At 72.9% G+C, this 44,196-nt stretch carries 43 protein-coding genes and 3 pseudogenes; 26 read left to right on the top strand and 20 right to left on the bottom strand.

Features of this window, described 5'->3' with window-relative positions:
* The 5 genes from BJF79_RS63720 to BJF79_RS39095 all read right to left on the bottom strand — a co-directional run.
* The coding region (locus BJF79_RS63720) for a hypothetical protein (RefSeq protein WP_143220793.1) at positions 1–212 on the bottom strand (212 nt) is incomplete at its 3' end.
* 18 nt (positions 213–230) lie between these two features.
* Positions 231–848 carry an MFS transporter gene (locus BJF79_RS66055; RefSeq protein ID WP_316043529.1) on the bottom strand — a complete coding sequence of 206 codons (618 nt, stop codon included), beginning with the start codon at positions 846–848 and terminating at the stop codon, positions 231–233.
* Positions 845–1,459, bottom strand: a complete 615-nt coding sequence (locus tag BJF79_RS66060; protein WP_316043530.1) for an MFS transporter — start codon at positions 1,457–1,459, stop codon at positions 845–847. Before BJF79_RS66060 ends, BJF79_RS66055 begins: the two co-directional genes overlap by 4 nt.
* An 82-nt stretch (positions 1,460–1,541) precedes the next feature.
* On the bottom strand, positions 1,542–2,060 hold the full coding sequence (locus BJF79_RS39090) for a cyclic nucleotide-binding domain-containing protein (RefSeq protein WP_143220794.1): 519 nt from the start codon (positions 2,058–2,060) through the stop codon (positions 1,542–1,544).
* Positions 2,061–2,235: 175 nt separating this feature from the next.
* Positions 2,236–3,954 carry a GAF domain-containing sensor histidine kinase gene (locus BJF79_RS39095; RefSeq protein ID WP_075904977.1) on the bottom strand — a complete coding sequence of 573 codons (1,719 nt, stop codon included), beginning with the start codon at positions 3,952–3,954 and terminating at the stop codon, positions 2,236–2,238.
* Positions 3,955–4,090: 136 nt separating this feature from the next.
* On the opposite strand from BJF79_RS39095, the gene BJF79_RS39100 reads away from it, so the two are divergent.
* A complete protein-coding gene (locus BJF79_RS39100; protein ID WP_075904979.1) occupies positions 4,091–4,792 on the top strand; it encodes a response regulator in 702 nt (233 codons plus the stop codon).
* A 26-nt stretch (positions 4,793–4,818) separates the two neighbouring features.
* Here the strand turns inward: BJF79_RS39100 and BJF79_RS39105 are convergent, their stop codons facing one another.
* Together BJF79_RS39105 and BJF79_RS63725 are read right to left on the bottom strand one after the other, a co-directional pair.
* Positions 4,819–7,497, bottom strand: a complete 2,679-nt coding sequence (locus tag BJF79_RS39105; RefSeq protein WP_262403226.1) for an ATP-binding protein — start codon at positions 7,495–7,497, stop codon at positions 4,819–4,821.
* On the bottom strand, positions 7,455–7,676 hold the full coding sequence (locus BJF79_RS63725; protein ID WP_262403227.1) for a hypothetical protein: 222 nt from the start codon (positions 7,674–7,676) through the stop codon (positions 7,455–7,457). The genes BJF79_RS39105 and BJF79_RS63725 overlap by 43 nt, the downstream gene beginning before the upstream one ends.
* 428 nt (positions 7,677–8,104) lie before the next feature.
* Here BJF79_RS63725 and BJF79_RS39110 point away from each other — a divergent pair, with 428 nt between their 5' ends.
* The 15 genes from BJF79_RS39110 (at position 8,105) to BJF79_RS39165 (ending at position 19,959) form a co-directional block, all read left to right on the top strand.
* Positions 8,105–9,019: a sensor histidine kinase gene (locus tag BJF79_RS39110; protein WP_075904983.1), complete on the top strand. Its 915-nt coding sequence runs from the start codon at positions 8,105–8,107 to the stop codon at positions 9,017–9,019.
* 185 nt (positions 9,020–9,204) lie between these two features.
* Positions 9,205–9,810, top strand: coding sequence for a hypothetical protein (locus BJF79_RS39115; protein ID WP_075904985.1), 606 nt, complete (start codon positions 9,205–9,207; stop codon positions 9,808–9,810).
* The gene (locus tag BJF79_RS54530) at positions 9,807–9,998 is read left to right on the top strand and encodes a hypothetical protein (protein ID WP_143220795.1); all 192 of its coding nucleotides are present in this window, start codon (positions 9,807–9,809) and stop codon (positions 9,996–9,998) included. Before BJF79_RS39115 ends, BJF79_RS54530 begins: the two co-directional genes overlap by 4 nt.
* Positions 9,959–10,675, top strand: coding sequence for a response regulator transcription factor (locus tag BJF79_RS39120; protein WP_075904987.1), 717 nt, complete (start codon positions 9,959–9,961; stop codon positions 10,673–10,675). Before BJF79_RS54530 ends, BJF79_RS39120 begins: the two co-directional genes overlap by 40 nt.
* A 104-nt stretch (positions 10,676–10,779) precedes the next feature.
* On the top strand, positions 10,780–10,908 hold the full coding sequence (locus BJF79_RS54535) for a lasso RiPP family leader peptide-containing protein (RefSeq protein ID WP_143220796.1): 129 nt from the start codon (positions 10,780–10,782) through the stop codon (positions 10,906–10,908).
* Between the two features lie 75 nt (positions 10,909–10,983).
* Positions 10,984–11,124 (top strand): lasso RiPP family leader peptide-containing protein, encoded by a 141-nt coding sequence (locus BJF79_RS54540; RefSeq protein WP_143220797.1) that lies wholly within the window; start codon positions 10,984–10,986, stop codon positions 11,122–11,124.
* 66 nt (positions 11,125–11,190) lie between these two features.
* Complete coding sequence (locus tag BJF79_RS39125; RefSeq protein WP_075904990.1) at positions 11,191–13,023, top strand: asparagine synthase-related protein; 1,833 nt, start codon at positions 11,191–11,193, stop codon at positions 13,021–13,023.
* A complete protein-coding gene (locus BJF79_RS39130) occupies positions 13,020–13,271 on the top strand; it encodes a lasso peptide biosynthesis PqqD family chaperone (RefSeq protein ID WP_075904993.1) in 252 nt (83 codons plus the stop codon). Before BJF79_RS39125 ends, BJF79_RS39130 begins: the two co-directional genes overlap by 4 nt.
* Positions 13,268–13,696: a lasso peptide biosynthesis B2 protein gene (locus BJF79_RS39135; RefSeq protein ID WP_075904995.1), complete on the top strand. Its 429-nt coding sequence runs from the start codon at positions 13,268–13,270 to the stop codon at positions 13,694–13,696. The genes BJF79_RS39130 and BJF79_RS39135 overlap by 4 nt, the downstream gene beginning before the upstream one ends.
* Complete coding sequence (locus BJF79_RS39140) at positions 13,693–14,244, top strand: MauE/DoxX family redox-associated membrane protein (protein WP_075904998.1); 552 nt, start codon at positions 13,693–13,695, stop codon at positions 14,242–14,244. Before BJF79_RS39135 ends, BJF79_RS39140 begins: the two co-directional genes overlap by 4 nt.
* Positions 14,241–15,191: an ABC transporter ATP-binding protein gene (locus BJF79_RS39145; RefSeq protein WP_075905000.1), complete on the top strand. Its 951-nt coding sequence runs from the start codon at positions 14,241–14,243 to the stop codon at positions 15,189–15,191. The genes BJF79_RS39140 and BJF79_RS39145 overlap by 4 nt, the downstream gene beginning before the upstream one ends.
* On the top strand, positions 15,188–16,042 hold the full coding sequence (locus BJF79_RS39150) for an ABC transporter permease (RefSeq protein ID WP_262403228.1): 855 nt from the start codon (positions 15,188–15,190) through the stop codon (positions 16,040–16,042). The genes BJF79_RS39145 and BJF79_RS39150 overlap by 4 nt, the downstream gene beginning before the upstream one ends.
* A gap of 115 nt (positions 16,043–16,157) precedes the next feature.
* Positions 16,158–16,799, top strand: a complete 642-nt coding sequence (locus tag BJF79_RS39155) for a hypothetical protein (RefSeq protein WP_075905002.1) — start codon at positions 16,158–16,160, stop codon at positions 16,797–16,799.
* The gene (locus BJF79_RS39160; RefSeq protein WP_075905004.1) at positions 16,796–18,766 is read left to right on the top strand and encodes a GMC family oxidoreductase; all 1,971 of its coding nucleotides are present in this window, start codon (positions 16,796–16,798) and stop codon (positions 18,764–18,766) included. The genes BJF79_RS39155 and BJF79_RS39160 overlap by 4 nt, the downstream gene beginning before the upstream one ends.
* On the top strand, positions 18,763–19,959 hold the full coding sequence (locus tag BJF79_RS39165) for a ferritin-like domain-containing protein (RefSeq protein WP_075905006.1): 1,197 nt from the start codon (positions 18,763–18,765) through the stop codon (positions 19,957–19,959). The genes BJF79_RS39160 and BJF79_RS39165 overlap by 4 nt, the downstream gene beginning before the upstream one ends.
* Positions 19,960–20,087: 128 nt before the next feature.
* Here BJF79_RS39165 and BJF79_RS63730 read toward each other — a convergent pair whose 3' ends face one another.
* The 3 genes from BJF79_RS63730 to BJF79_RS39175 all read right to left on the bottom strand — a co-directional run bounded on the left by BJF79_RS63730 (position 20,088) and on the right by BJF79_RS39175 (position 22,007).
* The gene (locus BJF79_RS63730; RefSeq protein ID WP_262403229.1) at positions 20,088–20,369 is read right to left on the bottom strand and encodes a hypothetical protein; all 282 of its coding nucleotides are present in this window, start codon (positions 20,367–20,369) and stop codon (positions 20,088–20,090) included.
* A complete protein-coding gene (locus BJF79_RS39170; RefSeq protein ID WP_262403230.1) occupies positions 20,312–21,136 on the bottom strand; it encodes an LLM class flavin-dependent oxidoreductase in 825 nt (274 codons plus the stop codon). Before BJF79_RS39170 ends, BJF79_RS63730 begins: the two co-directional genes overlap by 58 nt.
* 373 nt (positions 21,137–21,509) lie before the next feature.
* Positions 21,510–22,007 carry a MarR family winged helix-turn-helix transcriptional regulator gene (locus tag BJF79_RS39175; RefSeq protein WP_143220798.1) on the bottom strand — a complete coding sequence of 166 codons (498 nt, stop codon included), beginning with the start codon at positions 22,005–22,007 and terminating at the stop codon, positions 21,510–21,512.
* Positions 22,008–22,115: 108 nt separating this feature from the next.
* Here BJF79_RS39175 and BJF79_RS66065 point away from each other — a divergent pair.
* The 3 genes and pseudogenes from BJF79_RS66065 to BJF79_RS63740 form a co-directional block, all read left to right on the top strand.
* A pseudogene (locus BJF79_RS66065) lies at positions 22,116–23,144 on the top strand (MMPL family transporter); the annotation flags it as partial.
* A 289-nt stretch (positions 23,145–23,433) separates the two neighbouring features.
* Positions 23,434–25,263: an MFS transporter gene (locus tag BJF79_RS66070; RefSeq protein WP_316043531.1), complete on the top strand. Its 1,830-nt coding sequence runs from the start codon at positions 23,434–23,436 to the stop codon at positions 25,261–25,263.
* Positions 25,167–25,799 (top strand): MFS transporter, encoded by a 633-nt coding sequence (locus BJF79_RS63740; protein WP_262403235.1) that lies wholly within the window; start codon positions 25,167–25,169, stop codon positions 25,797–25,799. Before BJF79_RS66070 ends, BJF79_RS63740 begins: the two co-directional genes overlap by 97 nt.
* A gap of 22 nt (positions 25,800–25,821) precedes the next feature.
* On the opposite strand, the gene BJF79_RS39190 is transcribed toward BJF79_RS63740, so the two are convergent.
* Positions 25,822–26,388: a DUF421 domain-containing protein gene (locus BJF79_RS39190; protein WP_075905008.1), complete on the bottom strand. Its 567-nt coding sequence runs from the start codon at positions 26,386–26,388 to the stop codon at positions 25,822–25,824.
* A 237-nt stretch (positions 26,389–26,625) separates the two neighbouring features.
* On the opposite strand from BJF79_RS39190, the gene BJF79_RS39195 reads away from it, so the two are divergent.
* The 7 genes and pseudogenes from BJF79_RS39195 to BJF79_RS63750 all read left to right on the top strand — a co-directional run bounded on the left by BJF79_RS39195 (position 26,626) and on the right by BJF79_RS63750 (position 32,464).
* On the top strand, positions 26,626–28,971 hold the full coding sequence (locus BJF79_RS39195; protein ID WP_075905010.1) for a xanthine dehydrogenase family protein molybdopterin-binding subunit: 2,346 nt from the start codon (positions 26,626–26,628) through the stop codon (positions 28,969–28,971).
* Positions 28,968–29,477, top strand: a pseudogene (locus BJF79_RS67820) (FAD binding domain-containing protein); the annotation flags it as partial. The gene BJF79_RS39195 and the pseudogene BJF79_RS67820, both read left to right, overlap by 4 nt.
* A gap of 73 nt (positions 29,478–29,550) precedes the next feature.
* A pseudogene (locus tag BJF79_RS67825) lies at positions 29,551–29,748 on the top strand (xanthine dehydrogenase small subunit); the annotation flags it as partial.
* Positions 29,749–29,835: 87 nt separating this feature from the next.
* Positions 29,836–30,354: a (2Fe-2S)-binding protein gene (locus BJF79_RS39205; RefSeq protein ID WP_075905012.1), complete on the top strand. Its 519-nt coding sequence runs from the start codon at positions 29,836–29,838 to the stop codon at positions 30,352–30,354.
* A 38-nt stretch (positions 30,355–30,392) separates the two neighbouring features.
* Complete coding sequence (locus BJF79_RS39210; RefSeq protein WP_075905014.1) at positions 30,393–31,229, top strand: mycofactocin-coupled SDR family oxidoreductase; 837 nt, start codon at positions 30,393–30,395, stop codon at positions 31,227–31,229.
* 42 nt (positions 31,230–31,271) lie between these two features.
* Positions 31,272–31,883, top strand: coding sequence for a cytochrome P450 (locus tag BJF79_RS63745; RefSeq protein ID WP_262403232.1), 612 nt, complete (start codon positions 31,272–31,274; stop codon positions 31,881–31,883).
* Entirely contained in the window at positions 31,880–32,464 is a 585-nt protein-coding gene (locus tag BJF79_RS63750) for a cytochrome P450 (protein ID WP_262403233.1), read from the top strand. Before BJF79_RS63745 ends, BJF79_RS63750 begins: the two co-directional genes overlap by 4 nt.
* A gap of 104 nt (positions 32,465–32,568) precedes the next feature.
* Here BJF79_RS63750 and BJF79_RS39220 read toward each other — a convergent pair whose 3' ends face one another.
* The 9 genes from BJF79_RS39220 to BJF79_RS39270 form a co-directional block, all read right to left on the bottom strand.
* The gene (locus BJF79_RS39220) at positions 32,569–33,198 is read right to left on the bottom strand and encodes a TetR/AcrR family transcriptional regulator (protein ID WP_075905016.1); all 630 of its coding nucleotides are present in this window, start codon (positions 33,196–33,198) and stop codon (positions 32,569–32,571) included.
* A gap of 14 nt (positions 33,199–33,212) precedes the next feature.
* On the bottom strand, positions 33,213–34,244 hold the full coding sequence (locus BJF79_RS54545; protein WP_075905018.1) for a hypothetical protein: 1,032 nt from the start codon (positions 34,242–34,244) through the stop codon (positions 33,213–33,215).
* Positions 34,241–36,568, bottom strand: coding sequence for an MCE family protein (locus tag BJF79_RS39230; protein WP_075905020.1), 2,328 nt, complete (start codon positions 36,566–36,568; stop codon positions 34,241–34,243). Before BJF79_RS39230 ends, BJF79_RS54545 begins: the two co-directional genes overlap by 4 nt.
* Before the next feature lie 8 nt (positions 36,569–36,576).
* Positions 36,577–38,709, bottom strand: coding sequence for an MCE family protein (locus BJF79_RS52155; RefSeq protein WP_083734573.1), 2,133 nt, complete (start codon positions 38,707–38,709; stop codon positions 36,577–36,579).
* The gene (locus tag BJF79_RS39245; RefSeq protein ID WP_075905021.1) at positions 38,706–39,860 is read right to left on the bottom strand and encodes an MCE family protein; all 1,155 of its coding nucleotides are present in this window, start codon (positions 39,858–39,860) and stop codon (positions 38,706–38,708) included. The genes BJF79_RS52155 and BJF79_RS39245 overlap by 4 nt, the downstream gene beginning before the upstream one ends.
* Entirely contained in the window at positions 39,860–40,924 is a 1,065-nt protein-coding gene (locus tag BJF79_RS39250; protein ID WP_075905023.1) for an MlaD family protein, read from the bottom strand. The genes BJF79_RS39245 and BJF79_RS39250 overlap by 1 nt, the downstream gene beginning before the upstream one ends.
* Entirely contained in the window at positions 40,921–41,772 is an 852-nt protein-coding gene (locus BJF79_RS39255) for an ABC transporter permease (RefSeq protein WP_083734574.1), read from the bottom strand. Before BJF79_RS39255 ends, BJF79_RS39250 begins: the two co-directional genes overlap by 4 nt.
* Positions 41,772–42,566 carry an MlaE family ABC transporter permease gene (locus BJF79_RS39260; RefSeq protein WP_075905025.1) on the bottom strand — a complete coding sequence of 265 codons (795 nt, stop codon included), beginning with the start codon at positions 42,564–42,566 and terminating at the stop codon, positions 41,772–41,774. Before BJF79_RS39260 ends, BJF79_RS39255 begins: the two co-directional genes overlap by 1 nt.
* 740 nt (positions 42,567–43,306) lie before the next feature.
* Positions 43,307–43,987 (bottom strand): dihydrolipoamide acetyltransferase family protein, encoded by a 681-nt coding sequence (locus BJF79_RS39270; RefSeq protein WP_262403236.1) that lies wholly within the window; start codon positions 43,985–43,987, stop codon positions 43,307–43,309.
* Positions 43,988–44,196: the final 209 nt, after the last annotated feature.

The following is a 44,196-nucleotide window of genomic DNA, read 5'->3' on the forward strand; positions in this document are numbered from 1 at the left end:
CACGACCCCGTGCAATTCACCCCGTGCGTCGAACGCACCACCTTGTCGTGCGACCAGCGGTCACGATAGAACGCGTCCGCCTGCCGTCCGCCGCTTTTGGTCACGGTCCGCAGATCCGGTGACACGTTCGCCCGGGTGAAGAATCTGCGGGTGCTCACCAGCGTTTCTTCGAGCGGGCCGTCGAGGCCCGGCCGGTCTTTATTCGAACTCACTCTCTAGAATCCTTTCGATTACCGGAGCCGCTGGACCGCGGTCCGGCGGTTCACCGCGGCGCGCCGGACGACCGTGCCCGTGAAGACCGCGGTCGCTGCGGCCACGACCGCCAGCGCCATCAGACCGACCGTGTACGAGCCGTGGCTGCCGTAGACGGATCCCATGACCAGCGGCGGGACGAACCCGCCGAGCCCGCCCGCCGCGCCGACCACACCGGTGACCGAACCGACCTCGTTCGCCGGGGTCAGCCGCGCCACCAGCGCGAACGTCGCGCCGCTGCCCGCGCCGAGCACGGTCGCCATCACCAGGAACGCGATCGTGCCGACCGGCAGCAGCGGCGGCGCGAACGCCTGCGCCGCCGCGGCGGCGACCGTCAGCGCCAGCGACGCGCTCAGCACCCGGGTCGCGCCGACCCGGTCCGACAGCCAGCCGCCGACCGGACGCATCAGCACCGCCAGCAGCACGAACCCGGCCATCCGGTGCGCCGCGTCCGACTGCGAGAGCCCGTACTCCGTCCGCAGATACGTGGGCAGGTACACCGAGAAAGCCACGTACCCGCCGAACGTCACGGCGTACAGCACCGACAGTTGCCAGGTGACGCCCATCCGGGCCGCGGCGGCCAGCCGCGCGGTCATCGGCTCGTCCGGCGCGGTCGGCCCGGCGCCTCCCGCAGGACGAACCACGCGACCACCGCGTAGACCGCGAGCAGGACGGACGTCAGCGCGAACGGCGCGGCGTCGCCCCACCGGTCGACGAGACCGACGGTGGTCAGCGCGCTGATCGCCGTGCCGCCCATCCCGGCGCCGAAGACCCCGATCGCCAGGCCCCGCCGCTCCGGCGGGAACCACGCGTTGACGAACGGGACGCCGACCGCGAACGCCGTCCCGCCGATGCCGAGGAAGAACCCGCCGGCCAGCAGCGCCGGCAGCGACGACTGCCCGGCCACGCCGAGGTACAGCACCGGCACGATCGTGATCAGCGAGATCAGCGGGAACATCACCCGCCCGCCGAACCGGTCGGTGAGCGCCCCCACCGGGATCCGCCCCACCGACCCGACCACGACCGGCACCGCCACGAGCAGCGACTGCTCGAACGACGACAGGTCCAGCGCGTCCTGGAAGCGCGGCCCCAGCGGGCTCAGCAGCGCCCACGCCCAGAAGTTCACCGCGAACCCGGCCGTGGCCACCACGAGCATCAGCATGGGCCGCCCGGCCCCGGGTTCGGTCTTGTCCCGTAGTTCAGTCACCGTGTGTTCCGCTCCGGCCGTCCGGCCCTGTTCCGTGACACCTGCACTTCACCGGGCGGTCGTGATCGACGCCCGATGCCAGTCACCCTCGCGGACGGTGCTGATCTCCATTAGGGACTTTCGTCCCCAGACGGGTCCCTCTCTCCGGAGTCTCCGCGCGGGACGGGTCCGCCAGCCGCGCCCGGGCCGCCTCCAGCCGTTGGACGACCAGTTCTGCGAAGCGGCGCGTCAGCTCGTGGCCCAGCGACGGATCGACCGCGCAGAGCGTCCGGACCAGGCGGCCGTCGAACTCGACCGCCCGGACGGGCGTGCAGGCGACGCCCCCGGACCGCCACCGGTGCGGGGGGAACAGCCACGACCAGCCAAGGACGGAATCCGGCCCGAGGGTCTCGACGACGACGGACCCGTGCCCCGCGACGTGCAGGTCGACGGCGACCGAGCCGTCCCGGACGAGCCAGAACCGCTCCGCCGGATCGTCCTCGGCGAACAGGCGCCGTCCCGCCGGGAACCCGGCGAACCGGGCCGCCGTCGCCAGCCTGCTCAGGCCGCCGTGCCCCATCCCGCCGAAGAACGGTGCACGCGCGAGGTCCGCAGCGGTCACGATGCCCACCCGGATCGCCCCTCTTCTCTCGTCCGCCGGTGCCCAGGAAGGCCATCCCACCGCCGGACGGCCCGCGCGCACAGGGCCGAAGGGCCCTTCGCGGCAGGGACTTCCGCCGCCGGTACCGCTCCGGGGCGGGCGGGAAGGGGGACGGGAGAGGGAACGGGCGGGCGCGTCAGCCGTCGCCGAGCGGGACCCGCCAGACGAGCACCGTCCCGTCGTCCGCGCGCGGCTCGGCGGTGAACGAACCGTTCAGGCCCTCGGCGCGCTCGGCCATGTTGCGCAGGCCGCTGCGCCGGCCGTCCGCGGGGATGCCGACCCCGTTGTCCTCCACCCGGAGGGTGACCTCGTCGGTCACGTCGACGGCCACGCCGACCCGCGAGGCGTGGGCGTGCCGCGCCACGTTCGACAGCGCCTCCCGGACGACGGCCAGCAGATGCTCGCCGACGGCGTCGTCGACCGCGGTGTCCAGCAGCCCGTCCAGCCGCACGGACGGGGCGAACCCGAGCTGCTCGGCGGCGGCGTCCACCAGGGCGTGCAGCCTGCTGCGCAGCGACTCGGTGTCGGCGGGGGCCTGCAACGCGAAGATCGTCGACCGGATCTGCCGCATCGTGCCGTCCAGGTCGTCCACCGCCCGCTGGATCCGGACCCGCACCTCCCGCTTCTGCGTGATCTTGGTCGCCGCCATCAGCGTCATCGCCGTGGCGAACAGCCGCTGGATCACCGTGTCGTGCAGGTCCTTCGCGATGCGGTCGCGGTCCTCCAGCAGCGCCAGCCGCTCGGCGTCCCGGCGCCGGTCCGCCAACTCCAGCGCCATCGCCGCCTGCCCGGCGAACGCCTCCAGCAGCCGCTGCGTCCCCTCCGAGAACGTCGCGCCCCCCGGCGGGTTCATCACCGAGATCAGCCCGCGGGCCGACTCGCCCACGCCCAGCGGCACCGCCAGCAGCGGCCCGACCTGCACCTCCGCCGGGACGTTCGCCTCGCGCGCGGCCCCGCTCCCGTCGACGAGCCGCCGCGCCACCCCGTCCGCGAAGACCTTCCCGGCCAGCGGATGCTCCAGCGGCACCCGCAGTCCCACCAGCCGGTCGGCGCCGTCGCCGTGCGCGGCCTCGACCAGCAGGCCGCGGCCGTCCTCGTCGACCAGTGCGACCGCCGCCAGCCCGGCGTCGGCGACCTCCCCGGCGCGCCGCGCCACCAGCGCCGTCACCTCGTGCGGGTCGGTGCCCGACAGCAGCGCGGTGGAGATCTCGGTGGACGCCTCCAGCCACCGCTCGCGCCGCCGCGTCTCCTCGTACAGCCGCGCGTTCTCGATCGCGACGCCCGCGGCCGTCGCCAGCGCGGACACCACGACCTCGTCCTCGTCCTCGAACCCGCCGCCGCCCGCCTTCTCGGTCAGGTACAGGTTCCCGAACACCTCGTCCCGGACCCGGATCGGCACCCCCAGGAACGTGCCCATCGGCGGGTGGCCCGGCGGGAACCCGAACGAGTCGGGGTGCTCGCCGAGGTCCGCCAGCCGGATCGGACGCGGCTCCCGGATCAGCAGCCCGAGGATGCCGTGCCCGTGCGGCCAGTGGCCGATGGCCTCGATCTCCTCGTCGCTCACCCCGACGGTCACGAACCGGACGAGCCGCTCGCCGTCCTCCCCGATCACGCCCAGGGCGCCGTAGCGCGCGTCGACCAGCGTCGTCGCGGCCTCGATGATCCGCCGCAGCACGGTCTCCAGCGCCAGGTCGCTGCCGATCGAGACCACCGCCTCCAGCAGCGCGTGGACCCGGTCGCGGGTCGCCCGCGCGGCCTCCAGCCGCGTCTGCAGCTCGCTCAGCAGCTCGTCCAGTTGCAGTTGCGGGAGAACGAGCCTCGCCCGATCCGCGCCAGCTCGGGGTTCATCGGCCATATACCCAGTATTCCGGACACCCGGCGTGCCGCCGCAGCGGCCGTGCCCCGCGCCGCCACCGACCGGACGCCGCGTCGCGCCCGCCGCCGCGGACCGGGTAACGTCCGAGCAGCACCGGCGAAACGGGGGAATCGGGATGACCGGCGACGAACCGGAGGGCGCCCGGACGATCCGGGTGTTCCTGCTCGACGATCACGAGGTGGTCCGGCGGGGCGTGGCGGCGCTGCTGTCCGCCGAGGACGACATCGAGATCGTCGGCGAGGCCGGGACGGCGGCGGAGGCGCTGGCGCGGATCCCCGCGGCCCGGCCCGACGTGGCGGTCCTGGACGTCCGGCTCCCGGACGGCGACGGCGTCGGCGTCTGCCGCGACATCCGCTCGCGGGAGTCCGCTCCGGCCTGCCTGATCCTGACCTCGTTCGACGACGAGGACGCGCTCTTCGACGCGGTGATGGCCGGGGCGTCCGGCTACGTCCTCAAGCAGATCCACGGGTCGGACCTGGTCGGCGCGGTCCGCACCGTCGCCGCCGGGCAGTCGCTGCTCGACCCGCGCAGCACCGCCCGCATGCTGCAGCGGATCCGCACCCGCCAGGAGAAGAAGGACCCGCTGCACGGCCTCACGGAACAGGAACGCCACATCCTGGAACTCATCGGCGAAGGGCTCACCAACCGGCAGATCGGCGAGCGCCTCTTCCTCGCCGAGAAGACGGTCAAGAACTACATCTCCACCATCTTCGCCAAGCTCGGAATGAACCGCCGCACCCAGGCGGCCGCGCTCGCCGCCCGGATCAAGGCCGGTTCCGCCCCCACCGGCCAGGGGAACGGCAAGACCGCGCCCTGACGGCCCGGCCGTCACGCGTCTCCCCGTCAGGCGACCGGGCCGCGCCCGGCGGCCGTCCGCTGGAAGACCTCGTGCGCGATGCCGAGCGAGAGCGCCGTGCCGTCCGCCGACTCCGCGCCCTGCCGCCACGCCTCGGTGTACGCGGGCGACCCCAAGTGCTCGCGCACCCGGCTCGTCGTACGGGCGTGGAGGACGTGGAGGGGCTCCAGCCCCGCGAGCGCGGCACCGGTCACCCGGCGCTGGTGGTGCGCGGCCCCCAGCAGCCGCGCGGCGTGGTCATGGTGGCCGAGGCCGCCGACGGTCCACGCGAGGACCTCCATGACCCAGGCGGGGCCCCAGCGGTCGTCCATGGCCCGTTGCCGGACGAGCGCGCCGCAGAGCGGCATCAGCGCGCGGCCGGGGTCGCCGTGCAGGAACTCGGTGAGACCGGTGCACCATCGGGCCCACGTACGCGCCCATTCGGCGCCGGACCCGTCGGCCTCGGCGACATAGGTTCCGCAGGCGTCCACGGCGGTGGTCCGGTCGCCCAGGAAGGCCGCGGCGATCGCCCAGAACATCGTGGCCATGTGGGCGTCCCCGGTGCGGCCCGCGGCGCGGAACTCCGCCCGGACCCGCGCGAGCCGGCCGATGCACGCGGGGTCGCTCCGCGCCAGCAGCCCGTGGACGCCTTCGACGTAGGCCACCGGGGTCGGTGCGTGGGGGGCGGCCGAGCGGCACCGGTCCAGGAACGTCTCCGCGGCCGAGCGGTCGCCCTGGACGCACGCCACGAAGGTCTTCATGACCAGCGCGGGCACGGCTTCCTCGCGGAGCCCGGCGCCCGCCGACAGCGTCTCCAGCCAGTGCCGCGCCTCACCGAGGGTGGCGCTGAAGAACCAGGAGCGGGTCCGCGTGAGGTCGACGGCGATGTCGGCGCCCGTCCGGGCCCGGCCCGGGTGGGCGAGGCAGAAACTCAGGGCGGCGCGGAGATTGGGCAGTTCGGTGCGCAGCCGGTCGAGCCATTCGGCTTCACGGGGGCTGCACCAGTCGGCGGCGGCCCGCGCGGCCAGCGCGCGGAAGTGGTCGCTGTGCCGGAAGCGGAACGCGGTGTCGCCCGCGTCCGCCCGGAGGCGGTCCAGCCCGTACTCGCGGATCGTCTCGAGCAGCCGGTAACGAACGGTGCCGCCGTCGCCGTCGGCGAACACGACCGACTTGTGGATGAGCCCGGTCAGCAGGTCGAGCACGTCGGCCCGCTCGATGCCGTCGTCCGCGCACACGGCTTCGGCGGCCGCGAGGTCGAAGCTGCCCGCGAACACCGACAACCGCGTCCACAGCAGGCGCTCTCCCGGTGTGCACAGGCTGTAGCTCAGGTCCATGACCCCGCGCAGGGTCCGCCGGTAGCGGTCGCCCGCGGGGGCGCGGGGCGCGGCCAGGAGCCGGAAGCGGTCCGCCAGGCGTTCCGCGATCTCCCCGACGGTGAGCGAGGTCAGGCGGACGGCCGCCAGCTCGATGGCCAGCGGGATCCCGTCCAGGCGCCGACAGAGGTCGGCGGCCGCGGCGGCGTCGCGTTCCCCGGCCCGCAGGGGGGCGGCGCAGGCCGCCGCCCGGTCGATCAGCAGGCGCACGGCCTCGCACGTCCCGCCGTCCTCGTCGCCGTGCAGGGGCAGCCCGGAGACGAGGAAGACGTGCTCGCCCGGGACACCGAGCCGCTCCCGGCTGGTGGCGAGCACCCGGAGCCCCGGCGCCGCGCACAGCAGCCGCGGCACCAGCTCCGCCACGGCATCGACCAGGTGCTCGCAGTTGTCGAGGACGAGCAGCAGCCGCCGTCCGCGCAGGTGGTCGGTCAGGGCGTCCACCGTCGAGCGCACGGACTGGTCGCGCAGCCCGAGCGATCCGGCGACCGCCCGTTCCACCAGCGTCGGGTCGGTCAGCGCGGCGAGGTCCGCCAGCCACGCGCCGTCCGGGAAGACGGGCGCGACCTGCCCGGCGGTGCGCAGGGCGAGCCTCGTCTTGCCGACTCCGCCCACCCCGGTCAGGGTGACCAGGCGGGACGCGCGCAGCAGCCGCCGCGTCTCGGCCAGTTCCCTCGCCCGGCCGATGAAGGACGTCGTTTCGGCGGGCAGATTGCCCGTGGGCGGCGACGCTTTCGCGGGCGCGGCGGGCGGGGATCCGGTACCGGACGGCGGCGCGGCGATCTCCGGCGCGCCCGTGAGCATCCGCCGGTGCAGCGTCCGCAGTTCGTCGCCCGGATCGATGCCGAGTTCCTCCGCGAGCAGGCGGGCGACCTCCCGGTAGCACTCCAGCGCCTCTCCCTGCCGCCCGGACCGGTAGAGGGCAAGCATCCGCTGAGCCCAGAAGCGTTCGCGCAGCGGGTGACGCTCGGTCAACCTGCGCAACTGCGGAAGCGCGTCGGCGGGGCGTCCGCACCGGATGACGGCGTCCGCCCACAGTTCCTGCGCGGCCAGCCGCTGTTCGCACAGCGCGGGGACGACGTCCCGGAAACGCTCGGCGGGCAGGTCCCCCAAGGGGTCGCCCCGCCACAGGCCGAGCGCCTCGCCGAGCAGCGCCGCCGCGCGCCCGGACTCCCCGCCGGACGCCGCGTCCGCCCCCTGCCGGACGAGCGAGGCGAACCGGTGCGCGTCCAGGCCGTCCGGCGTCACGTCGATCAGGTAACCGCGGCGGTCGGTCACCACGACGTCCGGCCCCAGGGTGCGGCGGACCCGCAGCACGTAGTTCTGGACGGCGTTGCGCGCTCCGTCCGGCGGGTCTCGCCCCACAGCCTGCCCACCAGGGCGTCCACCGAGACGACCTGGCCCGCGTCGACGAGCAGGGCGGCGAGCAGGCTGCGCTGCCGACCGGAGCCGATGGGAACACGGGCACCGTCGCGCGTGACGCTGAGAGGACCCAAGATCCCGAATTCGTACCGCACGTTCCCTTAATATAGCCGAATGTAATCGAAACACTACTAACTGTTCGCTCCTTCGTTGTGACCCGCCGGGGAGTGACCGGCGCGTGACCGGAGTGACAGCGCCCTCCGCCACCGTCGTCCTGTGGGACATCGCACCTCGGCCGCGGCCGACCCCCGCCCGGGCGCCGCGCCGCCGGGCGGGCCCGCGCAGCGGGCGATGCTCCGGCAGTCCATCCGGTTCATGATCGTCCTGCGGCTGACCAGCTGCGCCCTGGGCGGCGCCGTGGCGCTCGCCGGGCGCACGTCGGCGGCCCGTCCCGAGTGGGTCACGGGATGCGCCGCCGTGCTCCTCGCCTGGGGCGTCCTGTTCGTCCTGGTCATGCTCGCGCGGGCCCGCGCGGTGGCTCCTGGCCGGAGACGTCGCGCTGGTGTGCGCCCTGTGCCTCGCGCACGGCGAGCTCGTCCCCGGCCAGGTCCTCCAGGCGAGCGCGGGCACCGGCTGGGTGGACATCGCCGCCGGCAGCGGCGTTTTCATCGCCCAGTTCGCACTGCGGCAGCCGGCCGGCATGGCGGTGGCGCTGCTCATCGCCGCCGCCTACACCGCCGGGGCGCCCGGCCCGCGGGAGGCTCCCGTCCTCTTGCTGGTGCAGGGCGCGCTGGCGGCCACGCTCGTCGGCCTGCTCCGCCGGGAGGCGCGCGCGGTGGACCGGGAACTCGCCGCCCGGGCCGACGCGGCCGCCGCCCGGGCGCGCGTTCGGCGGCCCGCGCCGACGAGCGCGACCAGCAGCGCCGCCTGCACGACACCGTGCTCGCGACCCTCACCATCGTCGGCACCGGCGGGCTCGACGCCGCGTCCCCCGTGCTGGCCGGGCGCGCGGCGGCCGACCTGGGCGGTCATCGGACGGCCTGCGGGACGGGCGGGAGCGCGCCGCCGCCGGACGGCCGGCCGCGCCGCACCCGTCGACCTGGCGCTGCGCGCCGCCGCCACCGCGCCGCGGCCGGGCCTGCCCGCGCTGCGCGTCGCCCGCCGACCTCGCACCGTGCGAGCTGCCGCACGACGACCGTGGCGGCGCTCGCGCGCGAGCGCCGAGGAAGCGCTGGCGAACGTCGCCCGGCACGCGGGGACGGGCACGGCACGGCTCGCCCTCGAACGGACGCCGCGCGCCGTCGTCCTGACGATCGCCGACGACGGCGACGGGTTCGACCCCACGGCCGTCCCGCCCCACCGCAGGGGGTTGCGCGAGTCGGTCCACGGCCGGATGCGGGCCGCGGGCGGGGGAGCGTGCGTCGAATCGAGGCCCGGGACCGGCACGTGCGTCCGGCTGTGGTGGCCCGATGCGTGACGGCGGCGCGGCGGCGGGCGTCCCGGACGTGCCGGACCGCGACGGCGCCCGGCCCATCGCCGTCCGCTACGCGCGGGCGTTCAACATCACCGTGATCGGCATCGTCGCGGTCTGGCACGCCGGCTACGACCTCGTGATCATCACGCGCGGCTGGCCGAGATACGAGCCCGCGGCGGCCGTGGTCCATGCTCCTGGTGCACCGCCCCTTCCGCGAACCGGTCATCTTCATGATCGTCAACATCGGCGGGACCGCGGCGCACATGGTCGTGGACGGCTCGCTCGACCACGTCGCGGTCACCCGCCTGATCACCGTCGCCTACACCACGGCCGGCGTCCAGCTCATCTTCACCTGGCTGGGCGGACGGCTCCACGGCGCCGCCCGCAACGCCACCGAGTCGGCCCGGCGGCAGGCCGCGAACCGCGCCCGGGCCGCCGCCGAGGAAGCCGTGCACGCCGAACGGCGGCGGCGCTACGACTACCTGCGCACCCGGATCGAGCCGCTCCTGCACGGCCTGGCGACGTCGCGGACGGACCCGGGAGACGACGCCGTCTGGCGCCGCGTCGCGATCGCGCGGCCGCCCGGCTGCGGCGGCTCTTCGCCGAGACCGACGACGCCCCGCACCCGCTGCTGCACGAGCTGCGCGGCCTGCGCGGACGTCGCGAACGCCGCGCCGTGGCCGTCGCCCTGCTCGGCTACGGCGACGTCCCGCCGCTGCCCGCGGCGGCCCGCCGCGCGCTCGCCGAAGGGCCCCTGCTGGTCCTGGCGGCGGCCGCCACCTGGGCCCGGGTGACCGTCGTCGCGAGGTCCGGCGAGGTGGTGGTCGGCGCGGTGGCGGACGTCGCCGAGGCGGCCGCGGCCGACATCGCCGCCGACATCGCCGCACAGCCGAGCGGGCCGACGGCACCGTCGGTCACGCACGATCGAGAGGAGAACCGGATATGGGTGGAGACCCGCTGGAGCCCCGGCGGATCACCGTAGGAGTCATCGACGATCACCCGGTCGTCATCGAGGGCGTCCGGGCCTGGCTGGCCTGCGACCCGCGCGTCGAGGTCGCGCACGTCGCCGACACCGTCGACGACGTCCCCGCGGGCCTCGACGTCCTCATCCTCGACCTGAACCTGCACGGACGGCTCGTCCTGGCCGACGTCGCGGAACTGGCCCGCCGCACCCAGCGGGTGATCACCTTCTCCCAGTTCACCGAACGGGAGACGGTCCTGGCGGCCCTGGACGCGGGCGCGTGCGAGTTCGTCGCCAAGAACGAGGGCCGCGACCACCTCCTGGAGGCGGTGCTCACCGTGGCCGCCGACCGGCCCTACGTGACGCCCACCGCCGCGGGCGTCCTGGCCGCCGACGAGCGGGGCACCGCGCTCCGGCTGTCCGACCGGGAGCGGACGGCGCTGCTGCTGTGGTTCCAGTCGATGTCCAAGGCGTCGGTCGCCCGCCGGATGGGCGTCTCGGTGCACACCGTCGAGATGTACATCAAGCGGGCGCGCGTGAAATACGCCCAGGCGGGCCGTCCCGCGCCCACGAAGGCCGACATGCTCGCACGCGCCATCGAGGACGGCCTGATCCGTCCCGAAGAAATCGTCGGCTACCGCTCGTCCGCGACATCTTCGGGCGTCGTGCCGCCTTTGTCGCCGTCCCTTGTTACCTGAATAGGGGTCGTGCGCACGGCGGCGGCACCGCTTAGCGTTATCAGTAGGCGAAGGAGCGGAAGAGAAACGCTTCGGAACCGACCGGGAAGAGGAAGGAGAAAACCATGCAGAACGCGTACGAGCCGCCGACGCTCATGGAGATCGGCGACCTCCGCAACGTCACCCTCGGCGAGCCCACGTGGGGCTGGGACGAGCAGAACCAGTGCTGGTGGCTGAACTGCCCCGAGATGTGACGCCGGGCGATCGCTGACCGGAGAGCCGTGCCGGTGCCCGCACCGGCACGGCTCTCTTGCCGGAAAGGAGTTTTCATGAATTCGCATCGGTACGCCTATGAGTCGCCGACGCTGACCGCGATCGGATCGCTCGGCGAAGTGACCCTGGGGGGAACCGACTGGGGCTTCGAAATCGACTACTACTGCTATTGGGGTCAGTGCCCCGATGGCGGCTGAGAACCGGACGCCGGACGCCGGCGGGTTCGCGATGCCGGCGTCCGGCGTGTTTCGGGAGGAGAGGAAATGCGTTTCATCGTTGTTCCCGACAACGCGGCGGGAGAGGCCGTCGCGGCGTCGCTGCGCGACCGGCCGGGGCCGCGGACACTGGACCACGGATCGGGACGCCCCTGGATCGTCGGCTGGTGGCGGGACGAGGAGGTCGCCTGGGCCGCCGCCGGGCGGCGGCGCATCGCCGTCCTCGGCACCGCGTCGGCGACCGGGCCCTGGCTGGCCCGGTACATCGCCCGGCTGCACGGCCCCGGCGGCCTGAACGACCTGTGGCGCGAACTGCCCGGCAGCTTCCACGCGGTCGCGATGCTGGACGGCACCCTGTGCGTGCAGGGCAGCCTGTCCAGGGCCCGTGCGGTGTTCTACGGCGAGGTGCTCGGCACCACCGTGGCGGCGGACCGTCCGGACACGCTCGCCATGCTGACCCGCGCCGGTGTTCGGACGGAGTCGCTGGCGGCCGGGCTCATGGCACCCGCCCAAGTCTGGCCGCTGAGCGAGAGGTGCCCGTGGCAGGGCGTCGAGGCGGTTCCCGCCGACCACCGGCTGGAGATCGCCCCGCGCGGCCGCGTGCGGCTGGAGCGGCGCCATCGTCCCCCGGCGCCGGAGATTCCGCTCGCCGAAGGGGCCGAACGCGTGCGGCGGGCGCTCGACGACGCCGTGGCCGTCCGCGGGCACGGCAGGTCCTCGCTCAGCGTCGATCTGTCGGGCGGGATGGACTCCACCAGCATGTGCTTCCTGGCCGCCGGGAAGGTCGAGCGACTGCTCACGGTCCGCCGCGAATCCAGCGATCCCGGTGACGACGACGGGCACTGGGCCGGGCTCGCCGCCGCCGCGTTGCCCGGCGCGCGGCACATGGTGCATCCGACGACGGACCTGCCCGCCAACTTCGCGGGGCTTCTGGAAGCCGACCCCGACCTGGAGGGCCCGTCCCCCGTCCTGCGGAACCGGGCGGCGATCGTCGAGCAGGCCCGCCTGCTGAGCGCGGCGGGTTCCACGCTGCATCTGACCGGCCACGGCGGCGACGAGCTCTTCTACCCCAATCCCGCCTACCTGTACGACATGCTCCGCCGCGATCCCCTGCTCGCGATCCGGCGGGTGCGCGCCAACCGGGCCGTGTACCGCTGGAAGACGCGCCCGACCGTCCGGGAACTACTCGACCGCACCTCCTTCTCCGACTGGCTCGGACGAGATGTGGGCCGCACGCTCGACGCGTCCGTCCGCAATGTCACGTCCACGCCTTTGAAGGGCTGGGGCATGGCCTATCGGATGCCCGACTGGGCCACGCCCGAAGCGGTGGACTCGGTGCGCCGGACGCTGCGGCGGACCGCCGAGGGGGCCGAGCCGCTGTCGCCGCTGCGGGGACAGCACCTGACGCTGCAGTGCGTCCGGGAGGGCGGTGTCCTGATGCGCCGGATGAACCGCCTGACGGCGGGGCACGGCGTCACCATCGAGGCACCGTTCCTGGACGACCAGGTCATCGAGGCCGCGCTCGCCATCGACTACGCCGACTGCATGGACGCCGGCAGGTACAAGCCCGCGCTGGTGGAGGCGATGCGCGGCATCGTCCCCGACGGGAACCTCGGCCGCCGGACGAAGGCGGAGTTCAGCGGGAACGTCTACGCCGGGCTCCGGCGGCACCGCCCGGAACTGCTGGAGTTGTGCGACGGGATGCGGCTGGCCGACCTCGGCCTGGTCGACGCGGCCGCCCTGCGCGAGATGCTGCTGAGCCTCCCGCCGTTCTCGCTCCGCCTGGTTCCCCTGGTGAACACGTTCGCTTGCGAGGTGTGGCTTCGTTCGCTGCACGCCGGCTCGCGCGCGGTCGTACCCGCGGTCGAGGAGGCCCGATGAGGCTGTCGCCCGACGTGACCGTCACCGAGTCCGGCCGCGACCTGGTGCTGCTCAACACGAAGACCGGGCGGTACTGGACGCTCAACCAGACCGGCGGCGCCGTCCTGCGCCTGCTGATGGACGGGCGCTCGCCCGCCGACGCCGCCGACGAGCTGGCGCGGCGGCATCCCCCGTTCGCCGAACGGATCGGACGGGACGTGGACGCGGTCGTCCGCTCGCTCCTCGACGAGAAGGTGATGCTCCCATGACGATGCCCGTGACGCTCGAACGGACCGGCCGCGTCCCGCTGCGCAGGCGCGTGGCGGCCCGCCCGGCCGTGGCGCTGGCGGCGCTGCTGGCGCGCCTGCCGCCCCGGCGGATGCAACGCGTTCTTCTCGCGATCCGCCGCGGGGCCCGTCCGGCGACGCTCGCGCAGGCGACGGCCGCGCGGGACGCCGTCGTCGCGGTCAGCGTGCGCTGCGCGGGCCAAGGGTGCCTGCGGCGTTCGCTCGCGGTCGTGCTGCTGTGCCGGATGGGCGGGACCTGGCCGGACTGGTGCACCGGCGTCCGCACCGAGCCGTTCCGGGCGCACGCCTGGGTCGAGGCGGAGGGGACGGCGGCGGGGGAGCACGACGACATGCTGCTCTACGCCAAGACCATGACCGTCCCGGCCCGCGTCCGGAAAGGCGGATGATCGTGGACGGGTACGCGCTGCTGGCCGTCCAGGCGCCGCTGGCAGGGATCTTCGCGGTCGCGTCGTTCTCCAAGTTGCGCGTCCCGGAGGACTTTGGGCGCTTTGTCACGACCGTGCGGAAGCTGACGATGCGCTCGGGTCCGTCCACGACCGTGATCGCCGCCGGGTTCGCGACCCTGGAAGCGGTGACGGCGGTGCTGATCGCGGTGCCCGCCACGGCGCGGGCCGGGTTCGCGCTGGCCACGGGACTGCTGACGCTGTTCATCGGCGTGGTGTTCCGCGCCGTGCGCGGCCGGGTGTTCGCCGAGTGCGGGTGCTTCGGTGACCGCAGCGCGCTCATGAGCTACCCGGTCCTCGTCCGTAATGTGCTTCTGCTGGTCATGGCCGTGGCCGGCCTGCTGCTCGCGCCGTCCGGCTCGCCGGTCGGCCCGCTCTGGCACGGCGTCGCCCTCGCCGCCGGGATCGTCCTGGCGCGGCTGATGTTGCGCAGTTACGACCGGGCCGTCGCCGCCGTCTTCAAGCGCCTGCGGCCGGAGCCCGCGTCATGAGGGGCGCGGCGATCGAGGTGACGGGCCTCGGCAAGAGCTTCGGGAAGGTGGCCGCGCTGGACGGCGTCGACCTGACCGTTCCCCAGGGGACGGTGCTGGGGCTTCTCGGTCACAACGGCGCCGGGAAGAGCACCCTGATCGGGGTGCTGGCGACGCTGCTGCGGCCGTCGCGCGGGACGGCCCGCGTCGCGGGTCACGACGTGGTGGACGAACCGTCCCGGGTGCGCCGGAGCATCGGCGTCGCCGGGCAGACCACCACCCTGGACCCGGCGATGTCGGGCCGGGACAACCTGCTCGTCATCGCCCGGCTGTGCGGCGCCGGGCGCCGGGACGCCCGCGCCCGCGCCGACCGGCTCCTCGAACTGTTCGGCCTGACCGCCGCCGCGGGCCGTCCCGCCCGGACCTACTCCGGCGGGATGCGGCGCCGCCTCGACCTCGCGGTGACGCTCGTGCGGCGTCCGGAGGTCGTGTTCCTGGACGAGCCCGGCACCGGCCTCGACCCGGTCAGCCGCCTCGACATGTGGGACATGGTGCGCGGGCTCACCGGCCTCGGCTCCACCGTCGTCCTCACCACGCAGCACTTGGACGAGGCCGATCGGCTGGCGGACTCGATCACCGTCCTGTCCGGGGGCCGCGTGATCGCCGATGGGACGCCCGAGGAGTTGAAGGCCCGGATCGGACGGCGCACCGCGACGGCGTGGTTCGCCGCCGACCAGGACGCCGTCACCGCTTGCCGCGCCCTCGACCACGCGGGCCTGCGGCCCGTGCTGGACCGTCCGCAGCGCAGCGTCGCGGCCGCGCTGACCCGCGACCGCGACCTGGCCGACCTCGTCCGAGCCCTGGACGCCGCCGCCGTCGAACCGGCCCGCCTGACGCTGGCCGAACCGGGACTCGACCAGGTGTACCTGGCCCTCACGTCCGATACGCCCGAACGGAGTTTCCGATGACGACCTGTGCGCAGGCTCCCGCGGCCCGCGACCGTCCACCCGGCACGCTCGCCTTCGACGGCACGTCCGGCTGGCGGGCCGCCGGCACGGCCGCGCAGATGCGGATTCTCACCGCGCGTTCCGTGAAGAGCCTCCTCCTGGACCGCCGACTGCTGCTCGTCGGCCTGATAGAGCCGCTGCTGATGCTCACGGCCTTCGGCCAGGTCTTCTCCGGCATCGTCCATGCCCCGGGCTTCCCGGCGGGCGTCCGCTACATCGACTACCTGCTTCCGGCGCTCTTCCTCATGACGTCCCTGCAGAGCGGCCTCCAGGCCGGGATGGGGCTCGTGGACGACGCGCGCGCGGGCATGCTCGCCCGGTTGCGGACCATGCCGGTCTGGCCGGGGTCGATCCTCGTCGCCCGCAGCCTGGCCGGTCTGACACGGGTCGTCCTGCGGCTCGTTCTCCTGCTGACGCTCGCGTACTGCGTCTTCGGCTACCGCCCGGCGGGCGGGCTCGGCGGCACGCTCGCCGCGGTCGCCCTCGCGCTGGTGATCGGCTGGAGCCTGGGCTGGGTGTTCATCGCGCTGGCCTGCCGGGTCGACAACGCCGAGACGCTCCACGCCGTCGCGGGCGTGGTGATGTTCCCGCTGATGTTCGCCTCCAGCGCCTTCGTCCCGGTGGACGGTCTGCCGTCGTGGCTCGGCCGGGTCGCGAGCCTCAACCCGATCACCTACGGAATCGACGCCGCCCGCGACCTGTCCCTTACCGGTACCGCCGCCATGGGCGCGCTCGTCGCGATCCCGGTGGCGCTCGCCAGCGCGGCACTGACGGTCCCGATCGCCGTCAAGGGCCTGGGCAGGCAGGGATGACAGCCGCCCGAGCCAAGCGAATGTCGCTTTGAGTGGTCGAAAGATCACTCTAAGCTGCAACGTGCCGAGCCCGGACGTCGACGCTCGAGCCGATCGAGCGAGAAGGGCGCACGACATGGCCATTTCTGCGGACGCGCACGAGTTCGTCCGACTGTGCATACCACTGACCGGCTTCGCCGAGTTCGACCTGTACGGGACGGGCATGGCGCAGCTCTACCTGGACACCGCCCGCGCGCAGGTGGGCGAGAAGCACTTCGCCGAGTTCCTGGAAGCGTGGAAGGCGGCCTACGAGGCCGGGGCGGGAGTGGAACTCCTGACACCGACGCAACTGGAGATCGCCCGCGCGGTGACGTACCTGTGGTACTCCGGCGCGTGGCCGAGGCTGGCTCCGGCCGCCCATGCCGACCTGCGGCGGGAGCAGGCCAACGCCGAGTTCGTCGTCGCGCCGGGCGCGTACGTCGAGGGCCTCGTCTGGCGCACCTTCCACGGGCATCCGGCCGGGGCCAAACCGCCCGGGTTCGGGACGTGGGGCGTGCGGCCGCCGCGGCCGAGCACCCTCGCCGAACTCCGCGCGGAGATCGGGATCCCCGAGCCCGGGGAGGGAGCCGTCCCGGCCGGGGAGGAGACGCTCGTGGCGGTGCCCCCGGACAAGCTGCCCGGGCCGCTGCTCGCGCGCGGCACCGCACCGTCGGCCGTCGCGACCGCCGACACCGTGCAGGGAACCGTCCGGCAAGACGCCCAGGGAGGCGGCACATGAGCGTGATCCCCGCGTCGGCGGCGGCGCGCCGCCATTACGACGCCATCGTCGTCGGGGCCGGCTGGGCGGGCAGCCTCGTCGCCGAGCAGCTCGGCGCCCGGGGCTGGCAGGTGCTGGTGCTCGAGGCCGGAAACGGCGGCACCGAGACCTGGCCCGGCTACCTCGACTCGCTGGACACGTTCTACTCGGCGGTGGCGAAGGTGCCGAACTCGGCGTACCGCCCGAACAAGGCGGCGCCGTCGCCCGACGTGCTGGACACGGCGCCGATCCGCCCGGCGGAGCCGGGCGGGAAGGAGTTCACCTCGGACGGCTACTTCGTGCAGAAGGGCCCGCTTCCGTACGGCACCGACTACCTGCGTGCGCTCGGCGGCGCCGGGATGCACTGGCTGGGAGCCGTCCCGCGCATGCATCCCGACGACTTCGCCGTGCGACGCGACTACGGGTACGGACGGGACTGGCCTCTCACCGCCGCGGACCTGCAGCCGTTCTACGCGCGGGCCGAGCGGGCGATGGGCGTGGCGGGCGACGCCGCGGAGCAGCGCGGGCTCGGGGTGGTCGCCGACCCCGCGTACGTCTACCCGATGCACGGGATCCCGCGCAGCTACATCGACGGCTACTGCGCCGAGCGGCTCGACGGCGAAGTGGTCGTGGAACCGGTGGGCGGGCAGGCGGGCGAACTGAAGGTGACCGCCCTCCCGCAGGCGCGCAACAGCACGCCCGACCCCCGTTACAACGGCGGCGAGGGGTTCCGGCCGAGCGGCGCCTCCGGGCTCCCGAACTACGGCGAACGCTGCGTGGGCAACGCCAGTTGCGTCCCGATCTGCCCGGTGCAGGCCAAGTCGTCCCCGCTGCGGGTGCAGGAACGGTTCAACGGGAACGTGACCCTCGGCACGCGCTGCGTCGTCACGCGGGTGCTGCACGGGCGCGGCGGGACCGTCCGGGGCGTGGAGTACCGGTCCTACGGCGACCCGGCCACCCCGGTGAGCGAGCCGTACACCGCGGAGGCCGACGTCGTCGTCCTGGCCGCGCACGCCATCGAGAACGCCCGCCTGATGCTGTTCTCCGAGGTGGCCACCACCAGCGGCGAGGTCGGCCGGAACCTGATGGACCACCCGACGATGCTGGCGTGGGCGCTGAGCGCGGAGGCCGACGGGCCCGTCGGCCCGTACCGCGGTCCCGGCCACACCTCGGGCGTGGAGGTGTTCCGCTTCGGCCCGGAACGCCGCGACCGCGCCCCGTTCCGCATCGAGCTCAGCAACTGGGGATGGAGCTGGGCGACCGGGGCGCCGCTGAGCAACGTCGCCGCCGCGCTGGGCGTCGGCGGCACGCCCGGCGGCGAGGTGCGGCCGGACGGCACGTTCGGCCCCGAGCTGCGGCGGCTGCTGGGTTCGGCGATCGGACGGCAGCTCCAGCTGCAGATCGCGATCGAGCAGTCCGCCGAAGCGACCAACCGGGTGACGATCGACCCGCGCCGCCACCGGGACCCGATGGGCAACCCGCGGCCGATCATCACCTACGACCTCGACGGCCACGTCCGCGACGGGATGGTCGCCGCGCACCACGTCGCGGGCCGGATCTTCGGGCTGCTCGGCGCGGCCGACCACACGAACTACGCGCCGCAGAACGGCGTCCCGCCCATCGGCCACCTGACCCGCACGTTCGGCGGCGAGGAGGTTCACCTGGCCTACCGGGGGGCCGGGCACGGCGCCGGGACCCACATCATGGGCACCGCCGCGACCGACTCGGTCGTGGACTCGTTCCAGCGGACGCACGACCACCCGAACCTCTACGCGGTGGGGTGCGGCTCCATGCCGTCCATCGGCACCAGTAACCCGACCGTCACCATGGCCGCCCTCGCGCTGCGCAGCGCCGACCACATCGACCGGCACCTGGCCGGGCTGCACCGGCCGGTCGTCGTGCGGCCCCCGGCGCAGCGGACCCCGGCCCCGCAGGAGGCGACATCATGATCACCGCCATGACCCTGCACGACGCGGGCTTCAAGATCCCGTCGACCCTTCCCGAACTGCGGACATATCTGCAGGCCGCGCTCGAAGTCGAGCACCTCACCATTCCCGTCTACATGACCGGCCTGTACACGATCCGGTCCGGCACGAACGTCCCGGCGCACTTCACCATCCGCAGCGTCGTGCTGGAAGAGATGCTGCACATGACGCTCGTCGCCAATCTGCTCAATGCGGTGGGCGGGCGGCCGAACGTCGCGCATCCGCAGTTCGTGGCCAGATATCCGGCCAAGCTGCCGTTCAGCAGCGAGACCATCCCGGCCATCGGCCTGCAGCACTTCTCCCCGGACGCGCTGCGCACGTTCCTGCGGATCGAGCAGCCCGAATCGCTCACGCCGGACCCGGACGACCGGTCCGGCTGGACGTCCATCGGGCAGTTCTACGACGCGATCCGGCGCGGGCTCCTCGCCGTCGTCGACAAGCACGGCGGCGACCCGTCCAGAGTCTTCACCGGCCCGCGCGAGCGGCAGGTCGGCCCCGAGGACTTCTACAACTCCGGCGGCGAGGCGTTCGCCGTCACCGGCCTGCCCACGGCGCTGAAGGCGATCGAGGTGATCAGCGACCAGGGGGAGGGGAGCAACGAGACGATCTTCACCAGCGACGACCGGATCTTCGGCGAGCAGCGCCAGATCGCCCACTACTTCCGCTTCAACGAGATCTACACCGGGCGCGCCTACGGCCCGCACGACGTGCCCGCCACACCGCCCAGCGGCCCGTTCCTGGACGTGACGTGGGACGACGCCTACCCCATCCGCGGCGACTCGAAGGTGGCCGACTACCGGCGATTCGCCGAGACGAGCGCGGTGTACCGGGAGGCCGTCGAGTTCAACGCCGCCTACGCCAGGCTGCTCGGCTACCTGCATTCGGCGTTCGACGGCCACCCGCGGCACATGGCGCTCGCCGTCCCCACCATGCTCGAACTTCGCGACCGGGCCCAGCAGATGTACCGCAACCCCCATCCGGACCCGAAGGAGGCCGGGGACGGCTACTACGCCAGCCCCACGTTCGAGATCGAGCAGACCCACTTCGACGAGGCCCGCGAACTCGTCCGGCGCCACGTCGACGCGGCGGGCGTCGGGACGAACGAACCCGTCGACCTCGGCCCGCTGACCGCCGGACCGGGCCGGGCGTTCGCGTGACCAGGCCGCGCCGCGGCCGGTAGATCGCGAAGGGGTGAAGGGGCGCCGGAACGCCGGGCGCCGGGCGCGGGCGCGGGACGGAACCGCCACCGGTCCCGTCCCGGCGCCCGGCCGTCACTCGTCCCGGGTCACCGGAACGCGGGCATCAGGTGCTCGTGGATCAGGCGGAGCTGGCCGTCCACGCCGGGGACGCCGGTCAGCTCGCGGCCGGTGAACGACTTCACCAGGCCCGGGTCCGTGATCGCGCAGATCATGTGGTTCACGCCGGTCGGCGCGATCTCGCTCTCGATCTTCGCGCGGACCTCGTCGGGGGTGCCCGCCAGGGACAGCTTCTCGGTGATCTCCGGGGTGGTCAGCTCGATGGCCTTGGCGAGGTCGCCGGCGCCGATGGCGTCGACGATCGGGACCATGTCCGCCGGGTCGACGCCGTTGCGTTCCAGCTGCTCGGGCGGCATCGCGACGCGTAGAGGCCGACCATGCTGCGGGCCGACTCCTTGGCGGCGGCCGAGTCGGGCCCGACCGCGAACACCACCCAGGCGCCGATGTCGAGCGACCGCCAGTCCTTGCCCGCGCGCTCGGCGCCCGCCCGGAAGTGCTCGACCGCGTACTCGTAGGCGCCGCGCGAGTAGCTGAGCGCGTGGTGCACGCCGTCGGACAGCTCACCGGCCGCCTCGAACGACTTCGGCCCGCGCATCGCGCCGATCTTGACCGGGAGCCGCTCCTGGACGGGGCGGGCGAAGGTGAACAGCCCGTCGTAGGAGTAGAACTCGCCGTCGCGGGTGATCGTGCCCTCGTCCAGCAGGGTCCGGACGACCGCGACGGCCTCCTTCACCCGGGTGAGCGGCTTGGTCCGCGCCCAGTCGATCTTGTACTGGGCGAGCACCCCGAAGTTGCCGCTGCCGAGGACGACCTCGGCGCGGCCGCCGGTGAGCTCGTCCAGGGTCGCGGCGGCCTGCGCGATCAGGGACGGCTCGCGCAGCGTCACCGCCGACACCGACGGGCCGAGGCGGATCTGCGAGGTGCTCGCCGCGGCGGCGGCGAACAGCAGCCACAGGTCCTTGTGCCACGGCTCGTCCGCCGCGTACACCGCGTGGAATCCGAGCTCGTCGGCGAGCTTGATGGAGGCCAGCGACTCCGCGACCGGGTAGTCGGGGAGCATGGCGTAGCTGAACTTCACGGAGAAACGTCTCCTTGTAGTGCGCTTCCGCGCACGATCGGGGGTCGGGACTCTCGGTTACGGTGCTGTGGCCGTAAATCACCTCCCCTCTCGATCGGGTCCGGAGTGGACCGATCTACGGCGTTCAGTCTGCTGAACGACGCGGGCTCGCGCAATTCGGGTCGCCGCCGCGATCCGCGCGCCCGAAGTGCGGCGATTCGGTTTGGGGGCCATTTTTCCAGCAATTCCAGAAAGCGCTTGACAAGCGGCTCGGTGGCGTCGCGCGGCGTCGCGGCGTGAAGGGGGCGCCGAACGGGACGCCGAATGGGGTGCGGCCGCCGCGACGTCTTCGGACCGGCGGGGACGGACGGCGTCGGCCGTCCGGCACCCGGGCTCAGCGCTCGTCGCGCTCCGCCTTCAGGCCCTCGGCCAGCGATTCCAGGAAGCGGACGATCGTGCGCAGTTCGGCCTCGTCGAACTCGCCGCGGATGTTCTCGGTCGTGCGGGCGAGGGGCCGGAAGTGCTCGCGGGCGAGGGCGCGGCCCGAGTCGGTGTAGCGGAGCCGGACGACGCGGGCGTCGGCGGTGTCGCGGACGCGCTCGATGTGCCCGCCGCGTTCGAGCCGCCCCAGGCAGGCGCTGATGGCGCCGGACGTGAGGCCGAGGTGCCGCTGCAACCCGCCGGGCGTCGTGGCGATGCCGTCGAGGAGCGCGGCCAGGGCCTGGACGTCGGAGTGGTGCAGGTCGTGGTCGCGGGCGAAGTCGCGGGTGACGCGGCCGAGTTCGGAGTTCACGCGGCGCAGCAGCGTCGCGAAGGTCCGCAGGCCGGTGCCGGTTTCCGGCGGGTTCGCATCGTCCGGGGGCGGGAAGGGGCGCGAGGGCTGTGAGGGCACGCTCCCCAGATTAGCGTTATCTCAATCATTGAGGTAACTTTCCGTTGCCGTACCGAGCGGAGCGCGTCCAGGACGGCTCCCGCCGGTGTCCCCGAACCAGGAACGGAAATGCCCGCACCACGAATCGCCCGCTGGTCCGTCCCCGTCGTCCTCCTGCTCGCCTGGCTCGTCGTCGGCGGCGTGCTCGGGCCGTTCGCGGGCCGGCTCGGGGAGGTCTCCACCAACGACCAGTCGTCCTTCCTGCCGACCGGCGCCGAATCGACGCGGGTCCTGGAGGAGCAGGCCGCGTTCGAACGGGACCGGACGATCCCGGCGATCGTCGTCTGGACGACCGGCGACGGCGGCGGCGTGTCGGACGACCGGCGTGCCGCCGCCGGGCGGGCCCTCGACTCCCTGCGCGGCGATCCGTACATCGCGGGCGAGCCGTCGCCGCCGATCCCGTCGCGGGACGGCGCCGCGCTGCAGGCCGTCGTGCAGATCCCCGCCGACGCGGGCGACCACATCGCCGAGACCGTCGACCGCATCCGCGAGACGGCGGAACGGGTGCCCGGGACAAGCGCGTACGTCGGCGGCCCCGCCGCCACGCAGGCCGACCTCGGCGACGCGTTCGCGGGCATCGACGTGCTGCTCCTCGGGGTCGCCGTCGGCGTCGTGCTGCTGATCCTCCTGGTGGTGTACCGCAGCGTGCTGCTGCCACTGGTGATCATCCTCGGGTCGGTGTTCGCCCTGGCGCTGGCCTGCGCCATCGTGTACGCGCTCGCCGGACGGGACGTCCTGACGGTCGACGGGCAGGTGCAGGGCATCCTGTTCATCCTGGTGATCGGCGCCTGCACCGACTACGCCCTCCTGCTGTCGGCCCGGCACCGCGAGGAGCTCGCCGCCGGAACGGGACGCCTGGCCGGGGTCGTGGCCGCGTGGCGCGGGTCGGCCGGGGCGATCGCCGCCAGCGCCGGGACGGTGGCCGCCGGGCTGCTCGCGCTCCTGCTCAGCGACCTGTCCAACAACCGGGCGCTCGGCCCGGTCGGTGCCATCGGCATCGGCTGCGCGCTGCTCAGCGCCCTCACCTTCCTGCCCGCCGTCCTCGCGCTGCTGGGCCGCGCGGCCTACTGGCCCGCCAAGCCGCACAACGACGGCGCGGGCTCCGGGCACGGCGTCTGGACGCGCGTCGCCGGGCTGGTGGACCGGCGCCCGCGCCGCCTCTGGGCGGGGTCGCTGATCGTGCTGGTCGCCTGCGCGGCGTTCATGCCGCAGCTGCGTTCCGACGGCGTGCCGCTGAGCGAGACGTTCGTCGGCGGAGCGCCGTCGGTGACCGCGCAGGAAGCCCTGGACGAGCACTTCCCCGGCGGCCAGGGCAACCCCGCCGTCGTCCTCACCGGCGCCGCCACGGTGCCGCAGGCCGTCGCCGCGGGCGAGCGCACCGGACGGGGTGGCCGAGGCGAGCCCCCGCACCGCGGGCGGTCCTGGCGGCGAGCCGCTCGTGGTCGACGGCCGCGCCCTCGTGGACGTCACGCTGAGCGACGCCGCCGACAGCGAGGCCGCCCGCGCGACGGTCGAGCGGCTGCGCGGCGACCTGCACCACCTCGACGGCACGCTCGTCGGCGGCTACACCGCGCAGCAGGTCGACACGCAGGCCGCCGCGCAGCACGACCGGAAGGTCATCGTCCCGGTCGTGCTGGCGATCATCGTGGTGATCCTCGTCGCGCTGCTGCGCTCCCTGCTGACGCCGCTGCTGCTGGTCGCCACCGTCGCGCTCAACTACCTGGCGACGCTCGGGGTGTCCGCGCTGGTCTTCCGGCACGTGTTCGGCTTCACCGGCACGGACGCGTCGGTGCCGCTGTACGGGTTCGTCTTCCTCGTCGCGCTCGGCGTCGACTACAACATCTTCCTGATGACGCGGGTGCGGGAGGAGTCGCTGCGGCACGGGCCGCGCGCGGGCGTGCTGCGCGGGCTGACCACGACCGGCGGCGTCATCACCTCGGCGGGCGTGGTGCTCGCCGCGACGTTCGCCGCCCTCGTCGTCATCCCGCTCGCCTTCCTCGTCCAGATCGCGTTCATCGTCGCGTTCGGCGTCCTGCTGGACACCCTCGTCGTGCGCTCGCTGCTGGTGCCAGCGCTCGTCCGGGACGTGGGCCCGCGCGTGTGGTGGCCCGGCGCCCTGTCCCGCCGCGCCGCGACGACGACGCCGCCTGACGTCCGGGCGTCCGGGCGTCCGGGCGGGCGCCGGGGGACGTGCGGCCGCGAGGTCACGATCATTTTGCGAAAGATCGGGATCGCGCGCGGCGGCCGGGGGAAGAGCCCGGGAGGTCGTCGGACGATCGGCGTCGGCTCTGCCCGGCGAGCCCGGAGGATATCGAGAATGCAAGGCTCTTCCAGCGTCCCGCCGTACCGGGAGGGCCCGCTGTCGGAGATCCCGTCCGCGGGCCTGCGCAAGATCTGGACGTGGGGGATCCTCATCGCGTTCGGGGGCTTCCTGTTCGGCTTCGACACCGGGGTCATCTCGGGGGCGCTGCTGTTCATCAGGAGCGACTTCGACCTGAACTCCTTCCAGCAGGGCAGCGTCGTCAGCGTGCTCGTGCTCGGCGCGATGGCGGGCGCGCTGGCGGCGGCGCGGATCGCCGACCGGTTCGGCCGCAGGCGCGCGCTCGAAGCCGAGGGGCTGACGTTCCTCCTCGGCACGGTGGTCGCCGTCTTCGCCCCCGGCTACTGGACGCTGATGGCGGGACGGCTGATCCTCGGCCTCGCGGTCGGCGCGGCGTCCGCGACCGTCCCCATCTACCTGTCGGAGATCGCCCCGAAGGGCATCCGGGGCCGCCTGCTGACCCTCAACCAGCTGATGATCACGACGGGCATCCTGGTCGCCTACCTGGTGAACCTCGCGTTCTCCGGGGGCGGCGACTGGCGGGCGATGATCGCGGTCGGCGCGGTCCCGGGGCTGGTGATCGTGGTCGCCGCGGTGCTGATCCTGCCGGAGTCGGGCGTGTGGCTGCTGGAGCACGGCAGCGCGCGGAGTGCCGCAAGCTGGTCGCGTCGGTCACCAACACCGCGACCGCCGACCGGCTGCTCGAACGGTACGAGCGGCGCAGGCGCGAGGACGCGGGCCGGGTCGAGCCGGATCAGGCGGGTGCGCGGGCGCTGCTGGAACGGCACGTCCGGCCGGCGCTGGTGGTCGGGCTCGGGCTCGCCGCCCTGCAGCAGTTCGCCGGGATCAACACGATCATCTACTACGCGCCGACGATCATCGAGCAGACCGGCCTGACGGCGTCGAACGCCATCTTCTACTCGATCGCCATCGGCGTCATCAACCTGGTGATGACGATCGTGGCGGTGCGCGCCATCGACCGTGCCGGGCGGCGGAAGCTCATGCTGGTGTCGCTGGCGGTGATGACGGTGACCATGGCCCTGCTCGGCCTCGCGTTCGCCGCCGACTGGTCGTCGGGGCTGTCGCTGGTGTGCATGGTGCTCTACATCGCCGGTTACGCGGCCGGGCTCGGGCCGGTGTTCTGGACGATGATCGGCGAGATCTTCCCGACGCGGGCCCACGCGGCGGGATCGAGCGCGTCGACGACCGTCAACTGGGCGTCCAACTTCGTGGTCAGCCTGGCGTTCCTGCCGATCGCGAAGGCGATCGGCCAGGGCCCGACCTTCTGGATCTTCGCGGTGATCTCCCTGGCCGGCCTGGTGTTCGTGCTCCGCTACGTCCCGGAGACCAAGAACCGCGAGTACGCCGACATCGACCGCGACCTGCAGCGCCGCTTCGGGCGCCGCCCGGCGGAGCCCGCCGCGACGGGCTGAGCCGCGGCACGCGGCGCGGCGGCTAGCCGGGGCCGCGCGACCGGAGGAGTGCCTCGATGGCGGCGAGACGGTCCTCGACGCGGGCGATGTCGCCCCGGGTGGCGTTCGACTCCGTCGGCTTCAGCACGATGACGAGCTGCCCGCTCGGTTCGAGGGAGGCGCTCGCGACGTCGGACAGCTTGTCGCCCTTCTGCATGCGCACCGCGTTCTCCAGTTCGGCGCGGCGCAGGGACAGGCGCAGCGCGGCCCGCCGGTCGAACTCGCCGTCCTCGACGACGGTCGTCGGGGTCCCCTCCAGCACGCGGCCGACGCGCTCGTCGAGGGCGAGCCAGCGGTTCATCGCGGCGTTGAGCAGGACCAGGGTGACGGCGCCGATCACGCCGCCGAGCAGGCTGTCGTCCGGTCCGATCACCGCGTTCTGGACGACGTTGGACAGCAGGAACACGACGGCCATGTCGAAGGTGTTCAGGTTCGCCAGGCCGCGCTTCCCGCTGATGCGGAACAGCGCGAGCACGACCACGTAGACCAGGGCCGTGCGGATCACCTTCTCCGCGATCGGGATCCCGACGGTCATCATGTCGTGCCACATGGCGCTCCTCCCCAGGCGTCACCGGGGATGATCCACGACCGCGCGCCACCTCCCGGCCAACGAATCCTCCGCGTCTTCCCACGATGTGCCGCGTTCCGCCGAAAGTGACCCCTGACCACCTATTGCGGCGATGCTGTGCAGATGCTTAGCATCGCTGAGCGAGAACGGCATTACCGGATCGTGCGCTAGGAGGCCCTGGATGGCTCACTTCCCGTCTCGACCGGCCGGAACGGGCCGGTGACCGGAGTGCGGGCGGCCGCGGCGCGCTACGCGGGCGCCCGGGTGGCCCGGGTGGAGGATCCGCGGCTGCTCACCGGCCACGGCACCTACGTCGACGACGTGGTCCGGCCCGGGATGCTGCACGCGTGCTTCGTCCGCAGCCCGCTCGCCCGCGCCCGGATCACCGGCGTGGACGCGGCCGAGGCGCTCGCGCTCGACGGCGTGCACGCGGTGTTCACCGCGTCGGACCTGAACCCGGACGTGCGGGAAGCCTGGTACACCCTGATCGGCAAGGACGTCCCCGACACCCCGCGGCCGCCGCTGGCCGAGGGCGAGGTCCGCTTCGTCGGGGACCCGGTCGCGCTGGTCGTCGCCGCCGACCGCTACATCGCCGAGGACGCCGCCGAGCTGGTGTTCGTGGACTACGAGCCGCTGCCGCCGGTCCCCGACTACGCGACCGCGCGCGAATCCGGCGAGCCGGTGCACGCCGAGTACCCGGAGAACGTCGCCGGGACGCTCGGCGGCCCGCCCCTGGACGACCTCGCCCCGGTCTTCGACGAGGCGGCGCTGGTGGTGCGCGAGACGATCCACCAGCAGGCGTACGCGCAGGTGCCCATCGAGACGCGCGGGATGGTCGCGGAGTGGTCCGCGCCGTCCGGCGAGCTGACGATCTGGACCGCGACCCAGTCGCCGCACGAGGTGCGGCTGTTCTGCTCCCGGCTGCTCGGGCTGCCGGAGCAGCGCGTCCGGGTCGTGATGCGCGACACCGGCGGCGGCTTCGGGCAGAAGGTCGCCCCGCAGCGCGAGGACATGTGCGTCATGCTGGCCGCGCGCAAGGTGCCCGGCGCGCTGAAGTGGATCGAGGACCGCCGGGAGAACCTCATGGCGGCCGGGCAGGCGCGGCACTCGCACGCCGACGTGCACCTGGCCTTCGAAGCGGACGGGACGATCACGGCCGCGGCGATCGACTACGTGCAGGACGTCGGCGCCTACCCGACGCCGTGGCCCGTCGGGACGGCCGCGGCCGTCGGGATGTTCTTCCCCGGGCCGTACCGGGTGCCGCGGGGCACCTGGACGTCGACGTCGGTGTTCTCCAACACCGCCGGGCTCAACGCCTACCGGGGCCCGTGGCAGATGGAGTCGCTGGCGCGCGAGGTGCTGATGGACGTCGCGGCGCGCCGCCTGGGCATGGACCCGGCCGAGCTGCGCCGCCGGAACCTGCTGCGCCGGGACGAACTGCCGTACACCAACCCGAACGGGATGCCCTACAGCGACGTCACGCCGCTGGAGACGTTCGAGCAGGCGCTGGAGATGCTCGACTACGACGCCTTCCGCAAGGAGCAGGAGCGGGCCCGCGCCGACGGCCGGTACCTCGGCGTCGGCACCTGCACCTACGTCGAGCCCACCACCGCCGCGATGGCGCTGCACGCCACCGAGGGCGCGACGATCCGCATCGAGCCGTCCGGCAAGGTCAACGTGTACGTCTCGGGCGGATCGAGCGGCAACAGCATCGAGACGACCGTCGTGCAGCTCACCGCGGACGAGCTGGGCGTCGACATCGCCGACGTCAGCACCATCCAGGGCGACACGGCGATCACCCCGTTCGGCGGCGGCGCGGCCGGCAGCCGGTCGGGGTCGATGACGGCGGGCGCCGTCGGCGTCACGGCGGCGGTGCTGCGCGAGCGGATCACCGCGATCGCCGCGCACAAGCTGGAGGCGGCCCCGGACGACATCGAGCTGACCGGCGGACGGGCGCGCGTGCGCGGCGTGCCGGACGCGGAGGTGTCGCTGGCCGAGATCGCCGAGACCGCCTACTTCCAGCCCGAGGCCCTGCCGCCCGGGGTGCCGCCCGGCCTGGAGCACAGCGGCCGGTACCACCCCGACAACCCGATAATCTTCGCCAACGCGACGCACCTGTGCACCTGCGAGGTGGACGTCGTGACCGGCCAGGTCACGCTGCTGCGCTACATCGTCAGCGAGGACTGCGGCCCGATGATCAACCCGAACGTCGTCGAGGGGCAGATCGCGGGCGGCGTCGTCCAGGGGATCGGCGGCGCCCTGTACGAGCACCTCGCATATGACGAGGAGGGCAACCCGATCGCCACCACGTTCATGGACTACCTCCTGCCCACGGCCGCGGAGGTGCCGACCATCGAGTACGGCCACATCGAGACGCCCGCGGCGGGACCCGGCGGCTACAAGGGCGTCGGCGAGGGCGGCGCGATCGGCGCGCCCCCGGCGGTGGTGAACGCCGTCGCCGACGCGCTCGCCCCGTTCGGCGCGGAGATCACCCGGCTGCCGCTCACCCCGGAGTCGATCGTCGCGCTGGTCCGCGCCGCGGACGGACGGGCGGTGACGCGATGAAACCGGCCGCCTTCGACTACCACGCGCCGACCGACGCCGGGGAAGCCGTCGCGCTGCTGTCGGACCTCGGCGAGGACGCCAAGATCATCGCGGGCGGGCAGAGCCTCGTCCCCATGCTCGCGCTGCGCCTGTCGGTCCCCGAGCACCTGGTCGACCTGCGCCGCATCGGCGGCCTGCGCGGCATCGAACGCCGCGACGGCGTCCTGCGGATCGGCGCCTGCACCACCCAGGCCATGATCGAACGGTCCGCCGAGGTGGCCCGCGACGTCCCGCTGCTCGCCCGCGCGACCCCGCTGATCGGGCACTTCCAGATCCGCAACCGCGGCACGATCGGCGGATCCCTCGCGCACGCCGACGCCGCCGCCGAGTACCCGGCGGTCGCGCTGGCGCTCGGCGCCCGCATCCACGCGCGGTCGCCGCGCGGCGAGCGGACCGTCCCGGCCGACGAGTTCTTCACCGGCATGTGGACCACCGAGTTGGCGGAGGACGAGCTGCTGACCGCGGTCGACTTCCCCGTCCGGGACGGACGCGGCGGGTTCGCCGTCGAGGAGTTCGCGCCGCCGCGGCGGGGACTTCGCGATCGCGGGCGCCGCCGTCGCCGTCGAACTCGACGACGCCGGTGTGGTCCGCCGCTGCGGCATCGGCCTGTTCGGGCTCGGCTCGACACCGCTGCGCGCCGCCGCGGCGGAGGCCGCCGTCACCGGAACCGCCGCCGCCGACATCGACGCCGACGACGTCGGGCGCACCGCCGCCGCCGAGCCGGACACGGTCCCGGCCGACCTGCACGCGTCCGCCGATCACCGCAGGAACGTCGGGGCCGTCGTGGTGACGCGCGCTGGCGACGAGCCGTCCAGGAGGCCGCCCATGCCTGACGCCGACATCCGGATGCGGGTCAACGGCGTGACCCGCCGCGCGACCGTTCCGCCCCGCCTCACCCTGGCCGACTACCTGCGGGAACGCTGCGGGCTGACCGGCACGCACCTGGGCTGCGAGCACGGGGTCTGCGGTGCCTGCACGGTCCTGCTGGACGGCGAGGCGGTGCGCGCCTGCCTGGTGTTCGCCGTGCAGGCCGACGACGCGGAGGTCACCACCGTCGAGGGCCTCGCCGCGCCCGACGGCGAGCTGTCGCCCGTCCAGGCGGCGTTCCGCGACAACCACGGGCTGCAGTGCGGATTCTGCACGCCGGGATTCGTCGTCTCGGTCACCGCGCTGCTGCGCGACAACCCCGACCCGACCGACGAGCAGATCCGCGAGGGCCTGTCGGGCAACCTGTGCCGCTGCACCGGCTACCAGGGCATCCTCAAGGCCGTCCGGGCGGCGGCGCGGACGGCCGACCGAGCCCCGGCCGCCGACGGTGCGCCCGCCACCGAAAAAGCCCGCTGAACCTCGACCCCCCACCTCCCGAGAGAGAAGAGGACCCGATGCCCGGACGACTCGAAGGCAAGGTGGCCTTCATCACCGGCGCCGCGCGCGGCCAGGGACGCAGCCACGCGGTGCGGCTCGCGCAGGAGGGCGCCGACATCATCGCCGTCGACGTCTGCAAGCAGATCGACACCGTCCCCATCCCCATGTCCACCCCCGAGGACCTGGAGGAGACCGTCGCCCTGGTCGAGGCGACCGGCCGCAAGATCGTCGCCGCCCAGGCGGACGTGCGCGACCTCGACGCGCTGAAGGCGGCCGTCGACGACGGCGTCGGGCGGCTCGGCCGGCTCGACATCATCGTCGCCAACGCGGGCCTCGCCGCCAGCGGCGACGAGATCCACAAGATGGACGAGAAGCTCTGGCACGACTCGATCGGCGTGAACCTGACCGGCGTCTGGCACACCGGCAAGGCCGCGATCCAGCACATCATCGACGGCGGCCGCGGCGGCGCGATCGTCCTGACCAGCTCCGTCGGCGGCCTGAAGGCCCACCCGAACATCGCCAACTACGTCGCGTCCAAGCACGGCGTCGTCGGCCTGATGCGCTCCATGGCGGTGGAACTCGCGCAGTACAGCATCCGGGTCAACTCGGTGCACCCCACGCAGGTGAACACGCCGATGCTCATGAACGACATGACGTACCGGATGTTCCGCCCGGATCTGGAGAACCCGACCCAGGAGGACATGGCGCCGATCTCGCAGATGATGAACGCGCTTCCCGTCCCGTGGGTGGAGCCCGAGGACATCAGCAACGCGATCCTCTTCCTGGTCTCCGACGACAGCCGCTACATCACGGGCGTCCCGCTGCCGATCGACGCGGGGTCGATGCTCAAGTAGCCCGGCTCGGAAACAGCTTTCACCGACATGCGAGGAGAGCACGTGCCAACCGACGAGCCGCTCTACTGGGACCCCTACGACACGCGGTTCGCCCGCGACCCCTACCCGACCTACAAGCGGCTCCGGGACGAGGCGCCGCTGTACTACAACGAGAAGCACGACTTCTACGCGGTGAGCCGGTACGCCGACATCGAGCGCGGCCTGCCCGACTGGCGGACGTTCTCCTCGGCGCGCGGCGGGATCCTGGAGATGGTCAAGTCCGGCATCGAGTTGCCCCCCGGGACGCTCATCTTCGAGGACCCCGAGATCCACGACGTGCACCGGCGGCTGCTCGTCCGGGTCTTCACCCCCCGCCGGATCGCCGAACTGGAACCGCAGGTGCGCGACTACTGCGTCCGCACCCTCGACCCGCTCGTCGGCACCGGCGACTTCGACCTGATCCGCGAGGTCAGCGCCGAACTGCCGATGCGGGTGATCGGGATGCTGCTGGGCATTCCGGAGGCGGACCAGGAGGCCATCCGCGACTCCGCCGACGAGAGCCTGCGCACCGAGGCCGGCGGCCAGATGGACGTCCAGAACCAGGCGATCATGAGCGGCGACCTCTTCCGCGAGTACATCGAATGCGCGCGAAGAACCCGTCGGACGACCTCATGACCCGTCTGCTGACCACGGAGTTCGAGGACGAGGACGGCAAGACCCGCACGCTCACCCACGACGAGGCCATCGTCTACACCACCGTCGTCGCCGGGGCGGGCAACGAGACCACCGGGCGGCTCATCGGCTGGCTCGGCTCGGTGCTCGCGCAGAACCCCGACCAGCGGCAGGCGCTCGTGGACGACCCGGCGCTGATCCCCGGCGCGATCGAGGAGGTGCTGCGCTACGAGCCGCCCGGCCCGTTCATCGCCCGGTACGTCACGCAGGACGTCGAGTACCACGGCCGGACGATCCCGGAGGGCAGCGCGATGATGTTCATCGTCGGCGCCGCCAACCGCGACGAGAACCGCTACCCCGACCCCGACCGGTTCGACGTCCGCCGCCAGGTCGGCCAGCAGCTGACCTTCGGCCTCGGCGTCCACTACTGCCTCGGCGCCGCGCTCGCCCGGCTGGAGGGACGGGTGGCGCTGGAGGAGATCCTGCGCCGCTTCCCCCGGTGGGAGGTGGACTGGGACGGCGCCGAGCTGGCGCAGACCTCGACAGTGCGGGGCTGGGAGACCCTGCCATTGATCATCGGCTGATCGCGGGCCGCCGAGTTCCCGCCCCGGCACGCAACTTCCGCGCCGCGCGCCGGGGCGGGTCCGCGAAGCGGGCCCGCCCCTCGAAGAGCGAGTCGTCCAGAAGGTCAGGACGCCCGGGACGTCTCCTGGGCCGCGGCGGCGAGGGGCCCGGACATGAGGCCCGGGACGAGCCAGCGGCGCAGGAACGGACGCGGATCGGCGCGGGTGGCCTCGGGCACGGCGAGAAAGGACAGCAGCATGCGCATGAAGAACTCGGCGAGGCTTTCCAGCTCGGTGTCGTCGTAGCCGAGCGCGGGCCAGTCGATCTTCAACCGGGTGAGGAAGGACTTCATCTCGGTCAGCGCGACATCGGAGAGGATGGCGGACGCGAGGCCGATCGTGTGCCCCGTGGTCAGCTGCATCCCGACGTACGGTTCGCGGGGCAGCTGCTCCACGGCGCGGGCGAGCACCTCGACGATGATCTCGGCCGGGACGGTCAGCGAGTCGACCTCCGCGGCCATCCGCGCCTCGAACTCGCCCGCGGCGGCCAGGCCCGCGGCCTCCATCAGCTCGTCGAGGTTGCGGTAGTACCGGTACACGGTCGCGCGCGTGACGCCGAGGTCCTCGGCGACCTGCGTGAAGCCGACCTTGCGCGCGCCGAGCCGGTCCACGCACCGGATCATCGCCCCGATGATCCGCCGCCGGGCCTCGTCGTCGTCACGAGGAGGGTCGCCCCGCCAGCCGTGCGTGCGCATGAATGAGCTCCCCCTTAAGGGATCGGTTCGGTCGGATCCGTTGGAACGCTACACGGCGGGCGGGCGTGCCCGGCCGCCGGTGGCCCGCGCCCCGGGGCCGGTGGGCTAGGGAGCGCCGCCGTGCCGGGCAGCCCGCCCGCGCCCGGCAGCCCCGAGCCGCCCGAACCCTTCGCGCCTTCCGAGCCCTCCGCGTCCTCGCCGTCCGCGCCGGACAGCGGCTTGCCGTTCTCGTCGGTGACCGACTCCGCCCCCGGGCTGAGCAGCGTGATGTTGCCCGCCAGCCACCTGCCCGCGGTGCGCTCCATGCTGAGCGCGACGGTGGCCCCGGTGTTGCTCTGGACGGACTCGACCGTGGTCACCTTCGTGTTGATGACGACCAGCACGTTGGCGGCCCCGTCCTTGATCTCGCCGGGGTAGATGTCGTTGATGTGCGCCTGGGAGCTGACCTTGTTCTTCGTGAAGTACGTGGTGAGGGTTTCGGCGGTGGGCCGGATCGAGTCGGCGGCCTTCTCGGTGAGCAGCGGGTACTTCGCCTTGAAGGACTCGTCCATGCGCCGATAGTCCCAGTTGAAGAAGGTGCCCGCGACCTTGCTCGCCGCGCCGACCAGCTCCCGGCGCGTGTCGGCCTCGCCGGCGAGGTCGTTCCGGTCCTGCCAGACGACGGCGAGCCCCGCGGTCACCGCGACCAGCGCGACCGTCGGGACGACCCGCAGCGCGACCCGGGTCCGCGGCCCGAACCGGACCCGCCGCCGCCGGAGACCACGCTTCCCGCCCGCGCCCTTGCCCGCGTCCTCGCGTTCTTCCGTGCCCGCGCTCTCGTCCTCGCCCACCTCCTCGGGCGCGGCTCCGGCCTTGTCTTCGGGCTCGCCCTCGGCCTTGCCGAAGGACGCGGCGAGGACGGCGGCCGGGACCTTCGGCGGCCTGCGGCGCGCGGAGCCGTTGCTCCCGCCGCCCTTCCCGGCCACGAACGTCAGGCCGTACTCGTAGACGGCCGGGGCGTCCCCGTCCCCGCCGGCCTCGGGCTTCGCGGAAATGTCGGCCTTCATCGGTTCCTCCTCCTCCAGGTCGGACGCCAGGTCGCCCCGAGCATGCTCATGAAGACGCGCAGCAGGATCAGCCCCGCCGCGACGGGCGGCAGGTAGACGAGCCACGGCGTGCCGTCGTCGCGGTCGTGCCCGGCGCTGTCGCGCACCGGCACCGAGTCCTGCGCGACCGTGGCCGGATCGCCGCCCGCCCGCGGCGTCGCCGCCGCCGTGGCGCCGGGCTTCGGCGGTTTCTGCCGCTCGGGCAGCTCGATCCCCGCGCACGTGGGGATGCGCCGGATGTCGGGCAGCGGCGCGAGGTTGCGGTACTCGACGGCGCCCTCGACCGGGCCCGGCGTGATCGCGAAGTTGATGTTGAGGTTCGGCTCGCCGTTGACGAACGTGACCGCGCCGCGCATGGCCTTCGCGAGCTGCGGCGACCAGGCCAGCCCCTCGTCGAGCGCGGCGACGTTGCCGTCGGACAGCAGCACCGGCAGCGCCCCGCCGAGCGAGCCGAGCGTGCACTTCGCGGCCGTCTCGGAGTCGCGCAGCAGCCGCGCGAACTTCGCCACCAGGTCGGGGGAGCCGTCCCGGATCCGGGCGAGGTCCTTCTCGAGGTCGGCGAGCGACGAGGTGACCCCGGCGGTCGCGGCGACGCCCGTCCCGAGTTCGCCGCGCTTGCCCGCGAGGGTGCCGGTCAGCATGCTCAGGTTGCCGATCAGCTCGTCCAGGACGCGCGTGTCCTTCGCGAACGTGTCGGCGAGCCGCGACGCACCGTCGACGGTGACGCCGAGCGTGCCGCCGCGGCCCTCCAGCCCGTCCGCCAGTTCCCGCGTGAGGACCCGCAGGTTCTTCGGGTCGAGCCCGTTGACGGCGTCGGTCACGGCGTCGAACAGGTCGCCGTACGTCCGGGACACGCTCGTCCGGGACAGCGGTATGACCTCGCCGGGACGCATCGGCGGCGCGTCCAGCCGTCCCTGCCCCGGTGAGAGGTCCACGTACGGTTCGCCGATCGCGGACTTGAGCCCGGCGGCGGCGGTCGCACCCCGCGGGACGTGCTCGCCCTTGTCGATGACGAGGTCGACCACCACCTTGCTCTGCTCCAGCCGGACGGAGCCGATCTCCCCGACCGCGACGCCGAGGTAGGTGACGTCGAAGCCCGCCTGGAGCCCCGGCGACCGCTCGAACTGCGCGGTGATGCGGTACGGGCGCGAGAACGGGTCGAGTTCGAGCACGTTGCGCACCGCCCACACCGTCAGGATCACCCCGAGGAGCACGAAGACCACGAGGTTGAGCTGGATGCGGTCGAGCTTGACGCGGCGCCTCATCGGTTCGGCCCCAGCATGTCGACGAAGTTCGGCGAGCGACGAGGGCGACTCGCCGCCGGCCTCGGTGGCGGAGCCGTCGAAGTTGATCACGGCATAGGTGAGGAGCTGCCCGTTGTACACCTGCCGCGGCATCCGGCTGACGAACTCCTGCAGGCGCGTGATCAGGGTGCCGAGTTTCGTCCGGTCGTCGGCCAGCACCTGCATGGACGGGCCGAGCCGCTCCACGATGCTCCGCAGCTCGTCGGTGTACCCGATCAGCACCGTGTCGTTCACGGTCTTCGCCATGTCCGACAGCGACCGCACCGCGGTAAGGATCTTCTCGCGGTCGTCGGAGAGCACCTGCGTGGTCTCGGCGAGCCGGCCCGGCAGCCGGCCCAGCGACTCCTCGTGCGCGGCCAGCTTCTCGCCCAGCCCGGCCAGGTCGTCGACGGCCCGGGCGAGCTCCCCGCGATGCTTCTCGAAGGTCGCCACCAGTTGCGCGGCGTCGCCGATCATCGCGTTCATCTTCGGGCCGCGCCCGGACAGGGCGGTGGCGGCGGTGTGGACGAGCCCCGGCGCGTCGCCCGCGGCCAGCGCCCCGACCAGCGGGGCGGCGCCGCCGACGATGTCCTCGAAGCCGGGACTCGTCCCCGCCGAGGCGACCTTCGCGTTGTCCTCCAGGAACGGGCCCTGGTTCAGCGGCCTGCCCTGCGGCGGCTTGAGCTGCACGTAGTTCTCGCCCAGCAGCGACGTCACCGTGACCTTGGCGGTCGTCCCGGTGGGGATCTCGACCCCGTCCTTGATCGACATGGTGACGCGGGCGCGGTACCCCGCGGTCCCGCCGCCCACCAGGGTGACGCCGGAGATCGAGCCGACCTCGACGTCCGCGATCTTCACGCTGTGGCCGGAGACGAGGTTCTGCACGTCGGTGAACTCGGCGGTGAGGGTGAGCGGGCCCGCGGTCGCGGACAGCGTCTGCAGGGAGCACCCGGACAGGCTGCCGGTCAGCACGAGGACCCCGGCGACAAGGAGGAATCTCACGGCGGCTCCTACTGGCAGTTGGAGTAGGGGGGCGGGAGGGGGCACGGCACGTTCTCGTTGATCGTGGGCTCGCGCATGATCGCGGCCACGTAGGACCGCAGGAAGTTGTCGAGGGTGACCCGGAGCGTGATCGACCGCTTCTCCGGGTTGTAGGCGTTGACGAACTGGAAGCCGATGCCGGGCAGCGCCTGCAGCAGCTGGCCGAGCCGGTCGGCGTTCCCCTGGATCATCAGCGACACCTGCGCGAGTTTCGCCAGGTCGCCCGGCAGCGTGTTGCGGTACTCGTCGATGAGCTCCTCGCCGCGTTCGACGAGATCGGCGATCTCCTGCACCAGCGTGCGGATGCTCTGCCGCTCGCTAGCCAGCATCGTGGACGCCTGCGAGAAGTGGTCGACCAGCTCGCCGAGCGTCTTCTCCCGGCCCTTGACGACCCCGGCGAGCCGGTTCAGGTTGCGGGCGATCTCCAGGAGCCGCTCGTCCTGCCCGGCGAGGTTGTTCATGAGCTGCCCGGCCTCCTGGAAAGCCTGGTTGAACGCGGCGCCGTTGCCGTCGAGGCTGCCGGCGGCGGTGCCGAGCGCGGCGTCGGCCTTCGCCGGGTCGAAGCTGTCGATGAGCCTGCCGAACGACTGGAGGGCCTCGTTGACCTCGACCGGCACCTGCGTCCGGTCGGTCCGCAGGACGGCACCGTCGGCGAGCCTCGGCAGGCCGGGACGCCACGCCGGGGCGAACGTCAGCGTCCGCTCGCCGATCAGGCTCAGCGGGACGATCGCCGCGTTCGCCGTCGCGGGCAGCGGCACGTTCTCGTCGATCTCCGCGACGACGCGGACCTTGCCGTTCACGGGCGTGACGGACTCGACCGTGCCGACGTCGATGCCCATCACCTGCACCTGGGAGCCGGGATAGAAGGACACCGCGCGGACGAAGTAGGCGGTGACGCGGTAGCTCCCCGAGGAGGAGAACGGGCCGGTCAGCACGCTGCAGGAGCTGAGGGCCAGCACCAGCGCGGCCGTCGCGAGCGCCGTCGCCGATCGCGGCCGGCCCATCGTCCCTGTCGTGTGGCTCGTCATTCTTCGACCTGTCCCGTCGGCACGAGGGGGTAGTTCGGCGGGTTGAAGTTCGGCTGGGGGCCGACGACGCCGGGCTGGACCGGGCCGAAGCCGACGAACCCGCCCTCCATCCACCGGCCCTCCCGGCTGCCGCTGGTGCTCATGCCGTAGAAGGCCGGGCCGAACCAGGCGAAGGCGGTGTTCAGCGACGGAAGGTTCTCGCCGGTCAGCGTCTTCATGGTGAGATGGAAGTCGTCGAGCACCGTCTCCAGCTGTTCGCGATGTTTCGTGAGGCGTCGTCGAGGCTCTTGACGACTCTGCTGCCGCTGCCGAGCACCGTCGCCAGCTCGTCCCGGCGCTGCGCCAGCTCGTCCAGCAGGCTCTCGCCGTACTCCAGCAGTTGCGCCAGCTCCTTGTCCTTCTTCGCGAGGGTGCCGGTGAGCTTCTCGCCGCCCTCGATGAGCGCGGTGCGTCCGGCCAGGCGTCGTTCAGCCCGGCGCTGACCTTCCGCAGGTCGGCGAGCATCCGCCCCATCTGCTTCTGGTCCGGCAGCTTGACCTTCGCCGCCTCCGTCAGCAGCCTGTCGATCGACTGGGCGTCCAGCTTGGCCGCCATGTCGGACGCGGAACCCAGCGCATTGCTCAGCGAGTACGGGACGCTCGTGCGTTCCGCCGGGATCCGCCGGCCGCTGTCCGGCCGGGATTCCAGGTACGGCTCGACGACCGGTCCCGACAGCCGGAGGAAATGGCCGCCGAGCAGATTGGACAGCCGGATGTCGGCGTGCATCCGCGGGCCCAGCTCGACCCCGGCGTCGACGCTCCAGGAGATCACGACGTTGCCCTGGCTGAAATCGGGGGAGATGTCGGTGATCTCGCCGACCTTCACCCCGGCCAGCCGCACCTCGGCGCCCTCCCGGATGCCCCCGGTGCCGGCGAACACGCCGCTGACCGTGTAGCCGCCCCGCAGGATGCCCAGCGTCCCGTAGGCGTAGGTCGCGAGTACCACGGCGGCCACGGCCGGGATCGTCACAACCGCGATCGCCACGGGGTCGCGGTCCCGGAACGAGCGGGAGAAGAAGTCCTTCCAGCGGCTCATCCCCGGCCTCCCGCCTGCCCGCCGTTCTGGCCCGTGCCCTGATCGCCGAGGAAGAGGATCTGCATCATCGCCCGCAGGACCCGCTGCTGTTCGGGCGTGAGCTTCGACTCCTCGGGGCTCACCGCCGGGCTCTGGCCCGTCCCGGAGGCGGGCGGGGGCGGCAGCTGCATCGGGAACGGGCAGGTCTCGGCGTAGACGATGTTCATGCACAGGGCGTTGCCGCGGAGGAACTTGCCGCCGTCCATGAGCGTGAGGAGCGCCTGCAGCGCCGATGGCAGGCTCTTGATCATCTTGTCGATGTCCTTCATCCGGCTGTGCGCGACCTCCATCAGCTCGGACGCGCCGTCCACCAGCCGCCCGACCTGCGGTGCGGCGTCACCGAGCACGTCGTCGAGCCCCTTGGTGAGGCCCTCCAGCCGGACGGCCGCGTCGCCGATCGCGGCGCGGTTCTGCGCGAAGGCCCGGGTGAGGTCGGACAGGTTGTCGACGGTCTGGGCGATCTGCCGGTCGCGGGCGGCCAGCGCGTCGGTGACCGTCCGGTAGTCGGCGAGCATCTGCTCGATGGTGCCGGTCCGCGCACTGAGCATCTTGAGGAGCGACGCCAGGTTGGTGGTCATCTGATGTATCTCGTCCTGGTTGCCGTCCAGTGCGACCGCGAACGACTGGAGGATCTTGTTGACCTCGCCCGGGTCGATACCGCCGAGCAGCGGGGCCAGGTCGTTGACGAGCGCGCCGAGGTCCGCCGCCGACCGCGTGCGGGTCAGCGTCCGGCCGTCCTCCAGCATCTTCGGGCTGGCCCCGGCCTCCAGGTACACCTCCCGGTTGCCGATGAGATCGCGCCAGCGGACGACCGCCGACGAGTCGTCCGGGAGGCGCAGCGAGTCGCGGACCTTCAGGCCGACGACGGCCCGGCCCTTGTCCACCTCCACCGACGTCACCTGACCGACCTCGGTACCGGCGACCTTGACCGGGTCGCCCTCCCGCAGGCCGCTGACGTCGTCGAAGGTCGCCCGAAGTTCCAGCCCCGAACCGAAGGTCGTCCCGGCGATCCGGACTCCCAGATAGACGGTCAGCAGGGTCGTGACGATGCCGAACGCCAGGAACCTGCGCGCCGCGCGCCCGTCCAGGCGCGACTTGCGCCGCCCGGCCATCAGTTGCCTCCCCCGACCTTGTACGGGTCCTCGGGGACCGCGGGCTCGACCGGGCCGCAGAGCCCCGGCAGCGACTCGCAGAGCACGGTGCTCGATTCGACGTGGACGGTCACCCGCGACAGCAGGGTGCCGTGCGGGCCCGGGATGTTGGCGATGCCGGCCAGTTGCGTCAGGACGGAGCCGCTGCTGCTGATCAGGTCCGGGAACGACCCGCGGTGGCGGTACATCGCGGCCACCGCCGGGTCCACCGACGCGATGATCCGGCCGGGCGCCGCCGGGTTCGACTCCAGGATCCCGTCCAGGGTGCGCGCCGACTCGTCGAGGCCGGTGAGCAGCCGGTCGAACTCCTTCGGGTCGCCGGTGACCGACGGCAGGATCACGTTCAGGTCGTCGGCGATGGCGCCGATCTCGTCGCCGTGCGCGTTGGCCGTCGCGGCGAGCGCCCCGCCGTCGCGGGCGATGCGGCCGATCTCGCCGGTCCGCCCGGCCGTCACGTCGAGCAGCTTCGCGGAGTCGTCGATCAGGCCGCCGAGCGCCTCGCCCCGGCCGTCGAGGCCGCCGTGCAGCGCCCCCATGATCGTGGCGACGTCCCGCGGGCCGAGCGCCGCCAGGAGGTCCACCGCGGGCCCGGCGACGTCGGTGAGCTCCTGCGGGTCCTTCGTCCGCGCGATCGTCCCGCCGTCGTCGAGGAACGGCCCCTCGCCCTCGTTCGCCCCCAGCCGCAGGTCGACGTACTTCGGGCCGAACGCCGACAGCGGGACGATCGCGACCTCCGCGGCGGCGGGGACCTCGACCCCGGGGTCGATCCGCAGCGTGACCATCGCGCGGCCGTCGCCGGTGAGGCGCACCCCCGACACCTGGCCGACCGTGACGCCGCGCACCCGGACGTCCGAATGGGTGGTGAGGCCCTCGCCCGCCCGGCCGAACGCGGCGCGCAGATGGATCGATCCCGGATGGGTCTGGCGCGCGGACAGGAAGGACACCACGAGGCAGACGGCCAGGACGGCCGCCCCGGTCGCCCCGAAGCGGATCCGGGAGCGCGGTGTCAGATCAACGGTCCTCATCCCGTCAGGCTCACTGTTCCGCCGTCGCCCCAGAAGATGTAGGACAGCAGCAGGTTGGCCATGATGATCGTCACCATGGACTCGCGGATGGCCTGCCCGGTGGCCAGCCCCACGCCGACCGGGCCGCCGCTGGCGTTGTAGCCGCGGTAGCAGTGCACGAGCACGATGATCACCGTGAACACGACCACCTTGATGACGCTGTAGAGCACGTCTATCGGCGGCAGATACAGGTGGAAGTAGTAGTCGTAGATCCCCGGCGAGATGCCGAAGAAGTAGATGGAGATCAGCCGGGTCGCGAAGAAGCTGGCGAACAGCGCCAGCAGGTACAGGGGCACGAGCGTGAGCAGCGCCGCCGCGAGCCGGGTGCACACCAGGTACGCCAGCGAGTTGATCCCCATGACCTCCAGGGCGTCGATCTCCTCGGAGATGCGCATCGCCCCGAGTTCGGCGGTGAACGAGCCGCCGAGCTGGAAGATCAGCGCCACCCCCGCGATGATCGGGGTCACCTCGCGCACGTTCGCGTAGCTCGCGATGATCCCCGCGAGGGACTCGACGCCCACCCGCTGCAGCCCCGGGATGGCCTGCAGGCCGACCGTCGTCCCGGTGAAGAACGACATGAAGAAGATGACGACGATCATGCCGAGGCCGATGACGACCGCGCCGACACCGGCGCTGATGTCGCTGACCTGACGTATGACCGTCTTCAGATGCCGTCCGCGGGCGATGTCCACGACCAGGTGGTGCAGCACCCGGCCGCAGAAGACGACGAACTCGGCGAACTCGGGATTCTGCCGCGGTCTGGCGCGGCGCAGGACGACCGCGGCGCGGTGCGGGACGATGGTGGTCATCAGATCCTCGGCGGGAAGAGGCTGTACGCCAGGGTGGAGATCACGTAGTTGGCCGCGAACACGAGCATCGCCGCGATGACGGCCGCGCGGTTGACCGCCCGTCCGACACCGCTGGCGCCGTAGCCGCAGGTCATGCCCTTCCAGCAGGCGACCGAGGCGGCGATGAAGCCGAACACCCACGCTTTGAACAGGGTGATCAGCAGGTCGGAGAGCTGAAGCAGCGACGTCGCCTCGCCGAAGTACGAGCCGGGCGTCACGCCGCCCTGGACGACGTTGAAGAAGAACCCGCCGGCGACGCCCGCCACGATGATCAGCGAGCAGAGCATGATGCCGACCGTGCTGGCCGCCCACAGCCGCGGCGTCACCAGCCGGTGCACGGGGTTGATGCCGAGGACCTCCATGGCGTCCAGCTCGTCGCGGATCCGCCGGGAGCCGATGTCGGAGGTGATGGCCGACCCCGCCGCCCCCGAGATCAGCAGCGCCGCCGCCATCGGGGCGACCTGCGTCACCAGGGCCTGCACGACCGTCGCGCCGGTGCCCGACTCCGCGCCGATCTGCCGGATGATCTGCCCCACCTGCAGCGCGATCGTGCCGCCGAGCGGCAGCGCGATCAGCATCACCGGGAGGGTCGTGACGCGGGCGATGAACCAGCACTGCTCGATGTACTCGGCTCCCCAGCGACGCACGTCCCACGTCTTCCGGAAGCCTTCGAGCGAGATGGCGAGCAGCACCCCGGTCTGTTCCAGCCAGCCGAAGCGCAGACTCGGGCGCGAGCGGAGGCGTGTCGTCACCATGAGAAGTAGTCGCTCCTAAATTGAGATCGACATTCTCGAATCGGCACAGAGACGTTTACGGATTACGAGGGGTGTGATTTTCAACTCAGAGAGCGACAGTACACTCTGGCCAGAGGCGTACTGTCAAGAGCGGATGCGGATGTTGTGCGAGGGGCCAAGGGGGTGCGTCGGCGCACGGATCCCGCTGCGGCGGCCGGGTCCGCTTCCGCTGGACCAAGGACCTGCCGGTCGGCAAGCAGGCCGACCAGGAAAACCGCATCGGTGGAGCACGGCTTCGCCGCGCCGCGCCGTCGACCGGGACCGGCGTACGGCCGGGCGTTCGGCCGGGCGTTCGGCATCGGGGAACCCGTCTCCGGCACCGTCGGGCGAGAGCGCGCGTCGCCGCGTCGTCCGGGGTTCGCCGCGGAGCGGCACCGGAGGCTACCGGAACCCGTCCGTGCCGGCGGCGCCGTCGCCCGCCGCGACTACGTGACCTTCATCGGTTCCGGCTTCGTGCCGCGGGGGCTCCGCGCCGCGGACCGTCCGGTTCTCCGGACGCCTCGTGCCGTGGTGTCTCGCGGTGTTCTCCGGCGGGCGCGCGCCGCTCTTCGCGCCGCATCGAGAGGGTGCGGCGTTCCTTCCGGGAGGCGTCCCGGAGCGCGCGGGCGAGTGCCCGCGAATAGTCCAGCATGAACCGCATCGTCCCCCCCGATCGCATGATCATTCTACGAAAGGACGATGCGATCGGGGGGCCGTTCGGTTCACACGTCGGCGAGAAGGACCGCGGGGTTCTCGACCAGATCGGCCACGTGCCGCAGGAAGCCCCCGGCGGCGGCGCCGTCGCAGACCCGGTGGTCGAAGGTGAGGGAAAGCTGCGTCACCTCGCGCGGCACGACCGCGCCGTCGACCACCCAGGGACGGCCGGTGACGCGGCCGACGCCCAGCAGCGCGGCCTCGGGATGGTTGATGATCGGCGTGGAGCCGTCCACGCCGAACACACCGTAGTTGTTGAGCGTGAACGTGCCGCCGGTCAGGTCCGCGGGCGGCAGCTTCCCGGCCCGCGCGAGGCCGGTGAGCCGGGCCAGTTCGGCCGCGAGCCGCGCGGTCGTCAGCAGGTGCGCGTCCCGGACGACCGGCACGACGAGTCCCCGGTCGGTCTGCGCGGCGAAGCCGAGGTGGACGTGCCCGTGCCGGACGATCTCGCCGCGCTCGACGTCGACGGACGCGTTCAGCTCGGGGAACCGCCGCAGGCCGTCCAGGCAGACGCGGGCCAGCAGCGCCAGCAGGCCGATGCCGAGGTCGGGCCGCGCCGTCCGCAGCGCGTCCCGCACCGCGAGCAGCCCGGTGGCGTCGGCGTCCACCCATGTCGTGGCGTCGGGGATTTCGCGGCGGCTGCGGGCGGTGTTGTCGGCGATCGCGCGGCGCATTCCCCGCAGCGGGATCCGTTCCGCCGCGAACCCGCCCGAGGGGGCGGCCGCGGGCGGGTTCGCGGCGCATGGCGCGGTCGACGTCGCGGCGCAGGATCACGCCGCGCGGCCCGGACGGGCGGACGCCCGCGATGTCGATCCCGTGCTCGCGGCGATCCTGCGGACGAGCGGCGAGATGACCCGCGGGGCGTGCCGCGGCGACGCGCCGCCCGCCCCGCCCGAAT

It is taken from the genome of Actinomadura sp. CNU-125 (assembly GCF_001942465.1).
Lineage (GTDB): Bacteria > Actinomycetota > Actinomycetes > Streptosporangiales > Streptosporangiaceae > Spirillospora.

Bases quoted from the DNA above. Each gene is read 5' to 3' on its own strand.
- BJF79_RS39155 (WP_075905002.1), top strand. From the start codon at position 16,158: ATGGCCATTTCTGCGGACGCGCACGAGTTCGTCCGACTGTGCATACCA.
- BJF79_RS39205 (WP_075905012.1), top strand. From the start codon at position 29,836: ATGCCTGACGCCGACATCCGGATGCGGGTCAACGGCGTGACCCGCCGC.
- BJF79_RS39260 (WP_075905025.1), bottom strand. From the start codon at position 42,566: ATGGTGACGACACGCCTCCGCTCGCGCCCGAGTCTGCGCTTCGGCTGG.
- BJF79_RS39150 (WP_262403228.1), top strand. From the start codon at position 15,188: ATGACGACCTGTGCGCAGGCTCCCGCGGCCCGCGACCGTCCACCCGGC.
- BJF79_RS54540 (WP_143220797.1), top strand. From the start codon at position 10,984: ATGAATTCGCATCGGTACGCCTATGAGTCGCCGACGCTGACCGCGATC.
- BJF79_RS39250 (WP_075905023.1), bottom strand. From the start codon at position 40,924: ATGAGGACCGTTGATCTGACACCGCGCTCCCGGATCCGCTTCGGGGCG.
- BJF79_RS39210 (WP_075905014.1), top strand. From the start codon at position 30,393: ATGCCCGGACGACTCGAAGGCAAGGTGGCCTTCATCACCGGCGCCGCG.
- BJF79_RS39190 (WP_075905008.1), bottom strand. From the start codon at position 26,388: ATGTGGCACGACATGATGACCGTCGGGATCCCGATCGCGGAGAAGGTG.
- BJF79_RS39245 (WP_075905021.1), bottom strand. From the start codon at position 39,860: ATGGCCGGGCGGCGCAAGTCGCGCCTGGACGGGCGCGCGGCGCGCAGG.
- BJF79_RS39120 (WP_075904987.1), top strand. From the start codon at position 9,959: ATGGGTGGAGACCCGCTGGAGCCCCGGCGGATCACCGTAGGAGTCATC.
- BJF79_RS39125 (WP_075904990.1), top strand. From the start codon at position 11,191: ATGCGTTTCATCGTTGTTCCCGACAACGCGGCGGGAGAGGCCGTCGCG.
- BJF79_RS66055 (WP_316043529.1), bottom strand. From the start codon at position 848: ATGACCGCGCGGCTGGCCGCCGCGGCCCGGATGGGCGTCACCTGGCAA.
- BJF79_RS39220 (WP_075905016.1), bottom strand. From the start codon at position 33,198: ATGCGCACGCACGGCTGGCGGGGCGACCCTCCTCGTGACGACGACGAG.
- BJF79_RS39115 (WP_075904985.1), top strand. From the start codon at position 9,205: ATGCTCCTGGTGCACCGCCCCTTCCGCGAACCGGTCATCTTCATGATC.
- BJF79_RS39140 (WP_075904998.1), top strand. From the start codon at position 13,693: ATGATCGTGGACGGGTACGCGCTGCTGGCCGTCCAGGCGCCGCTGGCA.
- BJF79_RS52155 (WP_083734573.1), bottom strand. From the start codon at position 38,709: ATGAGCCGCTGGAAGGACTTCTTCTCCCGCTCGTTCCGGGACCGCGAC.
- BJF79_RS39145 (WP_075905000.1), top strand. From the start codon at position 14,241: ATGAGGGGCGCGGCGATCGAGGTGACGGGCCTCGGCAAGAGCTTCGGG.
- BJF79_RS39100 (WP_075904979.1), top strand. From the start codon at position 4,091: ATGACCGGCGACGAACCGGAGGGCGCCCGGACGATCCGGGTGTTCCTG.
- BJF79_RS39255 (WP_083734574.1), bottom strand. From the start codon at position 41,772: ATGACCACCATCGTCCCGCACCGCGCCGCGGTCGTCCTGCGCCGCGCC.
- BJF79_RS63730 (WP_262403229.1), bottom strand. From the start codon at position 20,369: ATGGTCCCGATCGTCGACGCCATCGGCGCCGGCGACCTCGCCAAGGCC.
- BJF79_RS63750 (WP_262403233.1), top strand. From the start codon at position 31,880: ATGACCCGTCTGCTGACCACGGAGTTCGAGGACGAGGACGGCAAGACC.
- BJF79_RS39160 (WP_075905004.1), top strand. From the start codon at position 16,796: ATGAGCGTGATCCCCGCGTCGGCGGCGGCGCGCCGCCATTACGACGCC.
- BJF79_RS39135 (WP_075904995.1), top strand. From the start codon at position 13,268: ATGACGATGCCCGTGACGCTCGAACGGACCGGCCGCGTCCCGCTGCGC.
- BJF79_RS39165 (WP_075905006.1), top strand. From the start codon at position 18,763: ATGATCACCGCCATGACCCTGCACGACGCGGGCTTCAAGATCCCGTCG.
- BJF79_RS39130 (WP_075904993.1), top strand. From the start codon at position 13,020: ATGAGGCTGTCGCCCGACGTGACCGTCACCGAGTCCGGCCGCGACCTG.
- BJF79_RS54535 (WP_143220796.1), top strand. From the start codon at position 10,780: ATGCAGAACGCGTACGAGCCGCCGACGCTCATGGAGATCGGCGACCTC.
- BJF79_RS54545 (WP_075905018.1), bottom strand. From the start codon at position 34,244: ATGAAGGCCGACATTTCCGCGAAGCCCGAGGCCGGCGGGGACGGGGAC.
- BJF79_RS39095 (WP_075904977.1), bottom strand. From the start codon at position 3,954: ATGGCCGATGAACCCCGAGCTGGCGCGGATCGGGCGAGGCTCGTTCTC.